The organism is Salinimicrobium sp. CAU 1759, assembly GCF_054482715.1.
The window spans coordinates 1,036,558-1,093,079 of sequence record NZ_JBTLRK010000001.1 but is presented as its reverse complement, the minus strand read 5'-3'; the positions used below and the strand labels follow the sequence as shown (position 1 = coordinate 1,093,079).

Below are 56,522 nucleotides of genomic sequence, written 5' to 3'. Positions count from 1 at the left end.
TTATCGGTAGCAGTTGATCCATCAACAAGGTTGGGAACTGTAATTGAACAATCAGCATCAAGATTTACATCCTGGTTTGCCTCAGCAGTAAGTTCCGGATTAGTTACGTCCTTAGCGGTTAAAACTACAGTAGTTTCAGCAGTATTTCCTGCAGCATCGGTAGCTGTTACCTTCACATCTACAGTTCCATTATGTTCAGAAGAAACTACAGTTCCAGCTTCAGGAGATTGAGTGATCGTTACAGTACAATTATCGGTAGCAGTTGATCCATCAACAAGGTTGGGAACTGTAATTGAACAATCTGCATCAAGATTTACGTCCTGGTTTGCTTCAGCAGTTAGTTCCGGATCAGTCACGTCTTCAACAGTCACAACCGCAACTGCTGAACCTACATTCCCATTAACATCAGTTACTGAGAGCACAACTAAATTTTCTGATTCGGTAGGACTGTCTTCTACCCATGTTGTAGTTTCATCCAAGTTAAAGAAATTCGCATTGAGGCTATTCCCACTTTGATCGGTCACTATACTTCCCGCACCATCAGCAAATCCGTAGTTAATAACCAGATTTTCTTCTGTTCTAGGAATACTCATATTCATAGCAGCCTTGATCTCTGTTTGTGTACGAGTTCTATTCCAGAGCCTAACGTCTTCTAAGTTACCACTGAAATAAAAATTATCGCCTCCTCTATCTGAGGCCCCCATATAAAAGTTTTCAAGCTCTGAATCCTTAAAGCTACCAGTAGCAGGTATACTACTTACTATCTCTCCATTTACATATAAGTGAAGATCTGCGCCATCAAAACTAAGAGCGAGATGTTGCCATTCATTCAGAAGTAATGATCCAACAGTCATATTAAATACCGTCCCTGTAGAATTTCTGAACCTGGCTTCAATAGAATTATTTGGCATTTGAAGTAAGTAGAAATCTGCATCAACATCATTCCTAAAGCCCATCAAAAATTGGTAAAAACCAGAGTTTGTTGGATAAATCCAACCTTCTAAAGTTATACCATTAGCTCCTGAAATATCTCTTGATGCATCCTCGGTAATGGTATATCCATTAGTCGCAGCGAAGCTTAAGGAATAGTTGGTTGGATTTTCAATATTCTCACAGGTAAAGAGATTATCATTTATTTCCAGACTCGGAATACTACAATTATCTATAGATCCGTTATTCACATCTGTAGCTGAAAGAGAAGCTTCTCCGCTGGCATCCAGTTGAACGGTGATGTTCTTCGTAGCAACTACAGGAGCTATATTATCTACAACAGTTACCGTGGCAGTAGCCGAAGCTTCATTCCCATTGTTGTCAACGACTGCAAGTGTTACGGTATTCTCTCCAACATCCTCGCAGCTGAAATTTGATTTATCAACTGAAATTGAAGCAATGCCACAGTTATCGGCAGACCCATTGTTCATACTCAAAAATCCGGATAATGGTGCATATTTGAAGCTTACAGTTGAAGAATAACCTGTTGATTGATTTACTGACATTCCAACAATAGCATGTCCTGCCGGGGCAAACCGAGTCGTAGTATTGAAATTTGTTGTAGCTGTCCCCGAACCGCTTAAGGCCGGCAACATTGTATTTTCATTTGTATTCAACTCTCCGTTAGCTATCTGGTGCAGGCTTTTCCCTATTCCCTTAATGCTAACATGGGTTCTTGAAGATTGCTGAGATGAGTAATCCCCATCCTGAACTTCAAAACCAACCAACACATCACTGCCAGATAATATATTTGTACGATTTACAAGGGTTCGGGAACCGCTAAAGCAGGTCTCAACAGTCTCTGTTCCTAAGCTACCATCAGGTAGTACTTCCTTACAAACTAACCTGAAATCATCCAGGATCCAACCGGTTGCCCCTTCATAGCCTACCGCTACATACCCTTCAGGACAATTACAATCTACCGGTGTATCTGTACTAGAGCTGTTTTGAGGCTCAAGTTCTCCCGCAACCGTTCCTACGGAAAAATCATCTCTAAGAGAAGCCCTTCCGTCTTCATCAAGATAAACAGTAACATCTTGAGCTGTAACTATAGGTGCTATATTGTCCTCAACAGTTACAGTAGCTTTACAGGAATCCGTTACCCCATCACTATCTATTACAGTGAGCGTCACCTCTACTGGTGCTCCAATGTTGCTGCAATCGAAACTTTCCTTATCAATAGATAAAGTAAAGCCAGGTTTATCATCCGTTGACCCACCATCTACATTTGCAGGATTAATTGTTACCGTACCATCTGAACCAAGTTGAGCTGTAAAATCTTTACATACAGCATTCGGAGCTTCATTAGTCAATGTGGTTGAAGACACGCTTAGATCAAAATCACCTTGAGCACCCCTATATCCATGAATCAAAACATAATAGGTGGAGGAGCCATCGGTATTAAAAGTTACACTGCTTGAAAGCCCACAATTATCATCATTACTAGTTAAACAATTAAGAGCTCCACAAGAACCGGAGTAAACATCAATCCAAGAGTCATAATTTGTCCCTGAACAAGTATTTAATTCAACTGCAAGACCGGTACCACTGTTATCTGTTAACTTGTACCAGATACCGGGTCCTCCGAAATTTGTACAGAGACTTTCTAAAGAGCTATTCGCTCCCACTGTTGTCCCAGTAATGAATCCGTTTATAGGAATAGATATTGCATTGGAACATTGATCATTAGGCAATTGTGAAAAACCTAAATTTGAAATTAGAAATAAGAATAAAAAGTAGTTTTGCTTCATAAAAACAGATTTTGATTTAAAAAGGAATGCAAGTCTCGGATTTTGTTAATTTATTAACAATACCTCTTTAGTGGTATTAACATATTATTTTTATGCTCAGGAATTTTTCCAGCCGCGAATATATACTATTTCTCTATAGAACTCAGTGATAGGTTGATAAAAGGATTAATCCAGTAAGAAAGTAGCATTAGGAACGAGAAGCCGTAAACCAGCCAGCAAAACTATAAATTAACATCTGCTTAACATTTGTTGTATTTTGACCAGAAACAGAAAGTTTTCAGAAAAAGCGCAAAAAAAAATCCTCCAGGAAAATTGGAGGATTTAATTAATTTTTTGAAGAGTATATTTAGAGCGTTTTACTCACTTTGGCAATAACTTCAATTGTCGCATCAAGATCTTCATAAGAAAGTGCATCGGTAATGAACCAGGTCTCAAAAGCACTTGGTGCGATGTAAATTCCGTGGCCCAGTAAGCCGTGGAAGAATTTATTGAATTTCCCCGTCGAGGCAGATCTAGCTGAAGATTCAAAATTGCTCACTGGTTCCTCTCCAAAATGAACCGAAATCATTGATCCCTGTTGATTAATGGTATGTACTACTTCATTTCGGTTAAGAACATTTTTTATACCCTTGTGCAGGTAAGTTGTTTTTTCTTCCAGTCTCTCGTAAATTCCGGCATCTGAATTCAATTCCTGAAGCATAGCCAGACCCGCAGCCATGGCCAGCGGATTCCCACTCAGGGTTCCCGCCTGGTATACCGGTCCGGTGGGTGCGAGGTAATCCATGATCTCGTTCCGGGCAGCAAAAGCTCCTACGGGTAATCCGCCGCCAATTACTTTTCCGAAGCAAACAATATCGGCATTTACGCCATACACTTCCTGGGCTCCTCCTTTTGCAAGTCGGAAGCCGGTCATCACCTCATCAAAGACCAGCAACACATCGTGCTCATCACACAGCTGCCGAAGACCTTCTAAAAATCCCTTTTTTGGAGGGATACATCCCATGTTCCCTGCCACTGGCTCAAGAATGATACAGGCAATCTCGCCTTTGTTAGCTTCCAGAAGTTGCTCAACATTCTCAAGATCGTTGTAAGCGGCCAGCAGAGTGTCCCGGGCAGTTCCTTCAGTTACCCCCGGACTATTTGGAGTTCCAAAAGTTACGGCTCCACTCCCCGCCTGAATGAGAAAAGAATCACTGTGACCATGGTAGCAACCGGCAAATTTGATGATCTTGTCCCGGTTCTTAAAGCCCCGGGCGAGACGCACCGCACTCATGGTAGCCTCGGTACCCGAATTCACCATTCTTATTTTATCAATATTCGGAACCATAGAAACTGCTAATTCAGCCACTGTGGTTTCCAGCTGAGTAGGAGTACCGAAAGAGGTTCCTTTTTTCGCCCTGTCCACCACGGCATTCACTACCGGCTCGTGGGCATGTCCCAAAATGAGAGGACCCCAGGAATTGATATAGTCAATATATTTATTTCCGTCTTCATCGAACAGGTAAGCTCCTTTGGCTTCTTTTATAAATATGGGCTCCCCTCCCACAGCACTAAATGCTCTCACAGGAGAATTTACTCCGCCGGGAATAACTTTTTTAGCTGCAGTGAAAAGTTCGCTGCTTCTTTTATAGATCATAATATGATTTTAAGGAGTCACTAAAAGGGTTTGGCCAATGCCAATATTAGTGCCTTGCAGATTATTAATTCTTTGTAGTTGCTCCACGCTCAGGTTGTACCTTTTTGCTATGGAATATAAAGTGTCGCCTTTTTGTACTGTATATGCTCGTGCCCCGTAATCTTCTGAGGAGCTGGAGGCAGAATAGGCTACAATTTCTCTTGCAGGTGTAGCCCCGTCGTACAGGTAAAGCTGATATCTCTCAATAAGACTTATCAGCTTATCGGGATACTTCCTGTCGGTTGCATAGCCCGCAGCCCGCAGGCCGTGCGCCCAGCCTTTATAGTCGGTAAGATCCAGGTCAAAAAGTGCTGCATATCTTTTCCTTTCGGTAAGAAAAAGCGAATGATCCCGATAGGAATATTTGGGGTCGTTATATTTTCGGAAACACTCCTGCGAGCGGTCATCATCATGATACACAGTAGCACCGGTCCAGCCGTGACATTTGATCCCAAAATGATTATTCGCCCTGCGGGTAAGATCGCCTTCCCCGGCACCCGATTCCAGTATTCCCTGGGCCAGAGTAATACTGGCAGGGATCTTATACAGTTTCATCTCTTCCTGGGCGAGGGGAGCATAAAGTTCAATATATCTGGCAACTTTATCTGTGTAAGTTTTTGGCGTGGCCGGGGTAACCGGCTTAGAGATATTTCCCTCAGAAGTCTTTCTTTCGGCCCTGTGCTCCTTGGTAGCCACCTGCTTTTTTTGGGAAGTTTTCTTACTGCTGCCGCAGGATACGGTGAAGGCAAGGAGAAAAAATGTACATAATCTTAGTGCAACTCTCATCTTACGTCAAAATTGGGGGTAAATTTCTCATTTTTAACACCTTATTCATACCGGAAATTCCCTGAAGACCTCCCGTATGAATGGCTAAAATACGAGTATTTTTAGAAAAATATTTCTTCTTTGCAAGCTCGAAAATTCCATACATCATTTTTCCCGTGTACACAGGGTCGAGTTGCACGTCAAATTCCTTTCGGAAGCTGTTAATGAAGTAGATCAAATCCTCGTTCACTTTAGCATAACCTCCAAAATGGTAATCTGGTATAATTTTCCAGTTATTTTTTTTGCTGAAACCTTCTACTTCAGCTTTGAGAAAATCTCCTTTTAAAGCCGGAAAGCCCAGAATTTGCTGATGTTCTCCTGAAGCATTGATCAACCCGCTTATGGTTCCACCCGTCCCTATTGCACAAGCTATTACGTCAAAGCCCTCGTCTTTGGGCGATAAAATTTCCTCACAACCCTTTACCGCCAACTCATTTGTGCCGCCTTCGGGGACCCGGTAAAAATCTCCGAATTTCTTCCGCAGGTCTTTTATAAATGCTTCGGAAGTTTTGTTGCGATAATCACTTCGGCTTACAAAGTGAAGTTTCATTCCGCAGTCAGCAGCAAACCTTAGTGTGGCATTCTCCTGCAGGGTTTTTTGAAGGTTATTTGCCAGCTCCTCCCCTCTTATTACTCCCACCGTTTCAAAACCTGAGAACTTACCGGCAGCGGCCGTTGCAGCTATATGATTTGAAAAAGCTCCGCCAAAGGTGAGTAGAATTTGCCTTTTTTGAGAGGCTGCTTCAGCTATGTTGTACTTCAGCTTCCGGAATTTATTGCCCGAAACTTCGGGATGTAAAAGATCTTCCCGCTTCATATAAATGGAAACTCCATTCACTTCCGCAATGAATTGGTTGGGAGTAACGGGAGTTGATTTGAACAGGTTTGATGTCGTGGTCATTGGTCTACAGGGTCGAATCGAGGTGCAGGGATCTTGTGCAAAGATTATGAACTAATTATAATAAATGCAGGAGGTTATTCCAAAAAGTCTTTTTAATTTCTGAAAGCATGGAATCAAGGCAGGAAATCTTCAGAAGTAATTGAGAAAGCAATGAAAAAATATGACGCGATCATTATAGGCACCGGGCAGGCTGGTCCTCCGCTGGCCGCCAGTCTCGCCCGACATGGCCAGAAGGTTGCAATAATTGAAAAAGACGATCTTGGCGGTACTTGTGTGAACACGGGTTGTACTCCCACAAAAGCCTACGTGGCTTCAGCCCGCAGAGCCTTTGTTGCAAAGCACAGCAGTGAACTGGGCGTAAACATCGAAGGAAAGGTGCAGGTAGATCTGAAAAAAATAAAAGCCCGAAAGGATAAATTAATAGCCGATTCCCATGCAGGCCTGGAGAAATTGTTTTCTGGCAGTGAGAACATAAGCCTTATTCGCGGGGAAGCGGTTTTTGAAAACGACTCCACAATAAGAGTAAATAACGACCTGCTTACTGCCGGTAAGATCTTCCTCAACGTAGGAGGCCGGCCACGTGTTCCGGAAGAATTCAGAAATATTAATTACCTCACCAACAGGAGCATTTTGGAGTTGGAAGAGGTTCCTGAAACCCTTGTCATTATTGGAGGTGGCTATGTAGGTTTGGAATTCGCTCAAATGTTCAGTCGTTTTGGAAGCCGGGTCATCATTATGGAACGTGGCGATCGCCTTATGAAAAAGGAAGATAAGGATGTCTCAAAACTTCTGCTGGAGATCATGAGAGACAGCGGGGTCGAGGTATTTCTCAATGCCGATTGCATTGCAGCGAAAGAGCGTGAAGGCGCGATAGAAGTGACATACAACTGTGAAGCAGGCTCAAAAATGATAAAAACATCTCAGCTTTTGCTGGCGGTGGGAAGAGTGCCAAACACCGACAGGCTGGGATTGGAAACCACAGGAATAAAGCAAAACGAGCATGGTTTCATAGAGGTCAACAACCAGCTGCAGACTGCTGTCCCCCACATATGGGCGATGGGCGATTGTAATGGCGAAGGAGCTTTTACCCATACTTCCTATAATGATTTTCAAATAGTACATGCTCACCTCTTTGAAGATAAAAAGAGGAGCCTCACCGACAGGTTTCCCTGTTATGCAGCATATATAGATCCACCCCTGGCACGGGTGGGATTAAATGAGCAGCAAATAAAGGAAAAGGGAATAAGAGCAAAGTTGGCCGAAATGCCGATGGAAAATGTGGCCAGGGCAAAGGAGAAAGGTGAAACCACAGGAATGCTCAAGATCTTTATTGATGCAGACACTGATAAAATATTGGGAGCGACTTTCTTAGGAACAGGGGCAGACGAGTTGATCCATACTGTCATAGATCAAATGTACGCCGGTGCTTCCTATAAAGTCATGAGAGATGCTGTTCATATTCACCCTACTGTAAGTGAACTGTTACCTACTATGCTTGAGGAGCTAAAAGATCTAAAATGATAACGGCAACTACAGGTATTTCCTGAAATTCCAGAACCTTCTGTTCTTAATGTAATTCGGGTTACGCTCGTTGGCATAAGCCTCGCGCTCAAAACAGATCCTGTTATACGCCTTGTATGAATCTCTGTACTTAATAAGTCTGATAAGGTATTCAAAGAGATACCAGATAAAGAAGAAAACCACCAGCAGTTCCACCTGCTGCCTAAGATGAATGCGCTCGTGGTTCATAAAAACAGCGTCCTTTTTTAATTCTGACCGCTTCACCACAATGAACGGCCATAGCACCACTCCATCGAAGTGTCTGGACAGAATGAACTTATTTACCACCACAAACATATGGCCAAGATAAGAAAATGCTATTTTTGTATTATGAGTTTTTTAAGGAAAAAAATTGAGCTCGAAGAGGGCGACTATTATCTCACTCCCGAAGGCTACCGCTGCTTTACCGAACAATATCACCTCAAAAGAGGCTACTGCTGCCAGAGTGGTTGTCGCCACTGCCCCTATGGGTTCAACAAAAAAACAAACCAACAGAAAAAATAATTCTATATGGACTTCAAAAATGCCATTTTAGAAGGTATTCCCAACAACTTACCTCCTGCAAAAGCATACGATCCACAGGTCAATCACGCTCCAAAACGAAAGGACATCCTTTCTCCGGAAGAAAAAAAACTGGCGCTGCGCAATGCACTTAGATATTTTGAGAAACAACATCACGAAGAACTGCTTCCGGAATTTCGACAAGAGTTGGAGACCTATGGCAGGATCTATATGTACCGCCTGCGCCCCGATTACGAAATGTACGCGCGGTCCATTTCTGAATATCCCGGAAAATGTGAGCAGGCAAAGGCCATTATGCTCATGATCCAGAACAACCTCGATCCTAAGGTGGCGCAGCATCCGCATGAATTGATCACCTATGGTGGCAACGGTGCAGTTTTTCAGAACTGGGCGCAATACAGGCTCGTGATGAAATACCTGGCAGAAATGACTGAAGAACAGACGCTCGTTATGAACTCCGGCCACCCGCTTGGGCTATTCCCATCTCATAAAGATGCCCCCCGCGTAGTAGTGACCAACGGAATGATGATCCCGAACTATTCGAAGCAGGATGACTGGGAGAAATTCAATGCGCTGGGAGTGACACAATACGGCCAGATGACCGCGGGCAGCTATATGTATATTGGTCCGCAGGGTATTGTCCATGGAACAACCATCACGGTGCTGAATGCCCTGCGAAAAATAGCAAAAAACTCATCCTCCTTACCGGGGAAGGGACCGGGGGAAGAGTCTGCTCTTTTTGTGACTTCAGGGCTTGGAGGAATGAGTGGCGCGCAACCCAAAGCCGGAAACATTGCCGGCTGTATCACTGTTTGCGCCGAGGTGAATCCTAAAGCAGTTCACACCCGGCATTCTCAGGGATGGGTGGATGAAGTTGTGGAAGATTTCGATGTACTGGTTCAAAAAGTTACTGCTGCAAAAGCTGAAGGTAAAACCATCTCCTTCGCATATCTGGGAAATGTAGTAGATGTTTGGGAAAAATTTGATGAGGAGAACATTCACATCGACCTGGGAAGCGACCAGACCTCACTACACAATCCATGGGCCGGTGGCTACTATCCTGCCGGATTAACTTTGGAAAAAGCTAATGAGATGATGAGCAAAGACCCTGAAAGGTTTAAGGATAAGGTAAGAGAAAGCCTACGCAGACAAACTGAAGCTATTAACCGCCATACCAAAAAAGGCACTTACTTCTTTGATTACGGAAATGCATTTCTACTGGAAGCATCACGAGCCGGGGCAAAGATCTATAAGGATGAGGACGGCAACTTAGTAAGCGGAACCTCAGGCGGAGACGATAAGGAATTTGCCTACCCAAGCTACGTACAGGATATCATGGGTCCCATGTGTTTTGACTATGGCTTCGGACCTTTCCGCTGGGTATGTGCTTCAGGAAAGGAAGAGGATCTGGAACGAACAGATGAAATTGCGCGGGAAGTGCTTCAGCAGCTAAAACAGGAAGCGCCCGAGGAGATTCAGCAGCAAATGCAGGATAATATTAAATGGATTGAAGGTGCACGTGCAAACAAGCTGGTAGTAGGCTCACAGGCCAGGATCCTTTATGCCGATGCCGAAGGTCGTATTGAAATTGCAAGAGCTTTTAACAAGGCCATCGAAAAAGGGGAAATTGGACCTGTAATCTTAGGCAGGGATCATCATGATGTTTCCGGAACTGATTCCCCTTACCGGGAAACCTCCAATATTTACGATGGATCCCGCTATACTGCAGACATGGCTATTCAGAATGTTATTGGCGATAGCTTTAGAGGCGCGACCTGGGTGAGCATACATAACGGCGGCGGAGTTGGCTGGGGAGAAGTGATCAACGGCGGATTCGGTATGGTTCTTGAGGGTAATAAAGAGTCGGAGAGGCGACTCAGCTCTATGTTATTTTGGGATGTAAACAACGGGATCGCTCGCCGGTCCTGGGCTCGTAACCACGGAGCCTTATTTGCCATTAAAAGGGCAATGCAGGCAGAGCCCCTTCTAAAGGTTACTATACCCAACATGGTCGATGACCTTCTACTGGACAATTAACCTATAAAAACTTTAATCATATGAGAGCGATTAAAATTACCTCGGTACTGGTCCTGTTTGTACTGGTCATGACTTCCTGTAATACTGTACGGGTAGCAACAGATTATGACAAAGAAGCCAATTTTGCACAGTACCAAACCTATGCCTTCTTTAAACCCGGGATCGACAAAGCTGAAATTTCGGACCTTGACAAGAAAAGGATCCTGCGTGCTATAGACCAGGAAATGCAGGAAAAAGGCTTCACAAAGTCAGACAATCCCGATCTACTGGTGAGCATCTTTACCAAAACCAAAGAAAATATCAACATCTATAACAATTCCTTTGGCTGGGGCTACGGCTGGGGTTGGCACCCATGGTATTGGGGAGCTGGTCCTAACACGGTAAGTTCTACAACCGAAGGCACTTTGTACATTGACCTGGTGGATGCAGGAGAGAAAGAACTGGTTTGGCAGGGAATGGGAACCGCAGCCCTTTCCAACAAAGTGGAACATAAACAGGAGAGGATCAACAAGATCGTTGAGGAGATCCTGGAAAAATATCCCCCTTCTTTGAATTAAATTAAGTCCCCCCAATTGAAGCCGCTAATAATCAAATTTTAGCGGCTTTTTTTATCCCCTCTCCTTCTATCCTGAAGGAAATCAAATCTTTGCTAACTCAATAATTTTGTATCTTTAGAACCTGTTCATTACCTAAAGCTATGGAACAAGAATTTGAATCTAACGAGATCATCGACAGGCTTCCGGCACACCTGAAGCAGTTTATAAAACCGCAGAATTATGAGGACTACACGCCTATTAATCAGGCTGTGTGGAGATATGTGATGCGCAAAAATGTGGATTACCTGAGTAAGGTAGCCCACTCCTCTTACCTCGACGGCTTAAAACAAACCGGGATTTCCATAGATCACATTCCAAACATGTATGGAATGAACAGGATCCTTAAGGAGATAGGTTGGGCAGCAGTAGCGGTTGACGGATTTATTCCGCCGGCAGCTTTTATGGAATTTCAGGCGTTCAATGTACTTGTCATTGCCAGTGATATTCGGCAGCTCGAACACATAGAATACACTCCGGCACCCGATATTATCCACGAAGGCGCAGGCCACGCTCCTATTATTGCCAACCCCGAATATGCCGAATACCTAAGACGATTTGGAGAAATAGGTTGTAAAGCGATTTCCAGCGCCAAGGATTATGAGATCTACGAAGCTATTCGCCATTTGTCCATTATAAAAGAAGCCGAAGACACTCCCGAAGAAGAGATCGCAGCGGCCGAAAAGAGGGTGGATGAACTTCAAAATGACCTCCGGGAACAAAGTGAAATGGCACAAATAAGGAACCTGCACTGGTGGACCGTGGAATACGGACTTATTGGTACAGTTGAAGACCCAAAGATCTATGGTGCGGGGCTTCTTTCTTCTATTGGAGAAAGCGCCTGGTGCATGACCGATAAGGTGAAGAAGATTCCTTATACCATAGAAGCTGCACAACAGGAGTTCGACATCACAAAACCTCAGCCTCAGCTATATGTGACGCCCGACTTTGCTCACCTTAGCCTTGTTCTGGAAGAATTTGCGAACAAGATGGCTTTGCGCGTCGGCGGGCTTGAAGGGCTGCAAAAGCTTATCCATTCCAAAAATATTGGAACTATCGAACTCAGTACCGGGATACAGATCTCCGGTAACTTTAGCCGGGTAATTGAACACGAAGGAAAACCTATTTATTTCCAAACTACCGGGGAAACTGCTTTGGCAGCAAGAGAAAAAGAACTTGTAGGTCACGGCAGGGAAAACCATCCCGATGGGTTTGGATCACCGGCAGGCAAGCTAAAGGGAATCAATCTTGCCATTGAAGATATGAGTCCGCGGGATCTACGAGCCTATGATATCTACGAAGGCGAAAAAGTAAGCTTTGAATTTGAAGGCGGAGTGAAAGTTGAAGGAGAGATCATTACAGGAACGAGAAATCTTCAGGGGAAAGTCATCCTTATCAGCCTCAAGAACTGCACAGTCACCTGCAAAGATGAAGTGCTATTTCAACCGGAATGGGGAACTTATGATATGGCCGTTGGGAAAGAAGTGATTTCTGCCTTTGCAGGACCTGCAGATGCGAAATCCTTTAACCTCATCACCCACACGCCATCTTCTACGACCATCAAGAGTAAAAAGACCCCGGAACGTGAGGAACTGGAATCCCTCTACGAATCTGTGCGCAATATAAGACAAGGTAAGAACACCAAATTTTCACTGCAGGCGGCATTTGACCTGGTTAAGAAATATCACCAAAAAGATTGGTTGCTATCGGTTGAGATCTTTGAACTGGCACATGGTAAAGACGAAAAACTGGCCAACGAGGTAGTGGAATATCTGGAGGATGTGAAAAAACGTAGGCCAGAAGTCGCTCATCTTATAGACAATGGTCTCGAACTGGTGAAACCATCCCTGGTCACAGGTTGATCAAAGTTTTAGCTCCTGCATTTCACGGGCTGCACCAAATTCCTCCTCATTATAGATAAGGGTCCAGCCAAGCGTGTTTGTAAGGATATAGATCTTTTGCAGCTCACTTATCAGCCGGTTCTTAGCGTTGGACTTTAGAGTGGAATTCTCGACCTTTTCCCGCATGGATTTATTGATCCGGCTCTTGATCTTGTTATAATCTTCGGCAGTGAATTGATTGAGATAATCCTGTGTGATGTCGTAATATTTGATATCGGGATAAATATTGATCTCTTCTTTGGGAATATGTGTGATGCGAACCGTTTTGTTCTCCACATCAACTTCAGTCTCCAGTTGGCTTAGATCATAGGCCACTGTAGCTTTCGCGTTAACAATTATGAGCGCTCGCTTTCGGGCCGGGAGCACATCTAAAAATCGATTTTTAGTGTCTTTATATGTGTAGACCTGCGAAAAAGTGCCTTCAGTCACCACCAGTTTGCCGACATTTTTAATTTGCTGCTGGATCATGGCTGTACTCTCCTCCAGGCGATCCCTTTCTGCATCCCTGTTCTCGCAATAGCGGAAACTTAAAAAGATGATCAAGACCACAAGAGCTCCAAGAATAAATTTCCTCATGTTCCTAAAATACGAATAAGCAGCAGGCTTTTCTTGAAGAAAATGTGAAGATTTGCCTTAGAACTTTATTTGTGGCACCTCATTTTCCAGCTTTTCGATCTTTTGCTGAAGATCTTTCCTGAATTTCTGATGTGCTTCGGAAGTTTCATTAAAAGGTCGATGTAAAAGCCCTTTTTGGATGGTATCCACTTTCTTCATTGTTTCTGAAGCTTCTGAAGCTATCCACGCCTCCCGGAATTTCTCCCAAATATAGTCTACAGCGATCTGGTTTGGATGCACCATATCTTCGGAATAAAAGCGGTAATCTCTAAGCTCATCCATCATGATCTCGTACGACGGAAAATAAGAACAATGTTCTTCGGAAGTTACAATTTCCTGAATTGCAGTGATCAATTTCGCCTTGCTCAGCTGATTTTCCACAAAACCATCCTTCAGATGCCGAACAGGAGAAACGGTAAAGATGATTTCAGCTGAAGGATTCAGCATCCTAAGGATCTCTGAAGTCTCAAAAAGCGCATTTTTGACCTCTGTTATTTCCTTACTGAAATTCGCCTGCGGCACCTTGTGACAATTGGCCACTACCTCACCCGATTCCTTTAACCTGTAGCCCCAGGCCGTCCCCGGCGTAATGATCACATGAGTAGCAGACTTTAAAAAGTCTGCTGTTTCTTTTACTGCAGCATTCAACTTGTTCAGGATTTCTTCCTTTTCAACCGCATTGAGATCTGAATGTGCTTCGTAGCAGTGCCAGGCTTCGTTGTGGAAGAAGATATCGGCTTTAGTATAAATGTGCTGCTCTTTTACCCTTTTGAGGAAGTTATTGATCGCGGCAGGATGGAATAGAATTCCGAAGGGATTAAGTAAGTTCCGGAATTTAAAGTAATCCAGTTTCTTCCCAATATTTTCGACAAAACAGGAACCCAAAAGCAGCACTTTTGAGGAGTAACCAATTTTTGGTTCCTGAGGAGAAATGGGAACTTGAGTTCGGAATTCCATTTTAATATTTTCAAGACCTCACAGGTTTTTGAAACCTGTGAGGTCTGATTTACTATAAAACCCTTTCAGGGTTTGGAACCCTTGGAAAGGTTGACTTGATCTCTTATTTCACGAACTCCTCCGCCCTTTGCAACGCTTCATTGATTCCGGCGGGATTTTTACCTCCGGCTGTGGCGTAGAATGGCTGTCCGCCGCCACCGCCCTGGATGTATCGGCCTAATTCTTTTACCACTTTCCCTGCGTTCAAGCCTTTTTCCTCTACAAGATTCTTGGAGATATAGCAGGAAAGCATGGCCTTTTCATCTTGTTGTGCTCCAAAAAGGAGAAAAAGATTGTCCACTTCATCTCCTAACTGGAATGAAAGATCTTTGATCCCACCCATATCCAGGTCAAGCTTTTGCGCTAAGAAATTCACTCCGTTGACCTCTTTGATTTGACTCTTAAGGTCTCCCTTCAAATTCTTTGCTTTATCGCGAAGCAGAGATTCAATCTGTTTCTTTAGTTCTGTGTTTTCTTCCTGCAGATTCACTACAGCTTTCACAGGATCCTGTGCATTCTTAAGCACTGCTTTGATCTCACTAAAAGTCTTCGTTTGATCTGTGAAATATTCTTTTGCAGCTTCACTGGTGATCGCCTCTATCCTTCGGATCCCCGATGCAACTGCACCTTCTGAAAGGATCTTAAAATGCCAGATATCTGAAGTATTTCCAACGTGAGTTCCTCCACAAAGCTCCATAGATTTCCCAAAGCGAACTGCCCGGACCTTGTCACCGTACTTCTCTCCAAAAAGGGCAATTGCACCGTCCTTTATAGCTTCCTGATAAGTCATCTCCCGGTTGTCGATAAGCGGAAGCTTCTCAGCAATCCTGGAATTTACAAAATCTTCTATTTGCTGCAGTTCCTCCGCGCTTACTTTACTGAAATGTGAAAAATCAAATCTCAGATAATCACTCTGCACCATTGAACCTTTTTGCTCCACATGAGTTCCGAGGATCTCCCTTAAAGCCTGGTGCAATAAATGTGTTGCACTGTGGTTTGCAGCTGTCCGTGCACGTTGGGCCGCGTTTACCTTAGCAGTGAAAGTGCCCGAAAGTTCTTCAGGAAGTTCTTTTGCCAAATGAATGATAAGGTTATTTTCCTTTCGGGTGTCTAAAATGTAAATTACAGCACCGTTTTTTGCTTCCAAAACTCCCTTGTCCCCTACCTGACCACCGCCTTCAGGATAGAACGGAGTTCTGCTGAAAACCAGCTGGTATAATTCCCCTTCTTTTTTTGATTCTACTTTTCGGTACCGCAGGATCTCTACTTCAGCTTCAAGGCTGTCATAACCTACAAAGCCTTCAGTTTCTGCTTCCTTCACCACCTGCCAGTCGCCCGAAGTTACTTTTGATGCATTTCTCGAACGATCCTTCTGTTTTTGAAGTTCTGCTTCAAATCCTTTTTGATCCAGGGAGTAGCCTTTTTCGCTTAAAATTAGCGCTGTTAAGTCAATTGGAAATCCGTAAGTGTCATATAATTCAAAGGCTTTTTTGCCCGAAACATTTTTGTCTTTGCTCTCCTGCATGATCTGGTCCAATAAAACCAACCCCTGATCAAGGGTGCGTAAAAAGGAATTTTCTTCCTCTCTTATCACATTGGTAATAAGGTTTTGCTGTGACCGCAATTCCGGAAAAGCTTCCCCCATTTGATTGGCCAGTGTATCCACCAGCTTATATACAAAGGCTTCTTTTTGATTAAGAAAAGTAAATCCATATCGAATTGCTCTTCTCAAGATTCTTCTTATCACATATCCTGCTCCTCCGCTTCCGGGTAACTGCCCGTCGGCAATGGCAAAGGAAACCGCCCGCACGTGATCTGCGATCACTCGGACAGCAATATCTGTCTCTTCGTTCTTTCCGTATTGCGAATTGGTGATCTCACTTATCTTTTTAATAAGTGGCGTGAAAACATCTGTATCGTAATTGGATTTTACTCTCTGCAGCGCCATGCAAAGGCGTTCAAAGCCCATTCCCGTGTCAACATGCTTTTCGGGTAGTTTTTCCAGCGAACCATCAGCTTTCCTGTTGAATTGAATGAATACGAGGTTCCAGATCTCCACCACCAGGGGGTGGTCGTTGTTTACAAGGTCTCTTCCGGGAGTTTTGGCCTTATCTTCAGCCGACCTTAAATCAATATGAATTTCAGAAGAAGGTCCGCAAGGACCCTGATCTCCCATTTCCCAAAAGTTGTCTTTTTTATTTCCGAAGATAATGCGGTCTTCAGCAACTATTTGCTTCCAAAGATCAAGCGCTTCCTTGTCTAAAGGCAGATCCTCTTCTTGGCTACCTTCAAAAACGGAAACATAAAGATCTTCCTTGTTCAGCTTGTAAACATCTGTGAGTAATTCCCAGGCCCAGCTAATCGCTTCCTTCTTGAAATAATCACCAAAGCTCCAATTGCCAAGCATCTCGAACATGGTGTGGTGATAAGTGTCTTTTCCTACCTCTTCCAGGTCGTTATGCTTCCCACTAACCCGCAAACACTTTTGAGTATCGGCAATGCGGCGGCTTTTTGGAGTTCCATTTCCGAGGAAAAATTCCTTAAACTGGTTCATCCCCGCATTGGTGAACATAAGGGTAGGATCATCTTTCACCACCATAGGTGCAGATGGGACTATGCTATGGGCTTTATTTTGGAAAAATTCGAGGAATTTAGAACGTATCTCCTGGGATTTCATGAAGGTAAAATTTTATATTATGCTTTCGGGAAAACAATTTTTATATTTGTTCGTTTCTCAAGCTGATTGTTGCACTGTTTTTGCAACATTTTAAGTAACGCAAAAATAGAATAATTTAACTTATGTCGAAGGTTAAATATTATTACGACAGCGAGACGCTTTCCTATAAAAAGATCGAGCGCAAGAAGGGCCGCCGCCTTGGAATTGCTGCTCTTAGTATACTTGGAGCCTTTTTGGCAGGCTTTGTACTTCTGGTTATTTACCTCAACATTCCGCAGCTGGAAACTCCCAAAGAAAAAGCCCTTTCGAGAGAATTGTCCAACATGAAACTTCAATACAACCTTCTCAATAGAAAAATGGAGCAGGTAGAACAGGTGCTGGCAAATGTTGAAGACCGCGATAATAACATTTATCGTCTTTACTTCGAGGCTAACCCAATTCCCGAAGAGCAGCGTCTTGCCGGATTTGGAGGAATTAACCGCTATAAAGACCTGGAAGGTTTTGACAATTCCAAGCTTATCATAGAAAGCCACAAGAAGCTGGACATGCTCACTAAAAGGCTGGTAGTGCAATCCCGCTCCCTCGACGAGATCGTGGACCTGGCTAATGACAAGGAGAACCTGCTGGCTTCTATTCCCGCAATTATGCCGGTAAAAAACGAGAACCTCAAAAGAATGGCTTCAGGGTATGGCTGGAGAACAGATCCTTTTACCAAAGTGAGGAAGTTCCACTACGGAATGGACTTCACTGCACCTCGAGGTACACCCGTTTATGCAACCGGTGATGGCGTGGTGGAAAGAGCAGACAACCGCTCGAGCGGCTATGGAAACCATATTCGTATTGACCATGGCTATGGTTATGTGAGCCTGTATGCGCATTTGTACAAGTACAATGTAAGAAGAGGGCAAAAAGTGCAACGGGGAGACCTCATAGGTTTCGTAGGAAGCACCGGTCGCTCCCAGGCACCACACCTGCATTACGAGATCTTTAAGGATGAGGAGAAGATCAACCCGATCAATTTCTACTATGGACATCTTTCACCATCTGAATACGATGAGATCCTGGAACAGGCACAACTTGAAAACCAATCCCTGGATTAATGCACGTAGACCTGCCCGACAAACTCTATTATTCGATTGGGGAAGTCGCCGAAGCTTTTAGCGTCAACACCTCGCTTATTAGATTTTGGGAGAAGGAATTCGATGTAATTAAGCCGAAGAAGAACGCCAAAGGCAATAGAAAATTTACCCGGGAAGACATTAAGAACCTTGAACTTATTTATCACCTGGTCAAGGAAAGAGGCTTTACTCTTGAAGGTGCAAAAATCCACCTAAAGGAGGAGAAAAGCCGAAAAACATTGTCTAACTTTGAGATCATCCGAAAGTTGGAGAATATTAAATCAACACTAATCAATCTTAAAAAAGAACTATAACATGAAAAAATGGCTCGTCCCCGTATTGATCATTGGGGCCATACTCTTAGGTATCTATCTACTTTTCGTCGGAAAATATAACAATGCAGTTGTGAAGCAGGAAAATGCTGAAACTGCCTGGTCACAGGTAGAGAGCGCATACCAACGTCGAAGTGACCTCATCCCCAATCTCGTAAACACCGTACGGGGAGCTGCAGATTTCGAACGTGGAACGCTTACAGATGTGATCGAAGCACGTGCACAGGCAACATCGGTGAATGTGGATGCAGACAACCTTACACAGGAACAACTGCAACAATTTCAGCAGGCTCAGGGCCAGGTGTCATCTGCTTTATCGCGCCTTCTGGTAACGGTAGAGAGATATCCTGAACTAAAAGCTACGCAGAACTTTCAGCAGTTACAGTCTCAGCTGGAAGGGACCGAGAACAGGATCAACGTTGAGAGAAATAGATTTAATGAGCAGGTAAGAGAATACAACACCTACATTAGAAAATTTCCAAACAATGTCATTGTGGGAATGTATGGCTTCGATGAAATGCCACTCTTTGAATCTGATCCCGGAGCCGAAACTGCGCCCGATGTAGAATTCGATTTTTAAAAGTCTCAAAAATGTCAAAAATAGAAGAATTTCTTACCGAAGAAGAGGAAGCCGAAGTGGTTGCAGCCATTAGAAAGGCCGAAAGTCATACCTCGGGAGAGATTCGGGTGCATATTGAAAAAACCAGCAAAGGTGCCATTTGGGACCGCGCCATGGAGGTTTTTCACCTGCTCAAGATGGACAACACCAAAGAAGATAACGGCGTTCTCATTTATGTAGCCATTGATGACCGGCAGTTTGTGATCTATGGGGATAAAGGGATCAACAAGGTGGTGCCAAAAGACTTCTGGGAAACCACAAAAGATGCAATCGCCTCCAGGTTCAAAAAGGGTGAATTTAAACAAGGTCTTATTGACGGAATATTAAAAGCAGGAAAGGAATTGCAGGAACATTTCCCCTGGAGCGAAGGTGACGTCAATGAACTTTCGGATAAAATATCCAAATGATGAACAACTTACTTCGGAATTCCCTTTTCTCAATACTTTTTCTATGCCTTGCCTTTACGGTCAATGCGCAAAGGGATATTCCGCCGAAACCCTCTTTGGCAACCAGTGTCTATGATGAAGCCGATGTGCTAACCCCTCAGGAAGAACAGGCGCTCGAAAGAAAGCTCATCAATTACGCCGATACCACTTCCACACAAATCGTTATTGCGACCATAGAATCTCTACAGGGAGAGGAAATTGCCACCTATGCTACAGAATGGGCGCACAAATGGGGCGTGGGACAGGAAAAAGAAGACAATGGAATTTTCATTCTTCTTTCTGAAGGAGACCGGCTCATACAGATCCAAACCGGTTATGGAATAGAGCCATATCTTACTGATGCACTTTCTCATCAAATAGTTCATAACATCATCCTGCCCGAGTTCCGGAATGGTAGCTACTACCAGGGCCTGGATGCAGGCACAACAGCAATTTTTCAGGTGCTTAACGGCACCTATGAAGGCTCCAGGCCCACTTCGGGCGGAGGGGCTCCTCCCAGGTTCATCATCCTGGCGATCATCTTCATCGTTTTTCTATTTATCCTTAGCTCCCGGAACAAAAGAGGTGGTGGCCGTGGCGGATTCCGTCGTGGCGGCGGACTTCTAGACGTACTCATATTAAGCAGCCTTGGTCGCGGCGGATTTGGCGGCGGCGGCAGCTTTGGAGGGGGAGGTGGCTTTAGCGGAGGCGGCGGCTTTGGTGGCGGCTTCGGCGGAGGTGGCTTTGGCGGCGGTGGCGCCGGAGGGGGATGGTAGGTTAGTCGATAGTCTTTAGTCGATAGACGGTAGATTCTGGAAATACCAAATTACAAGCACCAAATTCAAATCTGTTTATTTTTTATTTATGGCCCCTACGGGGCAACAAATCGGTAGCCCCGAAATTTTTTCCGGGGTATGAGAATATTTGTTAGAAAATCGAGCGCCAGAGGGGCGAAATATTCATAGCCCGGGGTTAAAGGGTCCAGGATACCCGGGTAAATGAAGCCCTGTAGGGCCGAAATATCGGTGTAAAGATCGCCAAGATTGCAAATCCGCGCCAGCAGGATAGTTTGTAGGCACTAGTCTTTAGACTGGAAAATCCTCGATTTACAGGAATTTATCCACCAAAACTTTAGCGGAGGAGGACCTACTTCTAAACTATAATAATTCACGCATTTGTCCTCCGAAGCTTCACCAGAGGAGGATCAAATTCTAATTTATTATATACCCCGAAGGGGCAACAAATCGGTAGCTCCGGATTTTATTCCGAAGATTGGATGTTTTTCGAATAATAATAGCCCCAGAGGGGCGAAATATTTATAGCCCGGGGTTTTAACCCCGGGTTCAGGATACCCAGTTTAAAAGAGCCCTGTAAGGGCGAAATATCGGTGTAATGATCGCCAGGATTGCCAATTCGCGTAAGCGGGTGGGAAAATTTACAATTGGCAAAAACCAATTCTATTCCTAAATACAAGACCTCTCAAAAATGTCATTTTTGAAAGGTCTTGTTGCGAGATCTAAAATCAGATTCTCTAGAACATAAAAATTCCGCCTCTACCTCTACCTCTGCCTTTGTTAGGATCCTTTCCTCCAAACCTGCTGAGCTTATAGGTAAAACTCATCATAAAGTACTGCTCCAGGATCAATTCCTGCGTGTCCTGCACATAATCCTCTCCAATTACTCTTCGGGTGCTGACGTTCTCGTCCAACAGGTCATAAACTTTCAGCTTTAGAGTAGCATCATCGCCAAGAAATTTATATCCCAGGCTCATATTCCAAAGCAAAGAAGTAGGATCAAAACCGGGCGCCACATTTCCGAAGGAAATAAAAGAAATATCATTTCCAAAAACGACATTTTTGGGCCAGTACGTAGTGGCTTCCAGGGCTATTGTGTGATTGGTATACTCCTCTTCTCTCCCAAAATTGATGTCATATTTCGAAAGGTTATAACTCACCTCATAACGTGGATTGATCTCCACCAGGTCATTATAATTGTAACCTAACCTCAATGACGGATTTATTCCGTAGCGATCGGCATTGTACCTGAAGCCATTGCTGAAACCGATCTGTCGGTTATAATTCCCATACAATCCAAGCCTGTAGCTAAACTCCTGCTCCTCCTTTTTGTGTCTCTTACTGTAAGAGACCCCGGCATAACCTGAAATTCCGCCATCAAGATTTCGAAAAGTAGTAGTGGTAACGAGATCTTCATTTGTGACGCTATAGGGAACAACCTGATCTTCATATACTGTAGTCGATGCATAGATGCTCATCCCGCTTCTGGTAGCAAAATCAAAATTCTGATAGCCAAGATATACCTGGTGCGTAAAAGTAGGGTCCAGTTCGGGATTTCCAATTACAATGTTCAGCGGATTGGTCAGGTTAGGGACCGGTTGTAGTTCTCTAATGGAAGGAATTTCTGTATCATTCCGGTAATTGATGTACAGAGATTTTCCACGAGCTAATTCATAGCGAACATTTGACCTTAGATAAAGGTTGTTATAACTGTTTTCAAAATGGACATCTGCAAGAAAATTGCGGTTTTCAAGCGAGGTATTTAAAAGCCCCATGTCGAAACCTGCACGCAGCTTCTTTCCTTCAAAGCTAATACCTGCATTAGGAATGTGCTTAAAACTAATAACCTCAAAATCATTTGAAAGAAGATTGTTAAACTGACTATATTCTCCTGTCTGCTCATCAAATTCAAATACACTCCTGGTATTGTTCAAACTTTGGGTACTAAAATCATAAGACAGATCTAAAAACAGCTTTTCGGCGAGGACAAAACGTTGAGTTATTCCGGCTTCATATTCATCTGTAGTATTTTCCTCGTCTATGAACTGGTCCTGAATTCTGGTTTCCACAAGTTCCCCGGCTTCGGTGTCAAAAAGTTCGGAATAAAAGAAATTTTCACTTTCCCGAAGTTGGTTCGAATTTTCAAAAGAGGCTTCCAGGTAAGCACCCCGACTCCCAAATTTCCTTGTAAAGCTAATCCTGTTGTTGAAATCTTTGTTATAGATCTCTTCCCTGTCCTCGCTATTTGTCACCAGTTCCCGGTCATTGTCCATTCTTTCGGAAGCATTACTTCTATGAGCAAATCCGTCGCTGATGCTTATAGAAGGACGGACTTCAATTCTGGTCATGGTATCTAGCTCTACCTCAAAATTTAGGTTGGCCCGGTGATTCTCATTTACAATATTGGCATCAGATACTATATCTGTAAAAAAAGTACGGTCGGGCAAGAAAGTTTCTCTTTCCACTACACTAGCTGTTTCCGTATCACTTTTGACGAAGAAATAGTCGCCGGTAAGTTCTAATTTCTTATCCCATTCATTCGTAAAGTTAAGACCTGTAGTTTCACTTTTAGTTATTCCCTGGTCAGATCCAAAATTCATCCCGTTTACGGCAAAAGTTCCATTACTTCTCACCATAATACTTCTTGAGCGACCTCGCATCATATCGAACACTTCATCCATACTAAAGCCGGAACTATTGATATTGTTCGAGCTTGCCAGGGCACTTATCCTTAGGTCATCCCTAAAATAATTGGCAATTCCGCTCAACTCATAGCGTTCATCTGTACCACCACCGGCAGTGAAGCGGGCAAAATAACCTTTGTTCTTATCTTCTTTAATTGTGACATTGATCGTCTTGTTATCGGGGTCTCCAGCCTTTCCGGTAAATTCTTCAGACTTTGTTTTGGTGTCAACCACCTGGATCTTATCAATGATCTCCTTCGGAAGGTTCTTAGTTGCGATCTTGGGGTCATTCCCGAAGAATTCCTTTCCGTTTACCAGGATTCGGGAGACAGGTTTTCCGTTTACGGTAATGTTTCCCTGTGCATCCACTTCCACTCCCGGAAGTTTTTTCATCAATTCCTCAAGGTTCGCGTCCTGCCTTGTATTAAAGGAAGCCGCATTGAATTCAAGGGTATCCCTTTTTACAGTTACAGGGGCTCTTTCTGCAACTACAGTTACTTCCCCCAACTCATTACTGGCCACTTCCATACGTAATTGACCAAGTTCGATCTTTTGCTTATCCAGATTAATAAGTCGTGAAAGTGGCATATATCCATTATAGGAACTCACCAACCTAAGGCTATCCATTTTCCCTGAGCCTTCAATTACAAAGTCTCCTGTGTTATTGGAAATAGTATAGGCTACGAGGCTGCTGTCCTTTACTTTTTCTACAAAAAGAGTTGCCGATTCTAACGGAAGCTGGGTCTCTGCATCTACGACTTTTCCTGAAATACTGAACTGTTGGGCCCATGCTCCGGTTGCAGACAGGAACAGGCAGAGAAAGAAAATTTTCTTCATTTACTGGGAGGTCTTTAAAAATAAAAAATGCTGCTACTACAGGTAACAGCATTCATTGGACTCCCAAAAAGGGTAAAAGTTACACCTCTTCTTATTTTTTTCTGAAGTAGACCGAAACGGGTACACCCGTAAAATCAAACTCTTCTCTTAATTTATTCTCTAAATAGCGCTTGTAAGGATCTTTTACATATTGGGGAAGATTACAGAAAAAAGCAAACTGTGGCTGCGGAGTTGGCAGCTGCATGCAGAATTTTATCTTCACATACTTTCCCTTGTAAGCAGGCGGTGGATAGGATTCAATGATAGGCAACATCACCTCATTAAGCTCACTGGTCTTGATCTTTTTACTGCGGTTTTTATAAACTTCCACAGCTGTTTCAATGGCTTTAAAGATCCTTTGCTTGGTAAGAACAGACATGAAGACGATTGGCACATCTGTAAAGGGTTCCATCTCCCTGCGAATCTGAGCTTCATATTCCTTCATGGTATTGGTCTCCTTGTCTACAAGATCCCATTTGTTCACCAGGATCACGATTCCCTTACGGTTACGCTGCGCAAGCCAGAAGATATTCTGGACCTGTCCATCGAATCCGCGGGTTGCATCCATTACGATAAGGCACACATCACAGTGCTCAATAGCACGGACCGATCTCATCACTGAATAAAATTCAAGATCTTCTTTTACCTTGGACTTTCGGCGAATTCCCGCTGTATCTACAAGATTAAACTCAAATCCAAAGCGGTTGTATCTTGTGTCAATTGAGTCCCGGGTTGTTCCGGCGATATCTGTAACTATATAGCGATCTTCTCCAATAAGAGCATTTATGAAGGAGGATTTTCCTGCATTGGGACGACCTACCACTGCAAAACGTGGAAGTTCGGCTTCTTCCTCCCGGTTATCTTCGGGTAAAGCATCGACAAGAGCATCAAGAAGTTCCCCTGTACCACTACCATTTGTACTTGCGATTGGGAAATATTCTCCCAAACCAAGGGAGTAAAATTCCACAGCATTTTCCAAGCGTTTAGCGTTATCTACTTTATTTACGGCTAGAAAAACCGGCTTGTTCACCTTGCGCAGTAATTGAGCAACATCCTCATCCATAGGAGTAACCCCTGTTTCAACATCTACCATAAAGATGATAGCATCGGCCTCCCCAATAGCGAGTTCTACCTGCTTATCGATCTCGGCTTCAAAAACATCATCACTTCCTATGATATAACCTCCTGTGTCTATAACAGAAAAATTGCGGCCATTCCAATCGGTCTTACCATAATGCCGGTCGCGGGTAACCCCACTTACCGAATCAACGATGGCTTCCCGGCGCTGGATCAATCTATTAAAAAAAGTGGATTTTCCAACGTTAGGCCTACCTACAATGGCTACTATACTGCTCATAATAATTTATTCTTAAGGGCTGCAAAATTAGGTGATTTAAAACAATTGCAGCATACATATATCTGTCTAATTTTCAGGAATAACAGATAAAAAAGTTCTGAAAAACATTTGAGAAATGAAAACCAGGACAACAAAAAGGTCTCTTCGATGGAATTACCTTAGAACGGGATTAGCGTTTATCGCCGGAATACCCGAAACGCTTTAACTGCTTCATGTCGCTTCGCCAGTTCTTGTTCACTTTCACATAAAGTTCCAGATGAACCTGTTTTCCGAAGAATTTTTCAAGATCCTTACGGGCCTCTACCCCTACTCTTTTAAGTGCAGCACCTTTATGACCAATGATGATCCCTTTTTGAGTCTCCCTTTCCACCATGATCACACTTCGCATACGAATGATCTCCTCTTCTTCAAAGAATTCTTCGGTATCGATCTCGACACTGTAAGGAATTTCCTTTTTGTAATGCATCAGGATCTTTTCGCGGATGATCTCGTTTACAAAAAAGCGTTCAGGTTTATCTGTGAGGGTATCTTTAGGATAAAACGGGGGAGAATCTGGTAGCAGCTCTACAATTCGCCCAAAGACCTGCGGAACATTGAATCCTTCAAGAGCCGAAACCGGAAAAATTTCGGCATTCGGCACTTTCTCCTGCCAAAGTTGCACTTGGTCCTCAAGTTGCTCTTGATTGGATTTGTCGATCTTGTTCAGCAAGAGGAGTACAGGTATTTCAGAATTGATGATCTTATTAAAGAAAGCTTCATCTTTTAATTCCTGTTCTCCTATTTCCACCATATACACCAGGACATCGGCATCTTCAAAAGCCGATTTCACAAAATCCATCATGGATTCCTGAAGTTGATAGGCAGGTTTAATAATCCCCGGGGTATCACTAAGAATGACCTGGAAATCATCCCCATTGACAATTCCAAGAATACGGTGACGGGTAGTCTGCGCTTTAGAAGTGATGATGCTTAATTTCTCTCCCACAAAGGCATTCATGAGAGTAGATTTTCCAACGTTTGGATTTCCGATAATATTTACAAAACCAGCCTTGTGCGCCATAACTTCTTTTTTGCAAAGATATTCTCAAATACAGGGCTTTCCTAATTCCGAAAGGTCAAACTTGCTAAAAACAGAAAACGCCTTTGTATAAAATGTAAAGTTTATTTTACAGTTTAAAATAAAGACATATATTTGTCAAGCAAACTTTACATTAGGATTATGAAAAAAACAGAATTAAGCAGAAGCGCTACAGAGAAAGGAAATCACCTTAAGCTGTTCTACTGGACAATGGCATGGGTACTTAGCATGGCTTTAATAGCTTTTGGACCGAAATTCATTTGGGACAATGAAATCCTGGACATTCTAGGGGTGCTGATAAATTTCCTGATTGGCATTGGAATGATCCTCGCCAATAAGAGTTTCCTGAATAAACTTGATGAGTTACAGCGAAAAATACACCTGGAGGCTATGGCCATAGCATTGGGAATAGCCGTGGTAGCAGGTTTAAGCTATTCTATGCTCGATGTAAGGAATATCATTTCATATGACGCCGAAATCTCTCATCTTGTGATTGTTATAGGTATAACTTATTTCGTAGGAACTGTAATAGGAAGTCTTCGTTACAAATGAAAAATAAAATTAAAGACCTCCGCGCGGAATTTAGTCTAACACAGGCTGAGTTGGCCGATAAGCTTTATGTTTCCAGACAAACCGTCAATGCCATAGAAAAAGGAAAATTCGACCCGAGTTTACCGCTGGCTTTTAAGATTTCCCAGTTGTTTAAAAAACCAATTGAAGAAATATTTGAGAGCGAAGATGGGAATCTTTAAAAGGCTTTCTTGATTCATTAAATATTGGGAAACTGTACAGCCATTGCCTTTTAACAGAGAATTATAAGTAATACCTGCCTTCTTTTGTATTTTTGATGTTAATAACTTTCAAAATCAAAAAAGAATGAAAAAATTTATGATCTTAATTTTTACCATTGGTCTTTTGGCTTCATGTGGTGATAACGAAAAGGAAAATCTTTCTGCAGAATTTGATCAATTGATGTCGCAGAATGACAGCCTTCAACAGGCCCATACAGAATTTCGCTCTACGCATGAAAGAATGAAGCAAAACCACCAGGACCTAATGCAGCAACTAGATACTATGCAGGTTTCTGACTCTACTTATTTTGAGCATATGGCACAAAATGAGGTGATCATCAAGAAGCACGAAGGAATTTTGGCCGGTCATGATGAACTTATGCAGGGACACCAGGATCTAAGAAATAACTTCGGCAACCTTAGCAGTGAAGAAATGAAGGCTCAGATCTCAAAAATGAAGGAGGTACACAGTACCATGATGGAGGAGCATAGCAACATGGAAAGCGAACATGAAGACATCATGAATAAGCATGATGAAATAAGGAAGAATATAATTGACAACAACCGGGAAGAGGGCCAGACCCAATCCTAATATTCAAATATTCCACTTAATAAAAAATTCCCATAGTATCCAAAAATGGATTTTATGGGGATTTTTTATATATCGATCTTTTTAATATTGAGGACATTATTACCGAGGATACTAACAGCAACAAGCAAGGTACGTTGGCCAGGAATGATCTCCTCCACACGAAACTCTTTTAGTTTTCCCGTTATATTAATTCCGTCAGCCACTTCCATTCCACCGGCCAATTTTTGATTAAGTTTTTCAAGTTTTTCCTTTACCACGGGGCGAATATCAAACTTCATTTTCTCCTTTAATTTTGAATACATAAAGTTATTCACTATGGTCTCCACCAGTTTGTCTGTTAACCAACCATTGTTTTCACTGTCCAATTTGTAGCGCCTAATTTGGACTTGCTGGTCTGCCTCACTAAAGCCGAGAGAAAGATGTGCCACCACCTTAAGCACCTTATTTCTAAAAAAAGTGGTAAGAAGCTTTAACTGCACCTGAACGGCGAGGTCAAAATCTTCCTGGGAACTACGCCCAAGGGTTATCCCCTGGATTCGTGCACGGTCGAGAACTTCTCCATTGGCTTTCCCCTTGCTGATAATTCTGCCCAGCAAATTCTTTTGAAGATATGTTTGCAGTACCTGGTAGTCTACCTTCACCGGTAAACGAAGTATCACGTTATAGTTATTTTCAGGATCTATTCCTTCCATAATTGCTCAATTGCATAAAAGGAAAAAGATAATGATTTTTGACAACCCAATCAACCACAGCTAAAAACCTAAGATTTTTTTAACGCGAAGTTGAGGATGCTCTTCTGCTTTCGTATTTTTACATGACAAGATCTACACTCTATGCCACTTATTCTGCCCGTAGAAAACATATTTCCTGAACTGGGACAAAATTGTTATGTTGCTGAAAATGCCACTATTGTTGGGAACGTCAGGATGGGAAATGACTGCTCGGTCTGGTTCTCGGCTGTAATAAGAGGGGATGTAAACTCCATTCGTATAGGAGACCGAACTAATATTCAGGACGGAGCAGTAATTCATTGTACCTATAAAAAAGCAGCAACTATAATTGGGAATGATGTCTCTATAGGTCATAGAGCCATTGTTCATGGATGTACGGTGGAAGATAATGTGCTTATAGGAATGGGTGCGATTGTCATGGATGATGCGATAATAGAAAAAGGCTGCATCATAGCTGCAGGTGCAGTAGTATTAGAAAAAACGAAATGTGAAGCCGGACATATCTATGCAGGTATTCCGGCAAGAAAGGTGAAGAAACTTTCAGAAGAACAAATAGAGAACTTAAAAAAGACCGCGTCCAACTATATTATGTACAGTGACTGGTTCAGGTAAGGTTGGGACAAAAAACTTCTCAAAAAACGAATAACCTTTGCAAGGAAAGAATAAGAATAATCCCCGCCACAGCTGCAAGGATAAAAATTCCAATCAAGCGGACCTCGGAATTTTTGATGAGTTTGATGATATCCTGCTTAGACATAGATCCTTTTTCGCCATGATATGCAAAATGAATGCCATTTTCATCAGCCAGGTTAAAAAATCGATACTGATCGCATAACCATATCTAATTGACAATGAGATGATCCTCTTGATCTTAGTTATAAAATTTTAAGAATAGCGGGACTATTTTTATTATTATCTTAAGAGTTCCTCCAGTAGAAATTTCCTCTCATCCTATTACCTTTAATATGTTGATTACAGATATCATAAGAATGAACAGGATCACAATTGAAGAATTCTCGGGATTGCCAGATCAAGAACAGCGGGAAATCATCAAAAATGCCGGTGTTTACCTCGATTCTATAAATGCCGGCAGTGAAAAGCGGACGTTCTATTCTATTGACCACTTTTTTGTAGAGGTACAACTTGATCCCATCTATTCAACTCCTGTTAGCATAAGAGCCTTTGATACAGGAGAGCAGATCGATCAATATTCCTCCATCTTTAATGAACTTCTTACTGAGCTTTTCCACCCTTAAGGAAATTTCTTCTACAGGTCATGGCCCACAGACCTATAACACCTATATTGTATTAAAATTCTTACTTCATCAATGAAATTAAAATCTGACCTCGTATGGGCTATTGTTTTGATTGGTTTAGCAGCAGCATCTTTTTTTCTGGGAATGAAAAAATCGAGCCTGGAAACAGAAGCAGCACTGGAAGATAAGCTAGAAAAGATAAGGTTGCTGGAAAGTAAAAACCAACAGCTGGCTGAAGAACTCAGGTCGCGAGGGATCTTTAGTTACCCACAAGCCAACATCATATCCAAGCTACAGGATTCGGTGGCCACCGTCCTTATCACACTTAACGGTAAAGATCCCATTGAGGATCTAAGGCTCCAAAGAAAAATGATCTATGACTATTCTCAACGCCCAGCAATGACAGAAGGTGATACAAGAGGGAAAACTTTTGATCTTGGCACTCTAAAACCTCATAATCCATCAGCTTTTGATATTCCGCTTTCACAAGAGGAGGTAGCCATTCATCTTGAGTATACTTCTAAAAGAAAGCAATGGCATCAATACATCCGGCTAAAGAAGGCCAAAAATGGTAAAATAAAATCCTTTTGGGTGATCACCAATCAAAACTCTGTAGTAATAGATAAACACATCGATCCGGCCTTTCCAACAGATTTGGAGGAAAAGGTGGTCCTATGGAAAGACCAGGGTTTGAATTACGGGGATCTGGAAATGAACTCAATTTTCCCACCTGAGAACTAAACATGAATTTCTTTTAATTCGGTGGCAGCTGATTGGCCAACTACAACCTTCGCCACTATAGTTGAAACAGCTGCATCTCCCGATACATTTACCACAGTTCTACACATATCCAGTGGACGGTCAATTCCAAAGATCAATGCTAATCCTGCTTCAGGAATTCCTGCCTGCGCAAGAACGATCACCAGCATTACCATCCCGGCACCCGGAACGGCCGCTGAACCAATAGAAGCCAAAGTTGCAGTAGCGATGATCCCCAGTTGAGTACCCAAAGAAAGGTCAAGGCCAAATGCCTGGGCAATAAAAACAGCTGCCACTGCCTGGTATAGACTGGTGCCGTCCATATTTATTGTTGCTCCCACCGGCAGCACAAAACTTGCAACTTCTTTGGAAACTCCGAGATGTCCTGTCACCCTTTCCATTGTTACCGGCAGGGTCGCAGCACTTGAACTGGTAGAAAAAGCCAGCAATTGCGCAGGGGCTATTCCTTTAAAAAAAGACAATGGAGATCTTTTAGTGAAGAGGAAAACTATTACACCGTAAAAACAAATCATGAGCAATAATCCAAAAATGACAGTAACGGCATACATGCCCAATGCTGCGAAAAGGTCTACACTGGGAGAATCAATGACTAAAGTCGCCAAAAGGGCAAATACTCCAATTGGGGCAGCGATCATGATTATGTCAATCATCTTCAGAATTACTTCATTAAAACCGTCAAAGAAATCCTTGACAGGTTTGGCAGCACTACCCGGGATAAGAATTAATCCTACTCCGACCAGAAGAGCAAAGAAAATCACCTGAAGCATATTCCTGTTGTCGGCAGCTGCACCGAGGAAATTTTCGGGAACAATTTCCACTAATCCCTGGAGCGGACCGGTTTCTTGTTGTGCGACCGCCCTGGAAATATTGGATGAAACCTCTGTTTCATAACTGGATAGAAGATCAATTCTCGTCTCTTCAGAAATAGAAGAACCGGGCTCTATCAGGTTTACCAGGAGTAATCCAATTGAAACTGCTGTCACCGTGGTAAGAATAAAAGTAAAGACAGTCCTAAACCCCATTTTTGAAAGGTTAGTAAGATCCTTCAGGTCAGACACCCCTTTGATCAGCGATGCCAGAATAAGAGGGACAGCAATAAGTTTTAGGGAATTAATGAAGATGTTACCAAAGGGTCGTATCCAGTCCCGAACCAAAGAGGGTCCCCAGGAGAATTGAGCTAAGGATAAACCTACGAGTACTCCCAGGCCCATCCCTATAAGGATCTTCCAGTGCATCGCCATATTCTTTTCTTTCATGAGTGCAGGTTAGACCTCCTTGAGGACAAGAAAGGCCGTGTAGGATATGTAAATGAGAAGCAAAATTCCAGCCTCCCATCTCTCAAGGCTTTTTTTACCTCCCAGGAACATGAACAAAAACAACAGGATCGTACCTGCAAAAAGAAGATAAAGGTCATTATTAAAGACGGCGTTATAGTCTATAGGCTTTACCATGGAACTTACCCCCAGAATGAAGAATATGTTGAAGATGTTGGAACCTACAATGTTACCAACAGCAATATCGTTGTTTTTCTTAAAAGCTGCGATCACAGAAGTTGCGAGTTCGGGTAGGGAGGTACCGGCTGCAACTATAGTCACACCAATTATCTTTTCACTCACGCCAAGAGTTGCAGCAATTTCCATTGCATTATCAACCACCAATCTACCTCCAATTATCAAACCTGCCAAACCCAGGACAATAAAGCCAAAAATCTTTAAATTGGAAGATGCAGGAACAACTTCCCCGGCGGTGGAAGGTTCCGAATTGAGCTGTTTGTAGACGTAAAACAGAAAGGCAAGAAAGAAAAGGATTAAAACAAGGGCATCCCATCTTCCTAAAGTCCCTTGCTGATCAACAAAAAAGTCATTGACCAGAAAGTAAAGAATCGCAGCAGCCAACAGTGAAATAGGGATCTCCTTCCATACAGTGGTTTTCTGCACCAATAAAGGAGAAATAAGTCCGGCTACTCCCAGGATAAAAAGCAGGTTAAAATTATTACTGCCAATGACGTTCCCAAAGACAATATCTTCATGTCCCTGGTAAGCGGCCACCACGTTTACAACAAGTTCCGGAGCCGAAGTCCCAAAAGCCACACTAGTGAGGCCGATAGCAAGTTCAGAGATCCTTTTTTTCCGTGCAAAGGCCGAAGAATTCTCCACGAGCCAATCTGCCCCTTTGATCAACAATAAAAGGCCGGCTACAAGTAAAACAAATTGAAGTACCATTTATTTTTATATAGTTTAAAAGATAAAGAAAAGTGAGCTTTGTGTAAAACTCCCTTTTCTTTAACTCATTTACGCAGCAGAATTCAGAGTGGGACGAAAAGCAATAAGCTCATTTATAGTCTTGTTCCACTTTTCGGCATGTTTCAACTCATAGTCCTGTACATAGGTTTCTTCACAATTGTAAAGCTCTACAAACTTGACCTCTCCGCTGTTCAATTTTAGCTGAAGGCCCAGTTTTTGGAGAATATCTTCTGAACGCACCTCTGTTTTTATGGTTTGCACCTCCTTGAAAATTTCGCAGCTGCGCACCTCCTTCAGATCAATGAATTCTACAGCTAATCCCAGTCTTCTTGTTTGAACAATTAAGATTCTGGCTTTACCTTTATCCAGTCCAACAAGATTGTTATTCCATTTGTCCTCTTCACTAAAAGTAAGAGTATGGTTTTTTGTTTCTTTTAAAAATCTGTTTTTTAATTTCCTTTCTTCCTTTTTCCCAAGCAGGATAAAAAGAACATAAGGCACAAATACCGCTGCCACTAAGGCAAGATCTACTAATATTATATCTAGTTTCATTTTTTAAGTTTTAAAATTCAGGTACTGATTTTAGGTGTCTGCCAGCAGGTGACGACACAGGAAGAGCTGATTGAGCTCTATTTAGAAATGAATCTCAAAACCTAAAGAAAAACGTGAAATGGAAATATTAACTCCTTAACTCCCAAACCTGGCGAAATAGAACGGGAGCGTTTGATATAACTAAGAGAACTGTTTGTATGACGAAGAATATAAGCCTCAAAATTTTTAGCTGCAGTATTCCCGTCTTTAAAAAAATGAAGGTTATTGTGAAAAGGAATATTTGGATCAAAGAGTTCATTGACCTGCTCCCCTACTGAAGAAATAAGAAGTTCCTGCTGATTTCTATCGCCCTCCAGATCTGGATAATATAGAACGGAAGTAGCAGCAAAAAGGCTGTTACTGTTCCATAGCAGCAGCAGGAGCAGAAGAACCGCAGAGGTTGAAATGAATTTCTTTTTCGGCATAATCATGATCAAATGTACATCATAGTTATGGTAAAAAAACATGATTTATTAGTCCGCTAAAAATTATTTTTTCAAGGGAAAATCGAACATGTCGGACTGATTTTAAGCGTAAAATAAAAAGTCCAATCCTCCCCCTTTTATACTTCTTTTAAAATCCTAACCGGAGATGTTTTTATACCTTAGAGAAAGAAAGTCTTCACTATGTTATTATATTCTTTTCTTGCGGTAGTAATTCTTTGCCTTACACATATATTCACAAATAAACTTAGACTAACCAATATTCCGCGAAGCAAATGGTTATCTGTTGCCGGCGGAATTTCTGTTGCTTACATATTTCTGGCAGCCTTTCCTGAGTTGAATGAGATTCAACATGAAGTGAGCGAATCAGAAATTGTTGGCTGGGAAAGGATCTCAGAAATGGAAGTTTTTCTCCTCTCTCTTGTAGGTCTTACCTTTTTCTACGGATTGGAGAATCGATCTAAAAAGTCCTGGGAATCTGAGAGAGCTCCCGACGAAGGAGGAAAAAAGAATCTTGGCATCTTCTGGATCCACGTCTCTTCCTTTGCTGTTTATAATGCTATAATAGGTTACCTGTTGTTAAATCGTGAAGAAGAGTCCTTGCAGAGTTTCGTACTATATGCAATTGCCATGGCTTTCCACTTTATAGTGACAGATCATGCCCTGGAGGACCATTTCAGCAAAAGCTATCAGGCCAGAGGCAGATGGATCCTGGTAGCCGCAGTTTTTTTGGGATGGTTGCTTTCAATATTTATAAGTATTCCGGAGGTATTCATTGGTATCATCTTCTCCTTTTTAGCAGGTGGGGTGATCATGAACGTACTTAAAGAAGAATTACCGAAGGAAAGGGAAAGTAATCTCTTCGCTTTTTGTGTGGGCGTGGTAATGTACGGGAGTATATTGATCTTGATACGATAGATAAGCACGACATCCTAACCCCGATAAGGGGAGACATTCTTTCACCTCTTTAGAAAATAACATTCCAGACTGTGCTGATTTTGTCTTCCAATGTCCGTATCACCGGATCAAAATTTATTCTATTCAGCTTTGTTATATAGGCAAAATACTAACACATCTACACATATTCTTATATTTTGCTGCATTTAATTATTCTTTTTAACTTTTACCTTCCTCTACAGTTTTTTAACTAATCATCGTATTAACCAAAACCAATTAAGATGAGAAAACTAATTTTATTTTCATTCATTAACCTGCTAATAGTTTCCGGGATCTGTGCACAAAATGGTACCGAGTCAGAGAACAATTATATATTAACTGAAATATGGAAAGCAAAGCCGACCTGGCATCAATTATCAACTCAGGAACGCATTGAGTTCTTTCAAAATGAAATAAAACCTGTTCTAATGAATGCCATGGCAAACGGGGCAGAAATAGTAGGTACTGCTGTAAACAACAACACAGGTCACGAAAGGATGCCTTACCAATTCATGGCAGTTTGGACTTTTCCCGATAAGAACAGTTCAGATCGCCTGGAAAAGGCTGCAAAGGAGGCTGGATTTCTCAAATATTTTGACCAGGTAAACTTTAGCGGGAATATTATCCCTCCTCCTGCATTAAATCAGCAAATGGTTGAATTAGTGAGTAATTCAGAATCATCTGAAAATTTCAGAAAAAACATTCAAGAAAATTTTCAGGAGATGGAACAGGCTATGGCTAATGATAATCCAGAGTTGTTAGCCAATCATTTTACTGAAGATGCTATGGTGAAATTTCCAGGTTTCGCTCCAATTCGAGGGAGAGAAGCTATAGCAAAGCACCATGAGATGATGATTGAGCAGGGAATTTCTGTAAGACCAAGAACTACTGAAGTAGAAAATTTCGGAAAAACTGCATATGAGATTGGCACCTATGAGCTATTAAACAAGGAAGGGCAGGAAATAGACTCCGGAACTTATTCTTCTATATGGAAGAAAGTAGATGGGCAATGGAAAATATATAAAGATGTTGTAAGCAGTTCTAAAAGATAACATTATTGGTCTCGTTTATTCGAAAGTTCTCAAAAACTCAAACTACTGTACCTATTTTAAGCAGATCAGAAAAAAAAACCACCTCAAAAAGGTGGTTTTTTAATTAGTAGCGGGAGATTTTGTTATATCGACCCAATTTATAAAGGATTTAGTAGCTGTTGCGAATTTGGCTTAATCTCCAGAACCACAACATGACCGTGCTTCCTGAATTGGTGGACACGGGACAGAACCGTAACTACAAAACACACAGCAATCACCCTCCAACGGTTTAATTATGGTTCCACAACTGGAGCATTCGTGAAAGAATTGGCAAGCATCTGTGGGCATTATTTCTTCCCTGGCATTCTTACAATGAGGACATGTAAGATTTGATTCTAATATAGTCTCCATATCAGTTTTTATAACATTGATGTGATATCCGAACCCATTGTCGGATACGCATAAATCATTTTCTTTAAATCTCGTACTGGTATCGCTTTGTACATCGCAAGGGAGAAAAAATTAATTGTTTCTTCTACCCCTGGACCAATGAGGTGAGCTCCCACCAAAGTACCTTTATCAGTGTCTATTATGGTTTTATAAGCATATTCCTGAACGTTAAGACGTTTAGCATTGAACCACTCTGGAACTGTCTTGGTGTTCACTTTGATATTTAACCCAGCTTTCTCCGCTTCCACTTCAGTTAGACCTACCGAAGCCATAGATGGTAAGGTAAAGACAACTGACGGCATCGGTGGATATTCTGGTTTTTTATTATTACCCTTTAATATGTTAGAAGCAATGACATGACCTTCATAAACAGCTACTGGGGTTAATGGAAGCCCAGCGGTATCGGCAGCGTCACCAGCAGCATAAATAGATGGGTTTGAGGTAGTTTGTAAGTAGTCGTTAACCTCAACTCCCTTCTTGTTATAATTAACAGATGCCGCCTTTAAGTTCAAGCCATCAATATGTGGTACTCTTCCCGCACTGTTGAAAACAGCTTCAGCTGTAAACTCTGTTTCGGAACCATTTGTTTCACCAATTACCGTATAACCTATTGTGTCCTTTTTGATTCTCGTGACGTTGGTGTCCAGCACCAATCTTACTCCCAGTTTTCTGGTAGCCTCCGACAAATGCTGAACTATATCCTTATCAAAATTCTCCAAAGGGCGAGGTCCCCGATGTATGATTGTGACTTCTGCTCCACATCTTTTAGCTATATGTGCAAACTCAAAGGCAATGTATCCACCACCTATGAAGATTATAGATTTCGGCAGCTCCTTCAGGTTTAAAAAATCTGTACTGGTCAATGCATAATTGCCACCGTCAAATTTCAACTGGCGTGGCCTTGCTCCAGTGGCAATAACAATCTTACCTCCCTTTAAAATTTCCGAATCAATTTCGACTGAATCATTGTCGATGAAGCGAGCGGCACCGTGATAGGTGTCGATACCGTTGTGTTTGTATCCTTTCTCAATTTTTTCAGGCATTGCATCTACAAATTCCTGCTTAAAAGTCATAACGTCCTTCCATTCTACTTCAGGAACCCTATTAATACCCTTACCTGCCAGACGTTGAGCGAAGTCTCTAACTTCGGTAGCACCAATAATTATCTTTTTCGGGTCACAACCACGAAGAGCACAAGTTCCACCATAAGGTAACTCATCTGTCACAGCTACTTTTAATCCTTTGGAAGCACACTTGTTTGCAACAGTCATACCCGACATACCTGAACCTATTACTATAACATCATATTTCTTCATGGTCTTTCTATTTTTGTGGCTTTATATCCTGTCCGTTCAATTGCCGTCCTTATTTCTTCAACGTTCGTGCGGGTACTATCATATTCAACTATGGTATTACCTTCTTCGTAAGATACTTTGCAGGAGACAATACCGTTTAGCTTGTTAACTTCAGATTTTACATGACCCTCACATCCAGCGCAGGTCATCCCGCTCACTAAGAATTCAGTGGTCCGAATGTTTTTCTCCTGCACGAACACAACCTCCTTTTCATTGGAAGGATAAAAAGCTTCTGCATAGTAAGGGAATGCCAGACTCAGAGCAACAAAAACAGTTACTCCACCCAAAAATGTTCTGGACTGGAAGAAAGAAGGTTCGGTTTTCGTGTCACAACCACAGTCATCATCTTGTGTAGCCTTCAGGTTCAAATACCAGGCGAATCCTAAAGCAACCAATGAAACTATTACAAGAGGCCACCTGAAAGGCTCCAGCCAATCAAATGCACCTCCAATACCTCCCGTTCCAGCTACGAAAGCAAGTAAGGGAGTTATGCAACAAAGAGAACTGGCGATCCCGGTTAAAATTCCCACTCCAAGTAGATTGGTTTTTGCTTTCATATAGCTTCAGGTTGGTGGTCCAATAAATTAAAAAAGGGAGCAAGAAGTTGTCGATGGTCATCCCGCAGTGAATAAAAAATGGTCTGCCCTTCCTTTTCTGATTTTACAAAATCTCTATCCTTCAGCTTTCGCAAATGCTGTGACACTGCTGGTATCGTCATGTTCAGGATATCACTTAAATCACAAACACATAATCTTTCTTCTGCCTGAAGGACATAAAGAATCTTTAATCTTACGCTGTTGCTTACCAATGAGAGCTTATCGGTTAAAGTGCCCACAGCCTCTTCGGCTTCGAATATTTGTTGTCGACACCGTTTGATTTGATTCAAATCTGCTTCTTTCCGTATGCAGCCATTGTTTTCCATCTCCCAAAACTACAGTTTATAAGTTATTTAAGCAAATACTTAAATAGTTAAAACGAAAGATGGACTCGAACTGGAGAGGACACAACAGAACACTGATAAACAATGCAGAAATAAAAAAACCACCTCTTTTTAAGGTGGTTTTTTTTAGTGGCGGGAACTGGACTCGAACCAGTGTCCGCCGCGGCGGATATGAGCCCGACTCTAAACCTGTTTTAAGAGATATTTCTTTATCCATTCCCGACCTTTCCCTGATTTTAATTCCTTCTCTCGTGCCAGAGCCTCTGGTCTGCTTTCATAAATTTCTATATGAATTACCTCCCATGGCCGATGGTTTTTGGCGTAACCTTTTGTTCCCAGTTCGTTGTGGTCCCTGAACCGTGCTATTAAATTGGAAGTTTGTCCACAGTAAGTCTTCTTGTGATTCTTTGAGTAAAGAACGTAAACTACAAATTCACCCATAAAAAAAGCCCCTCATTTCTGAAGGGCTGTTAGTAGCGGGAACTGGACTCGAACCAGTGACCTTCGGGTTATGAGCCCGACGAGCTACCTACTGCTCTATCCCGCGATATTGGACTGCAAATATACAGTCAATTTTTAAATCTCCAAAGGTTTTTTAATTTTATTCCATCACCCAATTCATAGCCTTCATACGCTCCTCTTTTTCAAAAGATTCTACCTGGGCATCAACTAACATTTTCTTTACCTCAGTGAATAGTTGGAATAATTTAGCATCTGTAACCACCGCTATCTTACGTAAAGAGTCTTTTTGCTTCATCTCAAAAAGCAGGTCTTTAAAAACTGCTTTTAGAGTGATCCCGTCGTTATTACGATCTTCCACGTAGACATTTATTTCATTGTATTTCTCGATCTTCTCCTGAAGCATTTGCTGGATCTGCTTCAGGTTGTAATGATCCATTTTATGCTCCAGGATAATTCCCAGGACATTGTCAGAAAATTCAAATGAAGTCTTCATTTATCAGGATTTGAGATTTGAAAGAAATTACGCAAAATACTGTTCCAAAAAGGTCACTTTAGGAAGGTTTTAATTCTCACTGTTCAATATCCCTGGCTTCGAATGATATTAATTCCCTTTGCTCAAAGACAGCTTCAACCTCTATAGGATTACAACACACCTCACAATCTTCAATGTATTTTTGCTGCCTCACTGTATCATCCAGTAACATTGAGATCTCCTCCCAGCAATAGGGACATTGAAAAAAGTGTTCGTACATGTACCTAATTTACCTGTTCAAGTTCTAACTGGACCTGCTCCCACTCTTTCATAGCTTTTTCCAGTTCCTTCTTTTTAGCCTGATACTTCTCCAGATAATCAGGTTGTGCCATTGTCTGTTCATAGTTCTTGGCGATCTCAAGATCCTTCTCCCCGATCTCCTTCTCGAGTTTCGTGATTTTAGCCTCAATATTGCTCAACTTGTTGTTAAGCGACTTGAGCTTCTTCTGGTTTTGATAGGAGTCCTTGTTGCTTTCTTTGGGAGCTTGTTTTACTACATCGCGTTTTTCAACTTCTCTTAGATTCTCCACTTTTCGCTGGTCGAGGTAGTAGTCAATATCGCCCAGATATTCCTTTATCCTATGATCCTTGAATTCATAAACCTTATTAGTAAGCCCCTGTAGAAAATCCCTGTCGTGAGAAACCAAAATAAGAGTGCCTTCAAAGCTTTTTAAAGCATCTTTTAAAACATTCTTGGATTTGATATCGAGGTGGTTGGTTGGCTCATCCATTACCAACACATTGAAAGGCTGCAACATTAACTTTGCCAGCGCCAGCCTGTTTCTCTCTCCTCCCGAAAGTACGCGTACATATTTTTCAACTTCGTCTCCCCGGAAAAGGAAAGATCCTAATATATCTCTCACTTTTGAGCGGTTCTTTTCATTTGCAGCATCGATCATGGTGTCAAGAACTGTCTTAGAACCGTCGAGATATTCGGCCTGGTTCTGCGCAAAGTAACCAATCTGCACGTTATGCCCCAGCTTCAACTCTCCCTTATGATCCAGTTCCCCGACAATGATCTTGGCCAGGGTAGATTTCCCCTGCCCGTTCTGTCCCACAAATGCAGTTTTTGAATCCCGCTCAATAAGAAGGTCAATATTTTTTAAAACAGTTTTATGCCCATAACTTTTCGAAATATGATGAGCTTCGACAACAACCTTTCCCGGAACAACAGATACCGGAAACTTGAGATTCATAACCGAATTATCATCCTCATCCACCTCAATTCTGTCGATCTTATCCAGCTTTTTGATAAGCGATTGCGCCATACTTGCTTTTGATGCCTTGGCCCTGAATTTCTCAATAAGTTTTTCTGTCTGCTGAATTTGCTTCTCCTGGTTTTTCTGGGATGCCAACTGCTGCTCCCTTAGCTCCTTCCTCAGAACCAGATACTTGGAATAAGGTTTATTAAAGTCATAGATCCTTCCAAGGGAAATTTCGATCGTGCGGTTAGTCACATTATCCAGGAACATCTTATCGTGAGATACAATGACCACAGCGCCCGGATAATTGTTCAGGAAGCCTTCGAGCCAAATGATAGATTCTATATCCAGGTGGTTTGTTGGCTCATCGAGAAGCAGAATATCATTCTGCTGAAGTAAGAGCTTAGCCAGTTCGATCCTCATTCTCCATCCTCCCGAGAAAGTATCGGTGAGTTTATTGAAATCCTCCCTTTTGAATCCAAGTCCCTGAAGGATACGTTCAGTTTCCCCCTGATAATTATAACCCCCATGTATCTCGTACTGATGTTGCACATCATTGAGATCTACCATTAAGTCATGATATTTTTCACTTTCATAATCTGTACGTTCGGCCAATTGGGTATTGATCTCTTCCAGTTGTTTTTCCAGCTTCTTGATCTCCTCAAAAGCCTGGTAGGATTCTTCAAGTACAGTGCGACCTTCAACAAAATCAATATCCTGTTTTAGAAAACCGATCTTAAGATCCTTATCGGCAGCTATTTGCCCCGTATCCGGCTCCATTTCCCCACTCAAGATCTTTAGCATGGTAGATTTCCCGGCTCCGTTTTTCCCTATTAATCCCACTCTGTCCCCGGCACCAAGCCTAAAGGTGATCTCTTCAAACAAATACTCTCCCCCAAAGGAGACCGACAAATTGTGAATATTCAACATTCTCTTTCGAAATTTTTGCAAAGATGCTCATTTTTCCGGGGTAAAAAAAAATGCATTCATATGCAGCAGATTAATTTAAAAGGGTTTAAGCTTCACTTGGTCCAAATAGATTGGAGCCTTTTTCCACTCCAACTTAAATAAGATGTTTAAATTTGAGAGTATTTTGAATCTAATGAATTTTTTAAAAGGCAGTAAATTGTATAGCATCTTCACAGGCACTTGTCCCGTATGCCATGAAGAGAGCATGTATAAAGAAGATAATCCTTACAAAATTTCCCAGCTGTTCGAAATGCATGAGCGGTGCTCTAACTGCGGAACTAAATACAAAATGGAACCCTCCTTCTTTTTTGGAGCTATGTATGTGAGTTATGCGGTAGGAATTGCCTTTGCAACAGCAGCTTTTGTGCTCTCATATTGGTGTTTTGAGCTCTCTCTACTCCATACCTTTATTGCCATAGTTGCCGTACTGGTAATTTTTTTACCGGTCATTGCACGCTGGAGCAGGAATATTTGGATCAATTTCTTTTTTTCCTATGATCCAAAAAAGACAAAAGATTAGGCCTTCTTAAACCATTTCTTTGTGAACCTGGAAATATCCGTCTCCGGGTCTAAAGGTTTTCCTTCTTCAATATTTTCCAGGAGCTCCTCTGATATTGATGGAGCTATTAAAATACCCCGGCTTCCAAACCCGTTACAAGTATATAAATTCTCGTGCACCGGATGCTGCCCCGCCAATGGCCTTCTGTCAATGGTTGATGGTCGCAGCCCGGCTACCTGGTCAACAATCTCAAAATCTATTTTAATAAGGTCTTTCAGCTTCTCCACAAGTTCTTCACGTGCTGCCGCAGTGGGTTCCGGGGTCTTGTCCGTATTACTATAAGTGGCACCTACAGCATAGTGATCTCCTCCGGCAGGGAAGATGAAAATGGATGATTTTACTCCTACTTTAAGATCAAGACCCGGAGCCTTTATAATAATATATTCACCTTTATTCCCTCTTAAAGGAAGATAATTAAAGAAAGGGTTCTTAAGCAGTCCAAAACCTTCACAAAAAATGACCTTTTTGGCAGGTATGTCTTTGTATTTAACTCCTTCAGAAGTGAGTTCTAACTTATCATACTCAAAGCTTTCCTTACTAATCCAAGCCTTTGTCTCTAGATGTTCAGAATAGGATTCCAACAGGTAGCGCAGATCGATCCGTGAGGTACCCAGTACCTTTCCGAAGGAAAATTTTCCGGGAATATTTTTGTTAACTACCGGCACGAGCCTGGTATCCAAAAAGGGCGCAAGCCGCGGCTTATCGGCAGCAGCAAACCAGTTGTTTTGTTCCTCGATAGAAGAAAACCTTCTAAAGACTTCTAATGGGTTCAAAAAGGTCTTTTCCAGGTGCTGTTCCATATCCCGATAAAACTTATGAGCTTTTTTGAGCTGCTCATCGGCTTTCCAGGCCAGGGTAAAGCGTTTGAGAATGACAGGATTTATAAACCCTCCGGCTACTTTAGAAGCTCTCTGACTATCATCATCAAAGACGATAAATGATCTACCTGCTTTTTCAAGGCGGTAAGCAAGACAGGCCCCGCTAAGGCCGGCTCCCACAATTATAAAGTCCTTCATGCTGCAAAATTATGCATAAAAAAAACGCCTTCCGGTAAAGAAGGCGTTTTAATATTAGACAGGAATTTTCTAATAATTCCACATATCTTGTTCGAAGTTCCTTATCTGTTCTTTAATCCGTTCAGACTCCAGTAACTGCATAAAAGCATTGTTGCTAATATAGTCATCCACCTGCCTGTCACCCTGCACGTTATCTTCTGCATAGATTACTGCATTGAACCTCCTCGCGTTGAGCAAGTGATCAAAAGAAACAGGGTTTGACGTATTTTCAGGATTAAAGGCATAAGCTTCATTAAGCACTTCACGCGCCCCCGGGAACCATACCCAGAACAGCTCAACCAGAGCGGAAGCACCACCCTCATCAATAAAGTTAACATCGGGTGCTACAGGAGCGATTCCTAATAGCCTGTACTTCAACTCGGCCTGGCGTTTATCGAAATACCAGTATCCGCGAATATGGTACTCAGCAATATCGGCAGAAGAGATGTCTCTACGGCTAATATATTGAGGATCGATCTCCTCGCCTGCGTTATACTGCTCGATCCCAAGATCTGTAGTATCAACTTTTGACAGGGCAGCCTGTATGTCCTTTAACGTACGCTTGTCATTGAAATAGGAATCGGCGTAGATGTTTTTGATTTTTCCGCTTTTTATGCCGGCAACCAAAACATCATAAAGGGAACGTCTTGAACTTCCAATTTGATTAGTATCAATGGGGTAGTACAAAGGAAAGTTCACCCTTTCATCGAGATCAATGATCTCCCAGGTGGTCTTTGCCCACAGTACATCCCTGTCATCCACATATCCATATTCCAAAGGATCATTCTTTCCATAAGCAATTTCAGCTTTGGTAGGAGTTCCTATCTCGTCCGGACTCTTGGCATTCAATAGGTTACTTTGACCAAAAGACGTCACCGAAACGAGCAATCCACATAATCCTAACAAAAATTGGTTCCAGTTCATGTTCAAAATTTTAATTTGTTAATTCAACCAGTACAGGAGACACCTGTTTTAGCTTGTAACTTGAGTTACCTGCAAGTTGAGCTTCCACATCAAAGATCTGAATAGTCTCTCCTCTTCCTGCTCTTCTCAAAGCTCCAATGGCACTCTGGTCCAGCTTTTGGCCTCTCACCTGAATTGTTGGTTGCCCCGGAACACGGAATTTAAATCCTGTCACTCTCAGGTCAACATCAAACTCAAAGTCGGGTAAAGCAGCACCGATGGTTGAAATTTCAAGGTTTTGACGCTGCATTCTCACCGTACCGTCTTCCCCTCTTACAGTTCCAACAGGTCTTGGAATATCGCGTACTCTAAATGTTTTACTGTCGCTTACTCTCTCCCCACCTGGAAGCTCACCGCTTACGTTGATGGTTACTTCACGAGCTTGTAATGTAGTTACATCCATGATGTAGTTACCTGCGCCACCTGCAGATCTAAGACCCGGTGCATTTGCCGAAACATTACCAACTCCGGGAATGGAGATGGTCATTGGGTTTGCAACTCCACGATACACTACGTTCATTTTATCTGCAGAAATCACAGCAGAATTCGGTTTCGGAATCACGCTGTAAGAACTGCTAACAGGAATAGTAACAATAGAATCTCCTTCTTTAAACTGGAGTTGGCCAGTAATCTTTTGCTCTCCTACATTTCCTGCAGGAAATTTAAGTTGTACCTGTCCCGCTTGTGTAGATTCTATATCGTTACCATTAATAACAACATTTTCAAAACGAAGGGATGGATCAAGTCTTCCTAATACAACTTTTCCGGAAAATTGCTCTCCCGTGAAGAAGGCAGTTTTGTCGGGAATTACAATTGCCTCATAGTTAGTTAAGGAAACATCACTTTGAAGTTGACCCGATAGCATTGCTGAAAGTGCATCGTTCTCTGCAGATTTAGCGTCTCCCTGCATCTGAGTCAATTTGGTAATAGAAGCAATTAAAGGGAAACCTTCAAAGTTATAAGACAACCATGGTCTCTTCACCCCTTCACCATCAACTATAGGTTCGGTACTAAATTCTCTTCTAACTTCTGAAGCTATTTGAGGGAATCCTTCATCTAAGATCCCTGCAACTCCTTCACGGTATTTTTCAATTTCGGCAAGAAATTCTTTCCCTGCTTCACTTGGCTGTCCACTCGAAAAAAGATATTCATCAAGTTTTGCAGATTGATCCATAGCTTCATAATCCTGTCGCTCTTCTCCTTCGATATCCTCAAGGGCTTTTTCTTTAAGGTTATCTATGTAGGTGGTGAAATCGGTAGTAAGACTATGAATTTGCTCAGCTTTTTCTTTTAGTGGTGCATATTTAACCGGCTGCTCTTCAGCTTTTGCTGCCAACCCTGCCATAGCAGCGATATTTCTTTCAGTAACAGAGGCATTTGATTCGGCTAAACTTTCGTTGATCATCCCGAAAGCAGTAAGTACTTCTTTCGACATGTTTAGAGCCATCATTGCGATGAAAACCAGATACATCAGGTTTATCATCTTCTGTCTTGGTGATTGTTTTCCAGACGCCATTCTCTATTTTTAGTTTGTTCTTAAAATAATTAATTACGCCTTTACGTGCATCGCAGAAAGCATTCCTCCATAGACATTGTTCAAAGAAGAAAGATTTGAAGCCAATGACTCCATTTGTTCATTCAATCTGTGGGCATTCTCGGCAACGGCGTCATTTACTTCAGCCTGGCGTGAAGCAGACTCCACCTGTACTTTATAAATACTGTTCAAAGATTCAAGTTGATTTGCTGCAAGGCTCATCTCTTCGCTATATTTCTTTTGAGAAGCCATAGCATCTACAGTAGGAGTGATATTTTTTGCGGCACCTTCAAAGTTTCTAATGCTCTCTCCAAGGCTGCTCATAAGACCGGCATCGATCTTAGCCTCACGAAGAATATCATCAAGTTTGCGGGAAAGCATTCCTTCTGTGTCCTGATCGCTTACAAGAGCCTGATTATTACGGGTAGTTGCTTCACCACCTGCAAGTTCAGGATAAACCAGTGACCAGTCTACTTCATCGTCTACAGGTTCGAATGCAGATACAGCAAATACAATTGCTTCTACAATTAGACCTATGATAAGCATAAGGTTACCAAAAGGCCAGTGCATGATTTTAAATAGTGCTCCAAGGATAACCACAGATGCACCCAAACCATACACCATGTTCATTAACTTCTTACTTGACTTTGATTGTGCCATAATAAATAAAAATTTAGTTCTCTTTTTTAATAGGTTATTGTGTGAAAATAGGGATTTTTTATCTTGCCTGGTTCAGGGTAAGATCGGTACCCAAATAATCCTGCACAGTTCTAAAGCCAATATAGCTTCGGGCAGAATCTGCGTATTCGTAATCTCGGGAACTTACCTGAAGGAAATATGCCACATCTTTCCATGAACCACCACGAACAACTTTTTTCATGTTCTCTTCATCATTAACAGACGGGTTCATAGATGATGAATACTCATATGAAGCGGGATCGTAGGAAGAGAAAACCCACTCAGCAACATTTCCTGCCATATTGTACAGGCCGTAATCGTTGGGTTCATATGATTTCGCTTCAACGGTATACAAAGCCTGATCGGCCGCATAATCTCCTCTCAGAGGTTTAAAGTTTGCCATAAAGCAACCTCTGTCGTTCTTAGTGTAAGGTCCACCCCAGGGATAACTGGCAGATTCCAATCCTCCACGAGCTGCGTATTCCCATTCTGCCTCTGTAGGCAAACGGTAGGAATTAACGTTGTGCTTACCTCTTTCTTTTCTGTAGGCATTGTGGTAAAGAGTTCGCCACTGTGCAAATGCACGGGCCTGTTTCCAGGAAACTCCCACCACAGGATAATCACCATACGCATCATGCCAAAAGTAGTCATTGTGCATTGGCTCGTTGTAGCTATAATTAAAGTCCTTGATCCAGACAGTAGTATCCGGATAAATCTTTATTTCTTCGGTTTTAATATAATCGGCACGCTTTCCTGGTTCATCCCTGGCAGCAGAACTCACATCCATCCAGGTGTACCGGAATTTTAAGTGATTTACGTCAAAAGAACGCTGTCCATTGTAAGCTTCTTCTATAGGAATATACAGGGTGTCCATAACCTCTGCATAATATTCATCTGGATAATCACGGGTGTCCCAAATAACATCAACATTCTTGTTGATCTTTCTTCCTTCGTAACCTCCCAGGCTGTAATAGTTATCGTACATGTATTTCTCGTAGGGAGTCATATCAGCCTCTTCGGTATCGGCAAAAGCAAATTCCCCGATTCCTCCTGTCCCTGGAGTTTCACCAATTTCTTCGGCAAAGATCGCAAGCTTCATTCGTGTAACCGAATCTTTTACCCAGTTCACGAATTGACGGTACTCCGCATTGGTTATTTCGGTCTCGTCCATGTAAAAGGAGCGAACAGTAACCGTTTTTGGAGGTGCATTGTTCAAACCGGCAATATCGTCATCACTTTTACCCATGATGAATGCCCCACCCGGGATCAATGTCATTCCCAAAGGCTTCTCGGGATGCCATTTTTTCCCCTGCGCACCTACCAATTGCCCTTGATCACCGCGGCCACAAGAGGCCAAAACAGAAATTACAGCAATAAGCGAAAAAAGTTTCCTCATAATATCTCTCAAAGTTAGGACATAATAGCTTCAAGGCAGTAAACCTATTTATTTATTTTCTAATAAACAATTTTATTAGGTAAAATGCACGGAGCTACAGATGTTTATATCGTTAAATTTCGTTTTTCCTTTTCGTTTTATACCACCTTTCCGGGATGATTTGATTGCAGGCATCAAGATAATCTCCTTGCGTGCAAGGTAATAACGTGTGTCTTTTTAGTTTATTATTCGAAGGTGAAATAAAAGGAATTTCTATCCACCAGCGACCGCTAACGGGGCTTTTATAAAATACCAACACCTCCTCATCAATTGGGACCTGATATCTTATAAACTCCTTTTTTGCGGAAATAGTATTTTCATTCTTCCTAAAATTTACTCCCTCAGTAAAATACCAGAGAATTTGTGCCACCAACATATTTGATGCAGGAAAATTAAATTCGGAAGAATATTCGTAGATGCCGAAAGACGAAACCTTATCGCTAATCCCTGCGTATCGCGCCAAAGCGCAGATTTCCCTTCCATCAAAACCATTGGGGGATTTTAGTCTATGGTTGCCTAAGGCTCCTCCACTCACTGCTTCCAGGTCGAGTCCTACCAAATTAGCATCTCTCATTACCGGCTCTACCACGGTGATATCTCCTGTAACCTCACCCAACCGGTATGCATCAAAGAATAACCTCTCCATCAACTCAATCTCATCCTGCGAATTATAGTATGTTTGATAGCCAAGATTAGAGTAATTGAATAGATTATAGGGCTTTGTGACCACGATCCTGCCTACATAAGACCGGTTACTTATAGGTTTATCGGCATCACCCAGGTCAAACCGGGCATCGATATTCACGAGGTTCACCATTTGCTCTACCCCATCATAAGCTCTATACTGAGCATATACAATATCTTCACTGCCACCCAAAAGCACCGGAATAATCCCTTTTTTGAGACATGAGTTTACAGCCGACTGTACCGCAAAAAAGGTGTCTTCAACAGTCTCTCCTCTCTGAATATCTCCAAGATCGGCCATTGGAAGGTGCCAGTTTCCGGGATAGAGATTGTAAAATTCCCTGCGGATGCCATCTAGGTCAAATGGCTCCCCACTTCTCTCTTCATTGAGCCTGTCTTCGAGGACTCCGAAAAAGGCGATTTTCACCCCTTCCAGATCAGGGAAAGTCTTATTCTCAGTATAAATTTCCAATGAAGATCCCAGCTTGCCAGAGTCAGTCACCAGAAGGTCTTCCTTAACCGGCGTGAAAAAATCCAGTTCCATAGGTTATTTCTTTTTTGGGGCAGTTTTTTTTCGGGTCGTTTTTTTGGCAGCAGCCTTTTTGGTGCCGGTAGTCTTTTTAGCAGCTTTTTTCTTTGGAGCTTTTTTATCCAAAATATCCTTGACCTCCTCCAAAGTCAATTTTGCTGCATCAACAGTTTTAGGCAACTCAATCTTGGTCTTACCCTGTATAATATTAGAACGCCCCCATCTTGCCTTTTCAACCTTGATACCCTCATCTTCCCAGTGATGTATCACCTTCTCACGCTCTTTCCTTATCTTATCTTCAATGAGTTCTTCAATATCTTCTGCGGAAAGATTGTCGAAATCATATTTCTTATTGACATTTATGAACATGTCGTTCCACTTAAGGAAAGGTCCAAAACGACCTACTCCTTTTTGCACCGGAAGTCCTTTATATTCATAGATAGGAGCATCGGCTTTTTCCTTTTCCTTGATCAACTCGAGCGCCCTCTCCATTGTCACCTCAATAGGGTCCTCACCTTTTTCAAGGGAAACGAATTTCTTTCCGAAGCGAACATATGGACCAAAGCGCCCGTTATTCACCTCAACTTTTTCTCCTTTATATTCTCCAAGCTCCTTCGGGAGCTTAAATAACTCCATAGCCTCCTCAAAAGTCACAGAATCTAAACTCTGATCTGGCGACAGACTGGCAAATTTTGGTTTCTCTTCATCTTCAACAGAACCCATTTGTACCATGGGACCAAATTTTCCAAGCCTCACACTCACAGGCTTACCCGAATTAGGATCTGTTCCCAGGATACGCTCTCCTACTTCCCTATCGGCATTTTCGGCGACGTCTTTAACGTGGGGATGAAAATCACTGTAAAAATCTTTCATCATTTTTGTCCACTCCTCATTACCTTCGGCAATGTCATCAAAATCCTGCTCTACCTTGGCCGTGAAGTTATAATCCAGAATACTCGAAAAATGATTGACCAGGAAGTCGTTCACTACCATTCCAACATCGGTTGGAACAAGTTTTCCTTTATCACTGCCAACAGTTTCTGTCAGTTCCTTTTCTTTTATTTTTTGTTCGCTTAGCGTTAGCTGAACATACTTTCTTTCTGTACCCTCAACAGATCCTTTTTCAATATAGTTCCTGTTTTGGATCGTTGAAATAGTTGGTGCGTATGTTGACGGACGGCCAATTCCCAGTTCCTCAAGTTTCTTTACCAAAGAAGCTTCAGTATAACGATAAGGAGGCCTGGTAAATCTTTCTGTTGCGGTTATGTAATTATTCTCAAGCTTCTCATTCACCTTAAGCGCAGGCAACATCCCTTCCTGCTCCTGCAGTTCTTCGTCTTCATCATCCCTGCCTTCAAGGTAGACCTTCAAAAATCCGTCGAACTTTAAAACCTCACCATTGGCCGTGAATTGCTTGTCGTGCTTATCGGCCTCAATTTTCACATTGGTCCTTTCCAACTGTGCATCACTCATTTGAGAGGCAATAGCTCTTTTCCAGATCAATTCATACAACCGCTGTTCATCACGGTCGGCCCTCACGCTGTGTGCAGCAAAATTTGTAGGCCTTATAGCTTCGTGAGCTTCCTGCGCCCCCTTGCTCTTACCTTTAAATTGTCTGGTTTTGCTATACTTTTCACCATAGGCCTCCAAAATCTCTTTTTTGGCACCCTTTCTTGCGTCATCAGAAAGATTGACACTATCGGTTCTCATATAAGTAATATGTCCCGCTTCATAAAGTCGCTGGGCCATGGTCATGGTTTTACTTACCGAAAAATATAATTTTCTTGCGGCTTCCTGCTGAAGCGTTGAAGTTGTAAATGGTGGCGCCGGAGATTTCTTTGCCGGTTTCGTAGAAAGATCGGCAACTTTGAAATTCGCATCCAGATTATCTGAAAGGAATTGTTCGGCTTCTGCTTTTGTATCAAAATTCTTCGGAAGTTTTGCCTTAAAGACTTTGCCTTCCTCCGTAGTGAATTCAGCATCTATCCTGAAAGAAGCTTCAGGCTTAAAATTCTGAATTTCCCGCTCCCGTTCAACTATTAGTCTCACAGAAACAGATTGGACCCTTCCGGCTGATAGACCACCCTTTACTTTTCTCCACAGTACAGGAGAAAGTTCGTATCCTACCAGTCTATCCAACACCCGGCGGGCCTGCTGCGCATTCACCAGGTTATAATTGATCCCACGAGGATTCTCTATCGCTTTAAGTATAGCCGATTTTGTAATCTCATGAAAAACAATCCTCTTTGTTTTATCCTTGTCGAGGTCCAGCTCTTCGGCCAGGTGCCATGCAATGGCTTCTCCTTCCCGGTCCTCATCACTGGCCAGCCAAACCATCTCGGCATTCTTAGCAAGACTTTTAAGTTTTTTGACTACTTCCCGCTTGTCTTTGGATACTATATATTTAGGAGTAAAATCACCCTCGGTATCCACCCCAAGTTCTTTTGTAGGTAGATCGGCAATATGACCAAAACTCGAAGCAACGATGTAATCCTTGCCCAGAAATTTTTCGATGGTCTTTGCCTTAGCAGGGGACTCTACGATCACTAAATTCTTTGCCATAGTATCTTTTTTTTGTTTTGCAAAAGTATAGGAATTTTTAAATATCGCTTTTTTATTTTCATAAATGACTTTTTTAAGACCTCCTTAAAATAGCATTATTTATTCCTGTCACTTTGTCACATCTCAACTAAAAACGTATCTTTGCACGTTCAAATACCAAAGGGTAGATTTCGAATTATGGAGAAGATTATTGACGAAAAACAGCAGGGGAACGCACTGGTAATGGAGCCTAAGGCCGGAAATGGCAAGAAGCTGATGATCGAGAGCTACGGCTGCCAGATGAATTTTAGCGACAGTGAGATCGTAGCTTCCATTCTTGCTAAAGAAGGCTTTGACACCACTCAAAGCCTTGAGGAAGCCGACCTTGTCCTTATTAATACCTGCTCAATTAGAGATAAAGCAGAACAGACCGTACGTAAAAGGCTTGAAAAATATAATGCGGTAAAAAAAATAAACCCCCGAATGAAAGTGGGCGTACTTGGCTGTATGGCCGAACGTCTCAAAGCTAAATTCCTTGAGGAAGAGAAGATCGTAGACCTGGTGGTAGGACCCGATGCGTATAAAGATCTGCCAAACCTTATCAATGAAGTCGAAGAAGGACGAAACGCAGTAAATGTTATCCTTTCTAAAGAGGAAACTTATGGAGACATTTCTCCCGTGCGTTTACAGAGCAACGGCGTTTCAGCTTTTGTATCCATTACCCGTGGGTGCGACAACATGTGTACTTTCTGTGTGGTGCCTTTTACCCGCGGAAGGGAACGAAGCCGTGATCCACAGAGCATTATGGAGGAAGTGAATGATCTTGCAGCAAAAGGCTTCAAAGAAATCACACTTTTGGGACAGAATGTGGACAGCTACTTATGGTATGGCGGCGGACTTAAAAAGGATTTCAAGAACGCTTCTGAAATTCAGAAAGCAACCGCAACAAATTTTGCAGGACTTCTTCGCATGGTGGCCGAAGCTCATCCAAAAATGAGGATAAGATTCTCTACTTCCAATCCGCAGGATATGACGCTGGATGTCATCGAAGCCATGGCAAAATACCCGAACATCTGTAAATACATTCACCTGCCGGTGCAAAGCGGAAGTGACAGGATCTTAAAGGAAATGAACCGCCTGCACACCAGGGAAGAATATTTCGAGTTGATTGACAACATTAGAAGATTAATGCCCGATTGTGCCATCTCCCAGGACATGATCACCGGCTTTCCAACAGAAACGGAAGAAGATCACCAGGACACACTTTCCCTGATGGAGTACGTAAAGTATGACTTTGGATTTATGTTTGCCTATTCTGAAAGACCGGGAACTATGGCTGCCAGGAAGATGGAAGATGATGTGCCAGAGGAGGTGAAAAAGAGAAGGCTTACCGAGATCGTGAATTTGCAACAACAGCACAGCCACTACAGAACAAAGCAATTTGTTGGAAAAACTGTAGAGGTATTAATAGAAAAAGAATCTAAAAAATCTGATGCCCACTGGAGCGGAAGAACCACTCAGAATACAGTTGCAGTTTTCCCAAAAGAGAATTATAAGGTCGGGGATTTTGTGATGGTAAAGATCAACGATTGCACCAGCGCTACCTTAATAGGAGAAGCTGTGGGGTATAGCGAGAATAATTAGTATTCAGTGCTCAGTGATCAGTTGGCAGTAGGTTTGAGGTTTAAGGTTTGAGGTTTAAGGTTTAAGGTTTAAGGTTTAAGGTTTAAGGTTTAAGGTTTAAGGTTTAAGGTTTAAGGTTTAAGGTTTAAGGTTTAAGGTTTAAGGTTTAAGAAAAGTAACAGGTTTGCACCAACATAATATATACTCCAGCAGTTAATTTTTTAAAAAGATATTACAGAATTTCCCGCACCTATGTCGGAAGTTGGTGCTTGTTTATTGGAATTTGATTTAAAATATGGAAAGCATTCAGGCGATAAAACAGCGATTTGGCATTCTGGGGAATGACCAAAAATTAAACAGGGCAGTTGAAAAGGCCATGCAGGTGGCCCCAACAGATATTTCTGTTCTGGTCACCGGGGAAAGTGGAGTTGGTAAGGAAAGTATTCCAAAGATCATTCACGCCCTCTCCCATCGCAAACATGGAAAATATATTGCAGTGAACTGCGGTGCTATTCCCGAAGGTACTATTGACAGTGAATTGTTCGGGCATGAAAAAGGTGCTTTTACCGGAGCTACCCAAACCCGAAACGGATATTTTGAGGTTGCCGATGGCGGAACCATCTTTCTTGATGAAGTGGGAGAATTACCATTGACCACCCAGGTGCGCCTGTTACGTGTTCTGGAGAACGGAGAGTTTATCAAGGTGGGGTCTTCAAAAGTGCAAAAAACGAACGTTCGTATTGTAGCAGCCACAAACCTGAACATGGCAGACGCCATCAAAAAGGAGAAATTCAGGGAAGATCTTTATTATCGTTTAAGCACTGTGGAGATCTATTTGCCGCCATTGCGTGAGCGAAAGGATGACATTCACCTACTTTTCAGGAAATTTGCAGCCGACTTTGCTCAGAAATATAAAATGCCCACCGTACGTTTAGAAGATGACGCTGTTGCGCTCCTGCAAAAATACCGCTGGAACGGAAACGTAAGACAGCTGCGAAATATCGCCGAACAGATCTCTGTTCTGGAACAGGAAAGAAGCATAGATGCTGTAAAGTTAAAGGAATATTTACCGGGATTTTCGAGCAACCTTCCGGCAGTGATCGAGGAAAAGAAAAAGGAAAGCGATTTCAGTAATGAACGGGAGATCCTCTATAAGGTCCTTTTTGATATGAAAAGCGATCTCAATGACCTCAAGAAGCTCACCATGGAGCTTATGGAAAATGACAGTCATCAAAAGGTAAAAGAAGACAATGAGGGACTCATTCAGAAGATATATGGTAATGATGAAGAAGAGGTGATTCCGGAAGAAATTACTGATGAACAACTGGAAGTTCTTCAAATTCCGCAGCAAAATACTCCCGATAAGCAGGATAAATATTATTTTGCTGAAGAAATTGAGGAAGAAGAAACTCTTTCTTTACAGGATAAGGAGTTGGAGCTTATTAAGAAATCTTTGGAGCGCCACAATGGAAAAAGAAAGGCCGCTGCGGATGAGTTGGGAATAAGCGAGCGAACCCTGTACAGAAAGATCAAACAATACGACCTCTAAAAATGTCATTTTTGACACCTATTATTTTATGAAAAAAATCCAATTGCTACTGGTTTCTTTACTCCTTTTGAGCTTTACTTCCTGTGGCATCTATTCCTTCTCGGGTGCCGATGTTGGAAATGCCGAGACCTTCCAGGTGAATTATTTTCAGAATGCAGCACCAATTGTGGAGCCCGGGATCGACCGCACCTTTACCCTGCAGCTTCAGGATCTAATTCAAAGCCAGACCAACCTGAACCTTACCAATGAAAATGGCGACCTCGTCTATGAAGGCGAAATTGTAGATTACTACGTGTCCCCTATGAGTGCCACAGCCCAAAGTACCGCGGCGCAAAACAGGTTGACGATCGTTGTGAACTTAAGATTCTATAACACATTGAACCCGGAAAAAGACATTTTGGACAGGAGATTCAGTTTTTACTATGATTATCCTGCCAATGCCCAGCTTCAGGGGGCAGTATTGGCTACTGCTTTAGAAGAAATATTCACCCGTATCACTCAGGATATCTTTAATGCAACCCTTGCAAATTGGTAATGAAACAAGAGGAAGTAATATCGGTATTGAAACAACCCGCTGCAATTAGCTTCGAGCAGACGAAGGCACTGCACGAGGTTTTACAGCAGTATCCATATTTCCAGGCTGCACGTGCAGTACGCCTCAAGGGGCTTAAGAACATCAACAGCCTTCATTACAACAAAGAACTGAAGGTAACGGCTGCTCATACTGCAGATCGTGGGGTGCTTTTCGACTTTATCACATCCAAAGAATTTAACCAAAACCAGATCGCCGATTCCATAAAGAAACAGGAGCAGCAACAAAAAGATCTGGAGATGCGAAGAACCTCAGCTGAGAAGGATGAAAATCTTTCACTTGATGAGGCTTTAAAGATGAAGCGACAGGAGTCTGACCAGGTCTTTGATCCCGAACTTTTCAAAAAGAGAGAAGAAAAAAGAACATCTTCAGCCGAAGAAGAGACCCTGGAAATGGGAAGACCGCTTTCCTTCGACCGAAATGAAAATCACTCATTTTCTGAATGGTTAAAACTGGCTTCGGCTAAACCTATAGACCGGGAAGGATTATCTTCAGAAGAACAGGAAGCAAAGAGCCGCAAGTTTGAACTCATTGAAGATTTCATCACTAAGAATCCGCGGATTACTCCTTCAAAAAATGTAAAAAAAGCAAACCTTGCCGAAGAGAACCTCGCGACGCCCGAAGCCCTTATGACAGAGACTTTAGCGCGGGTATACCTGGAGCAGAAAAACTACAAAAAGGCCATACAGGCATATAAAATTTTAATTTTGAAAAATCCGGAAAAAAGTGGTTTCTTTGCGGACCAAATTCGGGCGATCGAAAAATTACAGGAAAATAACAGTTAAGCATAATGAGCACGTTTACAATCTTCTTAGCACTTATAATAATAGTAGCGTTTTTGCTGGTAGTAGTGATTATGGTCCAAAACCCTAAAGGAGGTGGATTATCATCTGCTTTTGGTGGTGGTGCCAATCAAATTGGTGGAGTTCAAAAGACATCGGACTTTTTAGATAAAAGCACCTGGACACTTGCTACCCTTCTCCTGGTTCTTATTCTACTTTCAAACGTTACCATTATGGATGGAAACGGAGTAGGAGAATCAAAGATCATGAATGGAGACGCCGAGGTAGAAACTAATATTCCTGCCCCAATTGAGGCTCCGGTTGAGAGCCCTGCAGAGCAGAACTAGATAATTTTATCACAAATAGAA

Annotated in this window: 55 protein-coding genes and 2 tRNA genes (1 of these 57 running past the window's edge); 24 read left to right on the top strand and 33 right to left on the bottom strand. The window is 42.2% G+C overall.

Features of this window, described 5'->3' with window-relative positions:
- From ACXYMT_RS05005 to ACXYMT_RS04990, 4 genes are all read right to left on the bottom strand, one after another.
- Positions 1–2,741 carry the start of a T9SS type B sorting domain-containing protein gene (locus ACXYMT_RS05005; RefSeq protein ID WP_459057992.1) on the bottom strand. It extends 2,893 nt beyond the left edge of the window, so the window shows 2,741 of its 5,634 coding nt (coding positions 1–2,741); the start codon lies at positions 2,739–2,741; the stop codon falls past the left edge of the window.
- Between the two features lie 346 nt (positions 2,742–3,087).
- Positions 3,088–4,377 carry a glutamate-1-semialdehyde 2,1-aminomutase gene (gene hemL / locus ACXYMT_RS05000; protein ID WP_459057991.1) on the bottom strand — a complete coding sequence of 430 codons (1,290 nt, stop codon included), beginning with the start codon at positions 4,375–4,377 and terminating at the stop codon, positions 3,088–3,090.
- A gap of 9 nt (positions 4,378–4,386) precedes the next feature.
- Entirely contained in the window at positions 4,387–5,202 is an 816-nt protein-coding gene (locus tag ACXYMT_RS04995) for a glucosaminidase domain-containing protein (RefSeq protein WP_459057990.1), read from the bottom strand.
- A gap of 1 nt (position 5,203) precedes the next feature.
- A complete protein-coding gene (locus ACXYMT_RS04990; RefSeq protein ID WP_459057989.1) occupies positions 5,204–6,142 on the bottom strand; it encodes a 1-aminocyclopropane-1-carboxylate deaminase/D-cysteine desulfhydrase in 939 nt (312 codons plus the stop codon).
- A 150-nt stretch (positions 6,143–6,292) separates the two neighbouring features.
- Here ACXYMT_RS04990 and ACXYMT_RS04985 point away from each other — a divergent pair, with 150 nt between their 5' ends.
- On the top strand, positions 6,293–7,663 hold the full coding sequence (locus tag ACXYMT_RS04985; protein ID WP_459057988.1) for an FAD-containing oxidoreductase: 1,371 nt from the start codon (positions 6,293–6,295) through the stop codon (positions 7,661–7,663).
- 9 nt (positions 7,664–7,672) lie between these two features.
- Here the strand turns inward: ACXYMT_RS04985 and ACXYMT_RS04980 are convergent, their stop codons facing one another.
- The gene (locus ACXYMT_RS04980) at positions 7,673–7,999 is read right to left on the bottom strand and encodes a hypothetical protein (RefSeq protein ID WP_459057987.1); all 327 of its coding nucleotides are present in this window, start codon (positions 7,997–7,999) and stop codon (positions 7,673–7,675) included.
- 33 nt (positions 8,000–8,032) lie between these two features.
- Between ACXYMT_RS04980 and ACXYMT_RS04975 the strand changes: the two genes are divergently transcribed.
- The 4 genes from ACXYMT_RS04975 to ACXYMT_RS04960 all read left to right on the top strand — a co-directional run bounded on the left by ACXYMT_RS04975 (position 8,033) and on the right by ACXYMT_RS04960 (position 12,716).
- On the top strand, positions 8,033–8,206 hold the full coding sequence (locus ACXYMT_RS04975; RefSeq protein WP_459057985.1) for a DUF5522 domain-containing protein: 174 nt from the start codon (positions 8,033–8,035) through the stop codon (positions 8,204–8,206).
- 6 nt (positions 8,207–8,212) lie between these two features.
- Positions 8,213–10,261 (top strand): urocanate hydratase, encoded by a 2,049-nt coding sequence (locus ACXYMT_RS04970; RefSeq protein WP_459057984.1) that lies wholly within the window; start codon positions 8,213–8,215, stop codon positions 10,259–10,261.
- Positions 10,262–10,281: 20 nt separating this feature from the next.
- Positions 10,282–10,818 (top strand): DUF4136 domain-containing protein, encoded by a 537-nt coding sequence (locus ACXYMT_RS04965; protein WP_459057983.1) that lies wholly within the window; start codon positions 10,282–10,284, stop codon positions 10,816–10,818.
- A gap of 140 nt (positions 10,819–10,958) precedes the next feature.
- Positions 10,959–12,716, top strand: coding sequence for an aromatic amino acid hydroxylase (locus tag ACXYMT_RS04960; RefSeq protein WP_459057982.1), 1,758 nt, complete (start codon positions 10,959–10,961; stop codon positions 12,714–12,716).
- On the opposite strand, the gene ACXYMT_RS04955 is transcribed toward ACXYMT_RS04960, so the two are convergent.
- The 3 genes from ACXYMT_RS04955 to alaS all read right to left on the bottom strand — a co-directional run bounded on the left by ACXYMT_RS04955 (position 12,717) and on the right by alaS (position 17,043).
- Positions 12,717–13,331, bottom strand: a complete 615-nt coding sequence (locus ACXYMT_RS04955) for a DUF4230 domain-containing protein (protein ID WP_459057981.1) — start codon at positions 13,329–13,331, stop codon at positions 12,717–12,719.
- 57 nt (positions 13,332–13,388) lie between these two features.
- Positions 13,389–14,327, bottom strand: a complete 939-nt coding sequence (locus tag ACXYMT_RS04950) for a GSCFA domain-containing protein (protein ID WP_459057980.1) — start codon at positions 14,325–14,327, stop codon at positions 13,389–13,391.
- 103 nt (positions 14,328–14,430) lie between these two features.
- On the bottom strand, positions 14,431–17,043 hold the full coding sequence (alaS, locus tag ACXYMT_RS04945; protein ID WP_459057979.1) for an alanine--tRNA ligase: 2,613 nt from the start codon (positions 17,041–17,043) through the stop codon (positions 14,431–14,433).
- Positions 17,044–17,165: 122 nt separating this feature from the next.
- Between alaS and ACXYMT_RS04940 the strand changes: the two genes are divergently transcribed.
- From ACXYMT_RS04940 to ACXYMT_RS04920, 5 genes are read left to right on the top strand one after another with little or no spacing between them, the layout of a single operon-like run.
- Positions 17,166–18,143, top strand: coding sequence for a M23 family metallopeptidase (locus tag ACXYMT_RS04940; RefSeq protein WP_459057978.1), 978 nt, complete (start codon positions 17,166–17,168; stop codon positions 18,141–18,143).
- Positions 18,143–18,475, top strand: coding sequence for a MerR family transcriptional regulator (locus ACXYMT_RS04935; RefSeq protein ID WP_459057977.1), 333 nt, complete (start codon positions 18,143–18,145; stop codon positions 18,473–18,475). Before ACXYMT_RS04940 ends, ACXYMT_RS04935 begins: the two co-directional genes overlap by 1 nt.
- A gap of 1 nt (position 18,476) precedes the next feature.
- A complete protein-coding gene (locus ACXYMT_RS04930; RefSeq protein WP_324720088.1) occupies positions 18,477–19,073 on the top strand; it encodes a LemA family protein in 597 nt (198 codons plus the stop codon).
- 11 nt (positions 19,074–19,084) lie between these two features.
- Positions 19,085–19,519 (top strand): TPM domain-containing protein, encoded by a 435-nt coding sequence (locus ACXYMT_RS04925; protein ID WP_459057976.1) that lies wholly within the window; start codon positions 19,085–19,087, stop codon positions 19,517–19,519.
- Positions 19,519–20,313, top strand: a complete 795-nt coding sequence (locus tag ACXYMT_RS04920) for a TPM domain-containing protein (protein ID WP_459059145.1) — start codon at positions 19,519–19,521, stop codon at positions 20,311–20,313. Before ACXYMT_RS04925 ends, ACXYMT_RS04920 begins: the two co-directional genes overlap by 1 nt.
- Before the next feature lie 755 nt (positions 20,314–21,068).
- Here ACXYMT_RS04920 and ACXYMT_RS04915 read toward each other — a convergent pair.
- The 3 genes from ACXYMT_RS04915 to era all read right to left on the bottom strand — a co-directional run bounded on the left by ACXYMT_RS04915 (position 21,069) and on the right by era (position 26,308).
- Complete coding sequence (locus tag ACXYMT_RS04915) at positions 21,069–23,852, bottom strand: outer membrane beta-barrel protein (protein WP_459057974.1); 2,784 nt, start codon at positions 23,850–23,852, stop codon at positions 21,069–21,071.
- Positions 23,853–23,943: 91 nt separating this feature from the next.
- The gene (der, locus tag ACXYMT_RS04910; protein ID WP_459057972.1) at positions 23,944–25,248 is read right to left on the bottom strand and encodes a ribosome biogenesis GTPase Der; all 1,305 of its coding nucleotides are present in this window, start codon (positions 25,246–25,248) and stop codon (positions 23,944–23,946) included.
- Between the two features lie 169 nt (positions 25,249–25,417).
- The gene (gene era, locus ACXYMT_RS04905) at positions 25,418–26,308 is read right to left on the bottom strand and encodes a GTPase Era (RefSeq protein ID WP_459057971.1); all 891 of its coding nucleotides are present in this window, start codon (positions 26,306–26,308) and stop codon (positions 25,418–25,420) included.
- Between the two features lie 159 nt (positions 26,309–26,467).
- Here era and ACXYMT_RS04900 point away from each other — a divergent pair, with 159 nt between their 5' ends.
- The 3 genes from ACXYMT_RS04900 (at position 26,468) to ACXYMT_RS04890 (ending at position 27,709) form a co-directional block, all read left to right on the top strand.
- Positions 26,468–26,878, top strand: coding sequence for a hypothetical protein (locus tag ACXYMT_RS04900; RefSeq protein WP_459057970.1), 411 nt, complete (start codon positions 26,468–26,470; stop codon positions 26,876–26,878).
- Positions 26,875–27,078 carry a helix-turn-helix transcriptional regulator gene (locus ACXYMT_RS04895; RefSeq protein WP_459057969.1) on the top strand — a complete coding sequence of 68 codons (204 nt, stop codon included), beginning with the start codon at positions 26,875–26,877 and terminating at the stop codon, positions 27,076–27,078. The genes ACXYMT_RS04900 and ACXYMT_RS04895 overlap by 4 nt, the downstream gene beginning before the upstream one ends.
- Positions 27,079–27,202: 124 nt before the next feature.
- Complete coding sequence (locus tag ACXYMT_RS04890) at positions 27,203–27,709, top strand: hypothetical protein (protein WP_459057968.1); 507 nt, start codon at positions 27,203–27,205, stop codon at positions 27,707–27,709.
- 65 nt (positions 27,710–27,774) lie between these two features.
- Here the strand turns inward: ACXYMT_RS04890 and ACXYMT_RS04885 are convergent, their stop codons facing one another.
- Positions 27,775–28,401: a DUF4403 family protein gene (locus ACXYMT_RS04885; RefSeq protein ID WP_459057967.1), complete on the bottom strand. Its 627-nt coding sequence runs from the start codon at positions 28,399–28,401 to the stop codon at positions 27,775–27,777.
- Between the two features lie 141 nt (positions 28,402–28,542).
- Between ACXYMT_RS04885 and ACXYMT_RS04880 the strand changes: the two genes are divergently transcribed.
- The 3 genes from ACXYMT_RS04880 (at position 28,543) to ACXYMT_RS04870 (ending at position 30,437) form a co-directional block, all read left to right on the top strand.
- Positions 28,543–29,052: a gamma carbonic anhydrase family protein gene (locus tag ACXYMT_RS04880; RefSeq protein ID WP_459057966.1), complete on the top strand. Its 510-nt coding sequence runs from the start codon at positions 28,543–28,545 to the stop codon at positions 29,050–29,052.
- A gap of 353 nt (positions 29,053–29,405) precedes the next feature.
- Complete coding sequence (locus ACXYMT_RS04875; protein WP_459057965.1) at positions 29,406–29,696, top strand: hypothetical protein; 291 nt, start codon at positions 29,406–29,408, stop codon at positions 29,694–29,696.
- A 72-nt stretch (positions 29,697–29,768) separates the two neighbouring features.
- Positions 29,769–30,437, top strand: coding sequence for a hypothetical protein (locus ACXYMT_RS04870; protein ID WP_459057964.1), 669 nt, complete (start codon positions 29,769–29,771; stop codon positions 30,435–30,437).
- Here ACXYMT_RS04870 and ACXYMT_RS04865 read toward each other — a convergent pair.
- The 4 genes from ACXYMT_RS04865 to ACXYMT_RS04850 all read right to left on the bottom strand — a co-directional run bounded on the left by ACXYMT_RS04865 (position 30,434) and on the right by ACXYMT_RS04850 (position 33,777).
- The gene (locus ACXYMT_RS04865; RefSeq protein ID WP_459057963.1) at positions 30,434–31,732 is read right to left on the bottom strand and encodes a dicarboxylate/amino acid:cation symporter; all 1,299 of its coding nucleotides are present in this window, start codon (positions 31,730–31,732) and stop codon (positions 30,434–30,436) included. The two genes, ACXYMT_RS04870 and ACXYMT_RS04865, sit on opposite strands and share 4 nt — an antisense overlap.
- Positions 31,733–31,741: 9 nt before the next feature.
- On the bottom strand, positions 31,742–32,698 hold the full coding sequence (locus ACXYMT_RS04860; RefSeq protein ID WP_459057962.1) for a calcium/sodium antiporter: 957 nt from the start codon (positions 32,696–32,698) through the stop codon (positions 31,742–31,744).
- Between the two features lie 69 nt (positions 32,699–32,767).
- Complete coding sequence (locus ACXYMT_RS04855) at positions 32,768–33,271, bottom strand: hypothetical protein (RefSeq protein WP_459057961.1); 504 nt, start codon at positions 33,269–33,271, stop codon at positions 32,768–32,770.
- A 101-nt stretch (positions 33,272–33,372) separates the two neighbouring features.
- Complete coding sequence (locus ACXYMT_RS04850) at positions 33,373–33,777, bottom strand: hypothetical protein (protein WP_459057960.1); 405 nt, start codon at positions 33,775–33,777, stop codon at positions 33,373–33,375.
- A gap of 159 nt (positions 33,778–33,936) precedes the next feature.
- Here ACXYMT_RS04850 and ACXYMT_RS04845 point away from each other — a divergent pair, with 159 nt between their 5' ends.
- Together ACXYMT_RS04845 and ACXYMT_RS04840 are read left to right on the top strand one after the other, a co-directional pair.
- A complete protein-coding gene (locus ACXYMT_RS04845) occupies positions 33,937–34,671 on the top strand; it encodes a hypothetical protein (RefSeq protein WP_459057959.1) in 735 nt (244 codons plus the stop codon).
- Positions 34,672–34,931: 260 nt separating this feature from the next.
- On the top strand, positions 34,932–35,741 hold the full coding sequence (locus ACXYMT_RS04840) for a DUF6616 family protein (RefSeq protein WP_459057957.1): 810 nt from the start codon (positions 34,932–34,934) through the stop codon (positions 35,739–35,741).
- Positions 35,742–35,912: 171 nt separating this feature from the next.
- Here the strand turns inward: ACXYMT_RS04840 and ACXYMT_RS04835 are convergent, their stop codons facing one another.
- The 10 genes from ACXYMT_RS04835 to ACXYMT_RS04790 all read right to left on the bottom strand — a co-directional run bounded on the left by ACXYMT_RS04835 (position 35,913) and on the right by ACXYMT_RS04790 (position 41,591).
- Positions 35,913–36,131 (bottom strand): GDCCVxC domain-containing (seleno)protein, encoded by a 219-nt coding sequence (locus ACXYMT_RS04835; RefSeq protein WP_459057956.1) that lies wholly within the window; start codon positions 36,129–36,131, stop codon positions 35,913–35,915.
- An 8-nt stretch (positions 36,132–36,139) separates the two neighbouring features.
- Positions 36,140–37,486: a dihydrolipoyl dehydrogenase family protein gene (locus ACXYMT_RS04830; RefSeq protein ID WP_459057955.1), complete on the bottom strand. Its 1,347-nt coding sequence runs from the start codon at positions 37,484–37,486 to the stop codon at positions 36,140–36,142.
- Positions 37,483–38,082 (bottom strand): mercuric transport protein MerTP, encoded by a 600-nt coding sequence (gene merTP, locus ACXYMT_RS04825; RefSeq protein WP_459057954.1) that lies wholly within the window; start codon positions 38,080–38,082, stop codon positions 37,483–37,485. Before merTP ends, ACXYMT_RS04830 begins: the two co-directional genes overlap by 4 nt.
- Positions 38,079–38,447 carry an ArsR/SmtB family transcription factor gene (locus ACXYMT_RS04820; RefSeq protein WP_459057953.1) on the bottom strand — a complete coding sequence of 123 codons (369 nt, stop codon included), beginning with the start codon at positions 38,445–38,447 and terminating at the stop codon, positions 38,079–38,081. Before ACXYMT_RS04820 ends, merTP begins: the two co-directional genes overlap by 4 nt.
- Positions 38,448–38,595: 148 nt before the next feature.
- Positions 38,596–38,689 (bottom strand) — tRNA-OTHER (locus tag ACXYMT_RS04815).
- Positions 38,649–38,906, bottom strand: a complete 258-nt coding sequence (locus ACXYMT_RS04810; RefSeq protein ID WP_459057952.1) for a GIY-YIG nuclease family protein — start codon at positions 38,904–38,906, stop codon at positions 38,649–38,651. The genes ACXYMT_RS04815 and ACXYMT_RS04810 overlap by 41 nt, the downstream gene beginning before the upstream one ends.
- 33 nt (positions 38,907–38,939) lie before the next feature.
- A tRNA-Met gene (locus ACXYMT_RS04805) sits at positions 38,940–39,012 on the bottom strand.
- Between the two features lie 54 nt (positions 39,013–39,066).
- Positions 39,067–39,420 carry a SpoIIAA family protein gene (locus tag ACXYMT_RS04800; protein ID WP_459057951.1) on the bottom strand — a complete coding sequence of 118 codons (354 nt, stop codon included), beginning with the start codon at positions 39,418–39,420 and terminating at the stop codon, positions 39,067–39,069.
- 76 nt (positions 39,421–39,496) lie between these two features.
- Entirely contained in the window at positions 39,497–39,679 is a 183-nt protein-coding gene (locus ACXYMT_RS04795) for a CPXCG motif-containing cysteine-rich protein (RefSeq protein WP_459057950.1), read from the bottom strand.
- A gap of 4 nt (positions 39,680–39,683) precedes the next feature.
- Positions 39,684–41,591 (bottom strand): ABC-F family ATP-binding cassette domain-containing protein, encoded by a 1,908-nt coding sequence (locus ACXYMT_RS04790; protein WP_459057949.1) that lies wholly within the window; start codon positions 41,589–41,591, stop codon positions 39,684–39,686.
- Positions 41,592–41,763: 172 nt separating this feature from the next.
- Between ACXYMT_RS04790 and ACXYMT_RS04785 the strand changes: the two genes are divergently transcribed.
- The gene (locus tag ACXYMT_RS04785; RefSeq protein WP_459059144.1) at positions 41,764–42,150 is read left to right on the top strand and encodes a DUF983 domain-containing protein; all 387 of its coding nucleotides are present in this window, start codon (positions 41,764–41,766) and stop codon (positions 42,148–42,150) included.
- Here ACXYMT_RS04785 and ACXYMT_RS04780 read toward each other — a convergent pair.
- The 7 genes from ACXYMT_RS04780 to topA form a co-directional block, all read right to left on the bottom strand.
- The gene (locus ACXYMT_RS04780) at positions 42,147–43,205 is read right to left on the bottom strand and encodes an NAD(P)/FAD-dependent oxidoreductase (protein ID WP_459057948.1); all 1,059 of its coding nucleotides are present in this window, start codon (positions 43,203–43,205) and stop codon (positions 42,147–42,149) included. The genes ACXYMT_RS04785 and ACXYMT_RS04780 overlap by 4 nt on opposite strands.
- A gap of 69 nt (positions 43,206–43,274) precedes the next feature.
- Positions 43,275–44,168 carry a type IX secretion system ring subunit PorN/GldN gene (gene porN / locus ACXYMT_RS04775; protein ID WP_459057947.1) on the bottom strand — a complete coding sequence of 298 codons (894 nt, stop codon included), beginning with the start codon at positions 44,166–44,168 and terminating at the stop codon, positions 43,275–43,277.
- Between the two features lie 10 nt (positions 44,169–44,178).
- Positions 44,179–45,723 (bottom strand): type IX secretion system motor protein PorM/GldM, encoded by a 1,545-nt coding sequence (gene porM / locus ACXYMT_RS04770; protein ID WP_459057946.1) that lies wholly within the window; start codon positions 45,721–45,723, stop codon positions 44,179–44,181.
- Between the two features lie 33 nt (positions 45,724–45,756).
- Positions 45,757–46,401 (bottom strand): type IX secretion system motor protein PorL/GldL, encoded by a 645-nt coding sequence (porL, locus tag ACXYMT_RS04765; protein WP_459057945.1) that lies wholly within the window; start codon positions 46,399–46,401, stop codon positions 45,757–45,759.
- Between the two features lie 58 nt (positions 46,402–46,459).
- Complete coding sequence (gene porK, locus ACXYMT_RS04760) at positions 46,460–47,815, bottom strand: T9SS ring complex lipoprotein PorK/GldK (RefSeq protein WP_459057944.1); 1,356 nt, start codon at positions 47,813–47,815, stop codon at positions 46,460–46,462.
- 112 nt (positions 47,816–47,927) lie between these two features.
- On the bottom strand, positions 47,928–49,082 hold the full coding sequence (locus ACXYMT_RS04755; protein WP_459057943.1) for a formimidoylglutamase: 1,155 nt from the start codon (positions 49,080–49,082) through the stop codon (positions 47,928–47,930).
- 3 nt (positions 49,083–49,085) lie between these two features.
- Positions 49,086–51,629, bottom strand: coding sequence for a type I DNA topoisomerase (gene topA, locus ACXYMT_RS04750; RefSeq protein ID WP_459057942.1), 2,544 nt, complete (start codon positions 51,627–51,629; stop codon positions 49,086–49,088).
- 177 nt (positions 51,630–51,806) lie between these two features.
- On the opposite strand from topA, the gene miaB reads away from it, so the two are divergent.
- From miaB to secG, 5 genes are all read left to right on the top strand, one after another.
- Positions 51,807–53,252, top strand: coding sequence for a tRNA (N6-isopentenyl adenosine(37)-C2)-methylthiotransferase MiaB (miaB, locus tag ACXYMT_RS04745; RefSeq protein WP_459057941.1), 1,446 nt, complete (start codon positions 51,807–51,809; stop codon positions 53,250–53,252).
- Positions 53,253–53,526: 274 nt separating this feature from the next.
- Positions 53,527–54,780 carry a sigma-54 interaction domain-containing protein gene (locus ACXYMT_RS04740; protein WP_459057939.1) on the top strand — a complete coding sequence of 418 codons (1,254 nt, stop codon included), beginning with the start codon at positions 53,527–53,529 and terminating at the stop codon, positions 54,778–54,780.
- Between the two features lie 28 nt (positions 54,781–54,808).
- Positions 54,809–55,315, top strand: a complete 507-nt coding sequence (lptE, locus tag ACXYMT_RS04735; RefSeq protein WP_459057938.1) for an LPS assembly lipoprotein LptE — start codon at positions 54,809–54,811, stop codon at positions 55,313–55,315.
- A complete protein-coding gene (locus ACXYMT_RS04730) occupies positions 55,315–56,157 on the top strand; it encodes a hypothetical protein (RefSeq protein WP_459057937.1) in 843 nt (280 codons plus the stop codon). Before lptE ends, ACXYMT_RS04730 begins: the two co-directional genes overlap by 1 nt.
- 5 nt (positions 56,158–56,162) lie before the next feature.
- Positions 56,163–56,501, top strand: a complete 339-nt coding sequence (gene secG / locus ACXYMT_RS04725) for a preprotein translocase subunit SecG (RefSeq protein ID WP_459057936.1) — start codon at positions 56,163–56,165, stop codon at positions 56,499–56,501.
- Positions 56,502–56,522 lie beyond the last annotated feature (21 nt).

Excerpts from the sequence above, each read along its gene's own strand:
- ACXYMT_RS04960 (WP_459057982.1), top strand. The coding sequence starts at position 10,959 with ATGGAACAAGAATTTGAATCTAACGAGATCATCGACAGGCTTCCGGCA.
- ACXYMT_RS04875 (WP_459057965.1), top strand. The coding sequence starts at position 29,406 with ATGTTGATTACAGATATCATAAGAATGAACAGGATCACAATTGAAGAA.
- ACXYMT_RS04800 (WP_459057951.1), bottom strand. The coding sequence starts at position 39,420 with ATGAAGACTTCATTTGAATTTTCTGACAATGTCCTGGGAATTATCCTG.
- ACXYMT_RS04785 (WP_459059144.1), top strand. The coding sequence starts at position 41,764 with ATGAATTTTTTAAAAGGCAGTAAATTGTATAGCATCTTCACAGGCACT.
- ACXYMT_RS04915 (WP_459057974.1), bottom strand. The coding sequence starts at position 23,852 with ATGAAGAAAATTTTCTTTCTCTGCCTGTTCCTGTCTGCAACCGGAGCA.
- ACXYMT_RS04870 (WP_459057964.1), top strand. The coding sequence starts at position 29,769 with ATGAAATTAAAATCTGACCTCGTATGGGCTATTGTTTTGATTGGTTTA.
- ACXYMT_RS04990 (WP_459057989.1), bottom strand. The coding sequence starts at position 6,142 with ATGACCACGACATCAAACCTGTTCAAATCAACTCCCGTTACTCCCAAC.
- alaS (WP_459057979.1), bottom strand. The coding sequence starts at position 17,043 with ATGAAATCCCAGGAGATACGTTCTAAATTCCTCGAATTTTTCCAAAAT.
- ACXYMT_RS04980 (WP_459057987.1), bottom strand. The coding sequence starts at position 7,999 with ATGTTTGTGGTGGTAAATAAGTTCATTCTGTCCAGACACTTCGATGGA.
- topA (WP_459057942.1), bottom strand. The coding sequence starts at position 51,629 with ATGGCAAAGAATTTAGTGATCGTAGAGTCCCCTGCTAAGGCAAAGACC.
- ACXYMT_RS04955 (WP_459057981.1), bottom strand. The coding sequence starts at position 13,331 with ATGAGGAAATTTATTCTTGGAGCTCTTGTGGTCTTGATCATCTTTTTA.
- ACXYMT_RS04940 (WP_459057978.1), top strand. The coding sequence starts at position 17,166 with ATGTCGAAGGTTAAATATTATTACGACAGCGAGACGCTTTCCTATAAA.
- ACXYMT_RS04740 (WP_459057939.1), top strand. The coding sequence starts at position 53,527 with ATGGAAAGCATTCAGGCGATAAAACAGCGATTTGGCATTCTGGGGAAT.
- ACXYMT_RS04925 (WP_459057976.1), top strand. The coding sequence starts at position 19,085 with ATGTCAAAAATAGAAGAATTTCTTACCGAAGAAGAGGAAGCCGAAGTG.
- lptE (WP_459057938.1), top strand. The coding sequence starts at position 54,809 with ATGAAAAAAATCCAATTGCTACTGGTTTCTTTACTCCTTTTGAGCTTT.
- ACXYMT_RS04845 (WP_459057959.1), top strand. The coding sequence starts at position 33,937 with ATGTTATTATATTCTTTTCTTGCGGTAGTAATTCTTTGCCTTACACAT.
- ACXYMT_RS04790 (WP_459057949.1), bottom strand. The coding sequence starts at position 41,591 with ATGTTGAATATTCACAATTTGTCGGTCTCCTTTGGGGGAGAGTATTTG.
- ACXYMT_RS04995 (WP_459057990.1), bottom strand. The coding sequence starts at position 5,202 with ATGAGAGTTGCACTAAGATTATGTACATTTTTTCTCCTTGCCTTCACC.
- ACXYMT_RS04850 (WP_459057960.1), bottom strand. The coding sequence starts at position 33,777 with ATGTTTTTTTACCATAACTATGATGTACATTTGATCATGATTATGCCG.
- porM (WP_459057946.1), bottom strand. The coding sequence starts at position 45,723 with ATGGCGTCTGGAAAACAATCACCAAGACAGAAGATGATAAACCTGATG.
- ACXYMT_RS04835 (WP_459057956.1), bottom strand. The coding sequence starts at position 36,131 with ATGGAGACTATATTAGAATCAAATCTTACATGTCCTCATTGTAAGAAT.
- ACXYMT_RS04895 (WP_459057969.1), top strand. The coding sequence starts at position 26,875 with ATGAAAAATAAAATTAAAGACCTCCGCGCGGAATTTAGTCTAACACAG.
- ACXYMT_RS04730 (WP_459057937.1), top strand. The coding sequence starts at position 55,315 with ATGAAACAAGAGGAAGTAATATCGGTATTGAAACAACCCGCTGCAATT.
- ACXYMT_RS04755 (WP_459057943.1), bottom strand. The coding sequence starts at position 49,082 with ATGGAACTGGATTTTTTCACGCCGGTTAAGGAAGACCTTCTGGTGACT.
- secG (WP_459057936.1), top strand. The coding sequence starts at position 56,163 with ATGAGCACGTTTACAATCTTCTTAGCACTTATAATAATAGTAGCGTTT.
- porK (WP_459057944.1), bottom strand. The coding sequence starts at position 47,815 with ATGAGGAAACTTTTTTCGCTTATTGCTGTAATTTCTGTTTTGGCCTCT.
- ACXYMT_RS04935 (WP_459057977.1), top strand. The coding sequence starts at position 18,143 with ATGCACGTAGACCTGCCCGACAAACTCTATTATTCGATTGGGGAAGTC.
- ACXYMT_RS04890 (WP_459057968.1), top strand. The coding sequence starts at position 27,203 with ATGAAAAAATTTATGATCTTAATTTTTACCATTGGTCTTTTGGCTTCA.
- merTP (WP_459057954.1), bottom strand. The coding sequence starts at position 38,082 with ATGAAAGCAAAAACCAATCTACTTGGAGTGGGAATTTTAACCGGGATC.
- ACXYMT_RS04820 (WP_459057953.1), bottom strand. The coding sequence starts at position 38,447 with ATGGAAAACAATGGCTGCATACGGAAAGAAGCAGATTTGAATCAAATC.
- ACXYMT_RS04930 (WP_324720088.1), top strand. The coding sequence starts at position 18,477 with ATGAAAAAATGGCTCGTCCCCGTATTGATCATTGGGGCCATACTCTTA.
- miaB (WP_459057941.1), top strand. The coding sequence starts at position 51,807 with ATGGAGAAGATTATTGACGAAAAACAGCAGGGGAACGCACTGGTAATG.
- ACXYMT_RS04920 (WP_459059145.1), top strand. The coding sequence starts at position 19,519 with ATGAACAACTTACTTCGGAATTCCCTTTTCTCAATACTTTTTCTATGC.
- hemL (WP_459057991.1), bottom strand. The coding sequence starts at position 4,377 with ATGATCTATAAAAGAAGCAGCGAACTTTTCACTGCAGCTAAAAAAGTT.
- ACXYMT_RS04965 (WP_459057983.1), top strand. The coding sequence starts at position 10,282 with ATGAGAGCGATTAAAATTACCTCGGTACTGGTCCTGTTTGTACTGGTC.
- ACXYMT_RS04970 (WP_459057984.1), top strand. The coding sequence starts at position 8,213 with ATGGACTTCAAAAATGCCATTTTAGAAGGTATTCCCAACAACTTACCT.
- ACXYMT_RS04985 (WP_459057988.1), top strand. The coding sequence starts at position 6,293 with ATGAAAAAATATGACGCGATCATTATAGGCACCGGGCAGGCTGGTCCT.
- ACXYMT_RS04950 (WP_459057980.1), bottom strand. The coding sequence starts at position 14,327 with ATGGAATTCCGAACTCAAGTTCCCATTTCTCCTCAGGAACCAAAAATT.
- ACXYMT_RS04855 (WP_459057961.1), bottom strand. The coding sequence starts at position 33,271 with ATGAAACTAGATATAATATTAGTAGATCTTGCCTTAGTGGCAGCGGTA.
- ACXYMT_RS04860 (WP_459057962.1), bottom strand. The coding sequence starts at position 32,698 with ATGGTACTTCAATTTGTTTTACTTGTAGCCGGCCTTTTATTGTTGATC.
- ACXYMT_RS04840 (WP_459057957.1), top strand. The coding sequence starts at position 34,932 with ATGAGAAAACTAATTTTATTTTCATTCATTAACCTGCTAATAGTTTCC.
- ACXYMT_RS04795 (WP_459057950.1), bottom strand. The coding sequence starts at position 39,679 with ATGTACGAACACTTTTTTCAATGTCCCTATTGCTGGGAGGAGATCTCA.
- ACXYMT_RS04885 (WP_459057967.1), bottom strand. The coding sequence starts at position 28,401 with ATGGAAGGAATAGATCCTGAAAATAACTATAACGTGATACTTCGTTTA.
- der (WP_459057972.1), bottom strand. The coding sequence starts at position 25,248 with ATGAGCAGTATAGTAGCCATTGTAGGTAGGCCTAACGTTGGAAAATCC.
- era (WP_459057971.1), bottom strand. The coding sequence starts at position 26,308 with ATGGCGCACAAGGCTGGTTTTGTAAATATTATCGGAAATCCAAACGTT.
- ACXYMT_RS04900 (WP_459057970.1), top strand. The coding sequence starts at position 26,468 with ATGAAAAAAACAGAATTAAGCAGAAGCGCTACAGAGAAAGGAAATCAC.
- ACXYMT_RS04810 (WP_459057952.1), bottom strand. The coding sequence starts at position 38,906 with ATGGGTGAATTTGTAGTTTACGTTCTTTACTCAAAGAATCACAAGAAG.
- ACXYMT_RS04865 (WP_459057963.1), bottom strand. The coding sequence starts at position 31,732 with ATGAAAGAAAAGAATATGGCGATGCACTGGAAGATCCTTATAGGGATG.
- ACXYMT_RS04780 (WP_459057948.1), bottom strand. The coding sequence starts at position 43,205 with ATGAAGGACTTTATAATTGTGGGAGCCGGCCTTAGCGGGGCCTGTCTT.
- ACXYMT_RS04880 (WP_459057966.1), top strand. The coding sequence starts at position 28,543 with ATGCCACTTATTCTGCCCGTAGAAAACATATTTCCTGAACTGGGACAA.
- ACXYMT_RS04975 (WP_459057985.1), top strand. The coding sequence starts at position 8,033 with ATGAGTTTTTTAAGGAAAAAAATTGAGCTCGAAGAGGGCGACTATTAT.
- porN (WP_459057947.1), bottom strand. The coding sequence starts at position 44,168 with ATGAACTGGAACCAATTTTTGTTAGGATTATGTGGATTGCTCGTTTCG.
- ACXYMT_RS04830 (WP_459057955.1), bottom strand. The coding sequence starts at position 37,486 with ATGAAGAAATATGATGTTATAGTAATAGGTTCAGGTATGTCGGGTATG.
- porL (WP_459057945.1), bottom strand. The coding sequence starts at position 46,401 with ATGGCACAATCAAAGTCAAGTAAGAAGTTAATGAACATGGTGTATGGT.